Source organism: Gluconobacter wancherniae NBRC 103581 (genome assembly GCF_007988885.1).
In the GTDB taxonomy this organism is placed as follows: Bacteria; Pseudomonadota; Alphaproteobacteria; order Acetobacterales; family Acetobacteraceae; genus Gluconobacter; species Gluconobacter wancherniae.
The window spans coordinates 346,029-403,699 of sequence record NZ_BJUZ01000001.1 but is presented as its reverse complement, the minus strand read 5'-3'; the positions used below and the strand labels follow the sequence as shown (position 1 = coordinate 403,699).

Sequence of the window (57,671 nt, the reverse complement as noted above, 5' to 3'; positions counted from 1 at the left end):
TCTGCGGGTCCAGCGTACCGGCAGGACCGTCTGCCGTCAGGTGCAGAACGCCGCCACGATGAGAGCTACCCAGCGTTTCACCGTTCCAGTCTGGTGGAGTAATTTCCTGTGCCAGCGCTCCCGCGCTCCACAGCGTCGAGATCAGCAATCCCAGTGCGGCAGCGCAGACTTTCATTCAGCGCGCCGCAAATTTCTGAATCTGCGCAGTCAGGGCATCTGCATCACCATCCGCAGCAATCATCCCGGCATACCGGCTGTCAGGGTTCATGACGACAATTTGCGGGGCCTGCACATAATGACCACCAACCTTTTCAAAAGGCGCATGATACTCAGTCGTCATAGCCTTGAGCATGTTTGGCGAAGCCGTAAACGGCATGACGTGAGGCGCGATTGGAATGACATAATCCTTCAGCGCGTCGTTATCGACCGCATCCATATCCAACGAGACAGCCAGAGCCGATACCCGAATACCCTTGGCATGAAGAGCTGCCTTTGCCGTTTCCATGCTTTTAAGCACAGGCTGACATTGATCCTTCGGGCAACGGGGATCAAAAAACCACACCAGCATCCACGTACCGTGAAAATCGCCTTCAGTTACGGTGCTCTCGCCAAGTGAATTAAGGCGAAAGCTCCCGCCGATCTCATTGCCATTGGATTGCACCAGCATTTTGGGCCCACCATGGGATGCAAGAACAAAGCCGATATAGCCAAGCACTACTGCAATAAAGATCACCAAGAGGATGATCCTGTTGCCGACTTTTTTGCGGCGCTCGTGTTCGGTCTGCATGTTACGCATGTCTCTCAGTGTGCCTCGGCCCAACTGGCGCCGATACCTGTTTCTACTTCCAGAGCAACATCCAACGAAGCGGCCCCTTCCATTTCCTTGCGCACAAACGCTGCCAGCGCTGCCGCATCCTTTTCTTCAACTTCAAAGAGCAGTTCGTCATGCACCTGAAGGAGCATGCGGGCGTTCAGTTTCTGCTCTGGCAGGGCGCGCGCCAGACGTACCATGGCACGCTTGATGATATCGGCCGCGCCCCCCTGAAGCGGTGCATTGATTGCCTGACGCTCAGCATAAGCCCGGCGCGCACCATTCTTCTCGCGAATACCCGGAACGTAACAACGGCGCCCGAATGGCGTCGTCACATAGCCATGCTCTTTCGCTTCTTCCTTTGTCCGCTCCATGTAGTCACGGATACCGGGATAGCGTGCAAAATACGCATCAATGTAGGAGCGCGCCTCGCCCGGCGAGATCTGAAGCTGGCGTGAAAGCCCGAAAGCCGAAATCCCGTAAATGATGCCGAAATTGATCGCCTTCGCCCGACGACGTGTCAGCGCATCCATTCCCTCGATTAGAACTCCGAACACTTCGGACGCCGTTCTCGCATGAATGTCCTGCCCCAGACGAAAAGCCTCCAGCAATGGCTCGATTTTTGCCACATGCGCGAGAAGCCGAAGCTCGATCTGGCTGTAGTCAGCCGACACCAGCACATGGCCCTCTGCCGCTACGAACGCCTTGCGAATACGTGCGCCTTCTTCTGTCCGAATTGGAATATTCTGAAGGTTCGGCTCGTTGGAAGACAAACGACCTGTGGTCGTGATGGCCATCTGGAAGGACGTATGAACCCGCTGCGTGGCAGGGTCCATCTGCTGAACCAGCGCATCAGCATAGGTTGATTTCAACTTTGCCAGCTGACGCCATGACAGGATCTTCTGAGGCAGATCATGTCCCTGCTCGGCGAGGCTTTCGAGCACGGACGAATCAGTGCCCCAAGCACCCGTCTTGGTTCGCTTGCCGCCAGGAAGCCCCATTTCATCAAACAGGATTTCACCAAGCTGCTTGGGCGATCCAACATTAAAACTACGCCCAACCTGCTCGTGAATATCCTTCTCGATCTCGGCCATCCGCGTTTCGAAATCCTTGGACATCCGTCGAAGCTCAGTCGCATCGACTTTGATGCCCACCTCTTCCATTCCGGTTAGAACATCGACCAGCGGCCGCTCCATTTCCTCATACAGCGCAAGCGCCTGCCGAGTGCGGAGCGCAGGCTTCAGAACCTGCCACAAACGCAGCGTCACATCGGCATCCTCTGCCGCATAGGCCGTCGCACTTTCGAGCGTCACCTGAGCAAAAGGAATGCGATTACGCCCTGTACCCGTCACGGCATCATAAGAAATTGGCGTGTGACCCAGATGAAGGGCAGAGAGTTCATCCATGCCCTGCCCATGTTCGCCCGCAGACTGCGCATAGGAAATGAGCATCGTATCGTCGATCGGCGCGACTTCAGACAGACCCGCCTTATGAAATACGAGCAAATCGTATTTCGCGTTCTGAAAAATTTTGAGAACACTCTGGTCGCGCATCAACGGAGCAAGCCGCTCCAGTACTTCCGTACGATCAAGCTGATGGCCGGTAGGTTGATCAAGCGTGCCCTCATGAAGGAAAGGTACATAACACGCCTTCCCGGGTGCGGTGGACAGCGACAGCCCCACCATATCCGCCAGCCGCGCATTCAAGCCAGTCGTCTCGGTATCGACCGCCATAATCCCCGCTTCATATGCCTGCGAGATCCATCGATCGAGCGCATCCATATCCGTTACGGTTTCATACGGACCGTAAGCGACGTCGGATGGTGTGTGAGCCTGAGCGGAATCAGAGCCCGCATCTTGTGCCGCCTGAACGGCCCGCATCGGCATTCTTGGACGTGCCGCAGGACCAAGGCCCATTCTCTGGATGATGGAGTGAAACCCCATCGTCTCAAGCCAGTCACGCAGATCCTCGTTTACAGGCTCACAGCAGTTCAGCTCGTCGATGGGGCGCGGTAGTTCCACATCCTCATCAAGCGTTACGAGCCGAAGCGACATTCTTGCCGCGTCCGCGTGATCAATCAGAGACTGACGACGTTTGGAAGGCTTCATACCCTCCGCTGCGGCTAGAATTGCCTCAAGCGAACCATATTCCTGCACAAGCTGAGCCGCGCCCTTCGGCCCGATACCTGGAACCCCAGGTACGTTATCGGTCGAATCGCCCATCAGAGCCTGAACATCAACAACCCTGTCAGGCGTAACACCAAACTTAGCCTCAACTTCAGCCTCACGAATGACCTTCTGCTTCATCGGTTCCAACAGCTCGACGCCGGGTCGAACGAGTTGCATGAGATCCTTGTCCGATGAGACAATCGTGCAGCGCCCGCCTGCGGCCACAACAGCCTTGGCATAACTGGCCAGCAGATCATCCGCTTCCCAGCCGGGAAGCTCAATTGCCGGAATATTGAAAGCTTCCGTCGCCCGGCGAACAAGGGCGAATTGTGGGCGCATATCTTCCGGCGGCTCCGGACGATGCGCCTTGTATTGCGGGTACATGTCCGTCCGGAAGGTCTTGCGCCCTGCATCAAAAATAACGGCCAGATGCGTTCCCACATGATCACGCAGCAGGCGCATCAGCATGTTTGTGAAACCAAAGACCGCATTGACCGGAACGCCATCAGGGCTGCTCATCGGCGGTAGGGCGTGAAACGCACGGAACAGGAAGCCGGAGCCGTCAACCAGGACCAGATGGGTTTTTTCGGACGGCACGTATCTCTCCTGGCTCGCCCGGAGAAGCCGGGCGTTCTAAACTTGTACGAATGATAGGCTCATTCCCGCCCGTTTCAAACCGTCCAAGTCGCACCTTTGGTCGCTTTGGCTACTCTTTATGTATCCTCGTCTGCTCACTCAGCCTGAGCGCATGCAGTGTCAGGCATATGCCCAACCTGCACCCAACCGCCCGCGAAACTGCGCTTATCGCACCAGACACGATCCTCAAGATGTCTGACGGTGCACGAATCCCCGTCCGGCTCTATAAAAATCCGGAAAAGCCCAAAGCCGTTATTCTGGCCCTTCATGGCTTTGGAGACAGCCGGGATGCGTGGGAGTTCGCTGCCCCTGCTTACAATGCCCATGCCATCGACATCGTCGCCCCTGACCTGCGTGGGTTCGGCCAGACAAAAGACCGTGCAGGCTGGAGTAACACTCAGCGCATGGTTCAGGACGCGCGCGAGCAAACAGCATGGGTGCATCTGCGCTATCCCGGCATCCCCGTATATTTGATGGGGGAAAGTATGGGCGGGGCTGTCGCCCTCCTTGCCGATGCAGAAAATAACACCGATGTCAGCGGCACTATTCTACTGGCACCCGCCGTCATGGATATAGGACAGCCTTGGAAGAGCATTCTCGCAGGGATAGATGCCGTTGCTCCCAACTGGAAACTCGACGGATCAGCAGTCCCCGGACATCGGGTCGCGAGTGATAACATTCGCGCGCTAAGGCGCATGTATTTTGACCCACTAACGCTTCACAACACCACCATTCACCCTCTTCATGGCCTTACGATCCTTATGCAGGACGCACTCCAGAAAGCCCCGCAAAGCCATATTCCATTACTACTGGTATTTGGTGGCCGAGATCAGTTTGTTCTTCCGCAATATACAGCCGCCCTCCTGAAAAAACTTCCCGCCGGAACAAGGGTCGATGAAATCCCCGGCGCACACCACCTGCTCACGCGAGACAGAAGGGGCGCAGCACAGGACGTCGTGGCGTGGATTGAACATCCGGATCAGGCATTGCCTTCAGGCGGAGATATCGCCGCGTCATTATGGATAGCCACCGCTCCCCCCTGAAGCACCAGAAGTCAAAAAAGGGGGCTGGCCATAAAGAGCCGAACAGTCTATTGGGAACACGTCTGGACCCGTAGCTCAGCTGGATAGAGCGTTGCCCTCCGAAGGCAAAGGTCACGCGTTCGAATCGCGTCGGGTCCACCAAAATCCTTTTTTTCAGAGACTTAAGATTTTAACTTGTCTCATTTCCCTTGAGCTTAATGCTAGCATGAGGGCAGAAAACAAGGCTTTTACGCATCGATAAGCATGGTTCTAACGTAGTGTCCGCATCATAAAATGCACTCAAACAGGGCGACGTTGCCTGGCTGGTCTGGTCGCTTTTCCATTGCCGAACAGGGACAAACGCGAAAATCCCAAGACAGGACAGACTGTCACGAAGCGAAAAGGCCCTATCGACGATTCTACTATGAATCTTTTCTAGAAACTGAAGACAGGTTGAACGTTCACGCAAAACCACCATGCGCCTCATCTAAGATTAAGTTGCTTATATGAAAGCGCGTGTTGCTCAAGGTTTAACGCTTCAGAAATAGCAACACAGAACGCCTTACAGCTTGAGGCACTTCTATATAACGGAGCAGCTTAAGAATGGTGTTGATGCGTACATCTTGGCAAGGAACACATGGACGAGTGTGCAAATGTTAGAAGCACACTACGACCACAACACAAATGAGAAATACAAGGACATGTTACGTCCTAGACGGACTTAAGGTAATCTATATTGCCGTTTTTCTTAGCTTGATCAAACAACAATGAATACATGCCAAAATTATTCATTTCGAGAACTATACTCTTGTAGTTCTCGTAAAACATTTCCGATCCAAAGAAATTTTCTTTGCAGCATTCTATAACATCTTTTGTTAGATTCTGAAATAACGCCTCAAAAATAAATTCATAATCAATGGATTCTAGGAAATTTTTCATTAACTTCTCTCTGGATGAAGATGATATTTTTGCATAAAGAATGTTATCTTTTGCTTTAATAAAAATATGATTCATTTTTAAAGAATTTCTGTTTATTTCTCCCCATGCCTCCAAAGAGAATCTATGAGTTTCTTCAATAGATATGGATCCAGCATGTATACATCGAATTTTTTGCTTAAAATCTATAACATTGTTTTTCATTTTTTCATATTCAAGTGAGAATTTTTGAGACTCTAATTCAACTAAACTATTTAATGAGAGAAATGTACTGTTCTCATTTGCAACATCAGACGCGTTCTTACTCCATATTGTGGCAGTTATTGCCGCAATAAGAGCTAAACACGAAACGCCTGATCCAGCCCATGTTGCTAAATCACCCCATTTTTCAGTGTTCTCACCTGAGCACACGAACACAAAAGCGCACAGAAAAAACCCTATCACAAAGAAACAAGCTACTATTGCCACGCAAATAACTTTATTCACTTAAGACCCTATAGACTGACATGCGGGAGATATTCAGCTTCTTAGCTATGTCAGTAACAGAAACACCCTCAGACTTCATCTTTTGAATGTCCTGTGATTGAGCCATAGCTGTTGTCTTTCTTCCGCGATATTTGCCTTGTTCCTTCGCTTTGGCAATGCCTTTGCGTTGTGTACGTCAAACTAAGTGTCTCCCATAGAAAAGGATGACAAATAAGCATCCCTGATGCTCGAGCAAGTGCCGTATATTTGGGAATAATTTGTTTGACTTGGTGATATGCACAACTCGTGTAGGTCTCTGTCTATCTCCCTAAGGCCTGACACCTATTCGGAATAAACACGCTCACAGCCCTGCTTACGAAGCTCGTCAATCTGGGCCTGTAGAACATACTGTTGGTCCTGCGTGGAAATACGTACACATCCGAAAATTATGTTTACCACTTCGAAATCCGAGACCATGTGACTTGAGGCCTCGCACAACTATAAAAGCACCCACAAAATAAAATATTTCTGCATGCGCTCATTTGTCTGTCTAACGACTGTGGCAACTACACATGATTTAGCTGGATATCGCGGATTTGAGCGCTTTGATCAGCCTCCTTTGAAAGTGATCTGTCTGAAGCGCGGATTGGAGCGTTCTAGTCGTTACCCGTCCTCTTAGGATGAAAGATACGATGAAACGCTTTTACAATCACCGTGACACGCTCGTTACCGAGGGCATCGACGGATTTCTCAGATCATCGACCGGCCAGCATCTCTGTCGACTTGAAGGACATGACAACATCCATGTCGTTCTGCGCAAAGACTGGGATAAATCGAAAGTCGCAATTGTTTCGGGAGGTGGCTCAGGCCATGAACCCGCCCATGCGGGCTTCGTCGGAGCCGGAATGTTAACCGCAGCCGTCTGCGGCGCACTCTTCGCCTCACCCAATGTGGATGCCATTCTCGCCGCAATACTGGAAGTAACCGGAGATTCGGGCTGCCTATTGGTCGTCAAAAACTATACTGGCGACCGCTTGAACTTCGGCCTTGCGGCAGAGCAGGCGCGCCTTGCTGGAAAGAAGGTCGAACTTGTCATCGTGGCTGATGACACAGCACTCGGCCACGATACCAACGCCAGAGGTATCGCCGGAACTGTCCTCGTCCAGAAAATTGCAGGATATGCTGCGGAGACTGGCGCCTCCTTGGCGGACGTTAAACAAGCCGCCATGGATGCCATCAAGGCAACAGTATCTCTTGGTCTCTCATTATCAGACGTCAATGTTTATGACCCTGACCACAAAACGCGACTAAATAAAGATGAGGCAGAACTGGGCCTCGGAATTCATGGAGAGCCCGGCACCGATCGTATTGCTGTAGAGCAGCTGGATGCCCTGGTCGCGAAAACTACGGAAGCTCTTACCCCGTATCTGACAGATGAACCTCAGGCCGTCATGGTCAATATGCTGGGCGCAGTCCCCGTATTGGAAGCCCAGGCAATCGTAGATGCGCTTTCCAGAACTTCTCTTGCTGAACGCATAGAATTCCTGATTGGCCCTGCCCCCATGATGACTTCCTTGGATATGTACGGCTTTTCCCTGTCTGCGATCCCTGCCCGAACTGATTTTATTCAGGCCCTGAAGTTTCCAGTTGAACCTTGGGCTTGGCCGGGTATTGCGCCATTTAGCAAGATCCAGACAAAGCCCACCCCAACCTTGCCTGATACATTTGCATATAAGCCTTCATCGAACGCTTATCTCGAGAAACTTATCACTCACGGAGCCAGCATCCTTCTCGACAATGAAAAGGATCTGAATGCGCTCGATGCGCAAATCGGCGACGGCGATGCAGGTTCAACCTTTGCCGAAGCTAGCCGCGTCATCCTGAAAGACATCGACCGACTTCCTCTGACCTCTCCACAGGAGCTCTGTGAAACGCTCGGAAGGCTTCTGGCGCGCAATGCTGGGGGTTCGAGTGGTGTGTTGTTGTCCATCATGTTCGCAACAGCGGGACAAAACACAGCCTGGCGCGATGGACTTGAGGCCGGATTGGAGCGCATGCACAGATATGGCGGCGCATCCCCCGGGGACCGTACGATGCTTGATGCCCTGTTCCCGGCCATAGCAGCACTTAAAACCGGGGACCTGAAACAGGCAGCCAAAGCTGCGCGTGAAGGCGCCAATGCAACCCGCACGATGCCTGCACGAGCCGGCCGCGCAGCCTACGTTCCGAGCGAGAGTCTCAAAAATATCCCGGACCCGGGAGCAGAGGCAATTGCCCGCCTTCTGGAAGGCCTTTCAAAGCTGTCCTGAGCCCAACCAAAAGCAAGTGATGAACTGAACAGGTGCGAAGCGTGAGTTTTACTGAACTTCGCTACGCGCCTTTTAGATGGGCCGTATGGGATAAATCAGAAAAAAAATCTCGATGTTCGATATTAACTGACTACCGACAAGGGAGTAAAAGGGATAAAATAAACCAAAATACTGGTAATTTTCTACAATATATAGACCATTTTATTTTAAAAAATAATCGAATACATTATTTCAATTTAACCGTCTGGATTTTTACGCTGACACTTGAATTGAAGTGTAAATGCTTGGGAGACGGCAATGTCTGTGCCCGGTCGTCGGGGTATATGACGCGATTGTCCGCACTGCCCAACAAAACGGCGCGGTATGCGAAGAACGGGGCACCCAACACAGCCCCAAGCAGTTTGCGTTCCAGCACCACTTCCGCTTCTGGGTCGGAGCATCGCCAATAGCATACTTTATCACATCTCCACGAACGTGAGTGGCGCAATAGGATATCTTAACGATCGGCTCGGCCTGTAGCATCGCAGGAGGAAGATGATGCAAATCAATCCATAAGTTGGAGAGATCACCAGCACCATTGTCCACGCTCACCAGCAGGCAACAACCGAAAAAGGGGGGCTCAAAATCAGGTGCTGGGACGCTCCCGAGCTGAATTGACCACCGATATCCACATGCTTTCTGACGCTCTGAGGCGACCGTTACAGTTTATTATCACAGCTGAACAGGTTCATGACCCCACCCAAGCATCTGCATTGCTCGAAGGCCAGACTGCGAGTGCAGTAATCGCGGATCAGACTTATGACAGCAAAGGATTCAGAGAACGGATTACTATCATGAACGCAAAGGCTGTCATTCCGTCAAAGCGGAACCGCAAGATAGTCATCCCTCACGACCGGACTTTTTACAAAGACTGCAACCGTATCGAGGAGTGCTTCAATCGTCTCAAAAATTTTCGTTGTTTCGCAAAGCGCTACGATCGTAAAAGCCATCCATTCTACAGGCTTCATTCATCTCGCAGTAGCCAGGATCTGGATCACTTGAATGTCGATTGGTCCTAGCGACATAAACAGTACAGCATTCAGCGTACCAATTGTCACCGGCATAATAAGTGAATCTTCCCATCCGCCGAGCAACGGAACGACTGAGAAGCCCGAGACGGAGTCGTGAATATTAAGGGTTTTCGCTGATCACGTGCATGTATATCCGCTGAGCATAAACGCTAGAAGAAATGCACACCCAAGACGTATCACGACAGCCAGCGTTTATTTGATGAGGACATAGTCTGGGACAGTCATCAATCTGGTTCAATGCCCATAAACAGACAGTCAAATAAACTGGTTTTAAGCCAAGCGCCCATAATACAATGCATGAAACGGGGGCGCCTAGCAACAGCGCTGAAGGAGCGCTTTTGAGTCATTTGGAAATAATAGAATAATAATTGATTGATTTTTTAACCCTTTTGAATACAATTGAGGTTAATTTAACTAAAAATTTTACCAATAATATCAATATGATCAAGATTTAAACATCCATAATATGGAAGAATAAGCTTTAAATAACGAACCTCATTATACACTTCAAGAAATAAAGGAGTCCCGTTCAACCCTTCAAAAGGAGAATCCAAACGATGATAATCGCATAAAATCCAATCTTTTTTATCTTTAGACGAAAAAAGTTGGATTCCAAATGCTCGATCTGGAATAAAATTTCGGTTATATACTTTCATTACGTTAACAAATTTTATTTCTCCTAAATCAACCATCCACCACGGATGTTCTTCAGCGACAGTGTGAAAAGAATAATGACCATTTGGAATATGGTTCAGTACATCACATGCCTCATTCTCCGAATGAGAATCTTGACCCGTTGAACTTTGCCATGCAGCACAATTGCGTCCAATACTAACAACATCGAGGCCATACCTTGCCCTTCCTTCATTACTCATGTGTATTATCATGTCAGAGCGCAATTTCTGGAGTTGGTCTACAGAAGCAACGCTACGCAATTTTTCATAAAGAGCAGGCAGCATCTCATCAGGAAGACGCATAATACGCTTATAAAGAAACGAATTATGATTAAAATAATCGAATGGATGAGAAAAATCTGTAGTTGAAATATATTTTTCCTTACCACTTACTGGATGAATAAATGCGTCCTCAGAGAACAAAGCCAAATCATCTTCCAGCCATGAAGGGCTCCAATCATAATGAGGAACAGGCCCGAAATCCGACAAATTTGCCAGAGTAAATCCTTTTTTTAATAATTCCGTCGCGACAAAAGCTTCAGCATTTGGGAAGATATTAAGCTTTCCTTCTCTAATAAGATTAGAAAAATAAAGCCTCCTCTTCATAACCCACAATAATGCCTCCCTAGAAAACAATGCAAAACAATTTAAATATTTTACGAAATCACTTTCTTCATAATAATCAACACATGTACCTTTCCAGGCCCACGACTGATTTGAACAGGATATAGGGTGAGCGAGAAAATCAATATGATTTTTTTTTGCCAAATAAATTATTTCTTCTATATTTTTATTTATTACAACATCATACTCTAACATCACATAATAATTATACTCTGGATTATTAATGGCCAAAATAATCGCCGGAATATCATTACTATACCAAAATATATTGTGATTAGGATCAGTTACAATTCCATAATCTTTAACGTCGTCTGATTTACAACGGAAAATTATACAATTCAGCTCTTCTGGAATTTCAATGTGCCCATTCGTTTCGTCGACAAACAAAATAACACTTATTTCTATTTTTTCATTTCTTCCTTGAACAACCTTCTGGAGGCGTTCTAGTTGTCTCTGCACCACACCATCCCAAAAGTGTGTCTTAAAAATTACAAGGCAGCGACTGTGCATCAATGATCATCCCAAAGTAAATAAATTCATAATTATTAATACGCTTGAAATATAATCCTTACAAGACAACCATTCATGACAATTACTCCCACATAAATGGAATAAATTTTATGCTAGGATTATTTGTAAAATAATAATTAAAATCACCAACATGGAGGATTTTCAAGAATGAAATTCACATTTTATCTCAATCCCGGCAGGATCTCACGCCCTTCATAAAGGCCTGAAGCCCCCCCTGTAACGCGGCTTCGAATGCCTGAAGCGTTTCGAATCCGACATAATGTTCAAGGCCCTCGGCATCAATGCGAGCGTTGTCTTCACTTACACCAAGAGCCAACAGAAATGCCTCAACCACCTGATGCCGCAGCCTCGCCTTGTCTGCCATTTCCTGACCTGCGGGGGTGAGAAACACACCGCGATAAGGCTTCTGAATGACAAACCCTTCTGTAGACAGTCGCGAGAGCATTTTGGCCACCGTGGGCTGTGACACCCCAAGGCGCCCGGCAATATCCACCTGTCGCGCCTCATTTCCTTCAGACAGCAGATCCGAGATCAGTTCGACGTAGTCCTCAACCAACACTTTACGTCTGGCGGCGCGGTTTGCCCGAAACCCTTCTGAATGGGTTTCCATGTCCGGCAGGCTTCCCGCTGTCTTCTTCCGCACCATACCGCCTCGTCCTGATCATCGTCACAAACAATATTCGGGACCGAATAATGAATTTCACACTGAACTACCAGCGATAGAAGGTATTTTTCTTCTTATAAAATATCCCACTGCTGAACATTATAGCATATTGCATAACAATTCATATTGCGCTTGGATGCGATAATCATGCCAGACCAGACTCCAAACGCCCCCAAAGCCACCACCCAAGCAGGCAGCAAAAACACATCTTGGCGTTTCTCGTCCGAAAGCGATCAGGCGCGCCAGAGCCTGCCTGAGGCATTTTCTACCATTCCGGTTGCCGATGCAGGAGCCCCCTGGTTTCGTCGTTTTCTAGCATTCGTCGGGCCTGGTTACATGATTTCCGTCGGCTATATGGACCCCGGGAACTGGGCAACGGATCTGCAGGGGGGAGCCCAGTTCGGATATACCCTGCTCACGATTATCGTCCTGTCCAACCTGATGGCCATTCTCCTGCAGGCGCTTGCTGCAAGACTGGGCATCGCGACTGGGCGGGATCTTGCACAGGCCTGTCGCGATCATTTTCCTCCGGTGGTCAATGTCTTCCTCTGGCTCGCATGTGAACTTGCCATCATCGCCTGCGATCTTGCGGAAGTCATAGGCACAGCAGTGGCATTACAACTTCTGTTTGGGCTGCCACTGCTCGGCGGAGCGCTTCTCTCGATAGGCGACGCATTAATTGTCCTGATGCTGATGAACCGAGGCTTTCGCTACCTTGAGGCCTTTGTCATCGGGCTTCTCAGCATCATCGCCCTTTGCTTCGCAGTACAGGTTTTTGCCGCAGCCCCCCCGATCGCAGGCGTGCTGCAGGGGCTGGTTCCATCGCCAAAAATCATAACCACTCCAGCAATGCTCTACGTCGCGATCGGCATCATTGGTGCCACCGTGATGCCCCATAATCTTTATCTGCACTCATCCATCGTCCAGACACGCGCTTATGAGCGTACTGAAAACGGGCGACGTGAGGCCATCCGGTGGGTGACATGGGACAGCACGATTGCGCTGATGCTGGCTCTTTTCATCAATGCCGCAATTCTAATCGTTGCGGCGGCAGCATTCCATAATACCGGCCATCAAAACGTAGCCGAAATACAGGATGCTTACCGCCTGCTTTCACCAATTCTGGGGCTTGGGATTGCATCAACGCTGTTCGCCCTTGCCCTCCTTGCCGCAGGCACGAATTCCACCGTTACGGGAACACTCGCTGGCCAGATCATCATGGAGGGGTTTCTCAGGCTCCACATTCCACACTGGGCCAGACGCCTGCTGACGCGAGGTTTGGCTATTATTCCCGTCGCCATCGTAACGGTTTTTTATGGTGGAAAAGGGGTCGGTACGCTCTTGGTCAGCAGTCAGGTCATCCTTTCCATGCAGTTGCCTTTTGCGGTCATCCCACTGGTGATGTTCGTGTCAGACCGAAGGAAAATGGGCAACTTCGTCATCACACCATGGCTCAAAGGCCTCTCCTGGCTCGTGGCAGGCATCATTCTGATCCTTAACATCAAACTGCTCTACGACACCGTCATCGGCTGACAGCATCCGCTAGCCAAACCATCTGAACTTAAGTCCGTCTTGGGAACCAACAGGCATGTTTTCAACATCAATATATAGCATATGCTATAATTATAAGTATGTTCTTAAGCGTCGGATTTCTGAGCAGCGTTTATTGCTCCACACAATAATCATGAGTTCCTTCGCACTGCTAATTGCCGTAAAGGCACACGCAGATCCGCTTCCAGCCACCAAAACAGCAGAAAAAAATACCAGAACTGTTCCTCAGAACTCCGTAACGCCCACCGAGAAAATTACAGTAACCGGGAAGCTGAATCAGGAACGTGGTCGCATTTTCCCAAGTCTTGGCGCCGTGTCCTACGGCGTGGATCAGCGGCAGATTCAAGCCACACCTCAAGGCCAGAATGCCGCCTTTAACCAGATCATGCTGCGCATGCCCGGTGTCGTTCTGGACAGCTATGGAGAGGTTCACGTACGCGGCGAACATGGTGGCCTGACATATCGTGTCAATGGCGTCCTTCTCCCTGAAGGCCTGAACGGCTTTGGTCAGGAACTGGATACACGCATCATTGACTCCGTAGATCTGCTGGCAGGGACCCTCCCCGCGCAGTTCGGGTTTAGAACCGCTGGGATCGTGGACGTCAAAACCAAAAGCGGCTCCAGTCTGAAACACAACCAGCTTTCCCTGTACGGAGGCAGCTACAATACCTTCGCCCCTTCCCTTCAATTGGGGGGCGAAAAAGGCCGCTTTGAATATTTCACGACCCTGTCGTTCAATCGCAACAATATCGGCATTGAAAATCCAACCAGTTCATTCCGGCCGATCCATGACGTTACAGAGCAGGAAAAGGGTTTTGGCTATTTCTCATGGCGCTTGGACGATACAAGCCGCATCTCACTCCTGACCAGCGCGTCCTACGCGAAGTTCGAGCTTCCCAATACACCCGGCCTCCCACAAATCTATGCGGTGAGCGGAAGCAGCCCAAATGACAAAAATCTTCAATCCCGATACTTAAATGACAGCCAGACTGAGCAGAATTACTACGCCGTATTGTCGTATCAGCATAGTTTGGACAAACTGAATTTTCAGGTCTCTCCATTTTTCCGCTACGGTCGCATTGATTATACCCCAGACCCTATTCGAGACCTCATGTTTCAGGGGGTCGCCCAGCACGAAATCAACGACTTCACGACAGCAGGCGCACAGTTCGACCTATCGTGGAAAATCACACATCAGCACACCCTACGTGCAGGCTTTCTGGGACAATACACAGCGGAGCGCCTCGATACAGATACACTCCTCTTTCCTGTCGATGAAAAGGGCCTGCAGCTGTCAGCAATTCCCCAGCGCATGATTGACAATACAGGAAACTGGTCTGCCGAAGCAGGCGCATATATTCAGGATGAATATCATATCACCCAAAAACTCACGCTGAACTACGGTGCCCGATATGACCGTTTTGCATCTTCATTCGGAAACCAAGGCCAACTCAGCCCTCGTGTAAATATTGTCTGGAAGCCGACCGGCAAAACAACATTCCATCTCGGTTATTCGCGATATTTTGCGCCACCCTCGCCGCAGTACATCCACCCCACAACACTCGCTCGTTTCAGCGGAACAACAAACGCACCAGAAAACACAACAGACACCCCGACACGCGTTGAGACATCCCATTATATTGACGCTGGAATTCTACAGCACGTCACGCATGATTTTCAGATCACGATCGACGCATACAGCAAGTGGGCCCATAATCTCACAGATCTCGGACAGTTTGGACGCGCCGTTATTCTCGCGCCTTTCAGCTATAGACGTGGACAGGTTTATGGCGCGGAATTTGGAAGCTCCTGGCACCACGGCCCATGGTCTGTTTTTGGCAACTTTTCATTCGTCCAAACGGCAGCAAAAAATATCAATTCCGCAGAATATCAGTTCGCAGTGGATGAACTCGCTTATATCCGCAGAAATGCCATTCAGCTCGACCATCAGGGACGTTATACGGCAAGCGCGGGCGCGTCATATAGTAGCAAGCACCATATGGCTTATATCGATTTCATTTATGGAAATGGTCTTCGAAGCGGCTTTGCCAATCTCAAAAAGCAGCCTCAGTATGACATTTTCAATACTGGGTACCAATATACCTTAACGCACACGCCATTTGGTTATGATGCCAAATTCCGGGTGGACATCGTCAATCTTTTCGACAGGCGTTACCAGCTTCGGGACGGAAGCGGTGTCGGCGTTTATCAGGCTCAATATGGCCAGAGACGCGGAACGTATTTCTCCGTCATTTCTGACTTCTGAACACCATTAAGTAAGCGCCTGTCTGATTTTTTCGCCAGACAGGCCCCGAGTATCAATCTTCGAGCGTCACAGCTACATCAGCATTCGCGCTGAGACGAACAGTGCCGTTTTCAATATCCGCAATCAGTCCCACGGAAATATAATGGTTCTGACGAGGAGCCGTGCCTTCTTTCTTCAAGCGGATGCGATGCGGCTCAATCTGATCAACGGTGCCAACATGAACACCATCTGCGCCAATGATCTCAGCGTTTTTTTTGATCTTTGCAAAGTCAACCATGATCGATTTCCTTTCTCATACCTTCGTCAAACGCGAGACTATGAAAAATGTTCCCCAGCCTCATGTATGCCGGAAAAATCGGATCAATATTCAATCATCTAGAAAGAATTATCCTCGAGCATGATTGCACTGAACAAAGAACCGACCACTCAGAAATATTATCAAATCATTTCCGAATCACAGACATGGCAGCAGCGCTCGCAGTCCTGCCATGTCCGCTTTCTTTGGGCGAACTCAGGCCCAGTGCTTACACAAACTCCATCGTCTTCACGTCGATCATCCCGATATCTGTAATTTTCAGATGCGGGATCACGGGCAGCGGCAGAAATGCAAGCTGGAGGAATGGTTCTTCAAGTGAAACTCCCATTTCCTTTGAAGCCTTGCGAAGCACGATCAGATCATCACGAACCTGCTCGAAAGTACCATCACTCATCAGTCCTGCAACCGGCAAACGCAGTTCCGCTACGATCTCTCCGTCCCTGACCGCTATAAATCCGCCGCCCGTTTCCGAAAGCCGGTTAACGGCGAGTGCCATATCCGCGTCATCCGTCCCCACAACGCAGATATTGTGACTGTCATGGCCAACAGATGAAGCAAGCGCGCCCTGCTTCAAGCCAAATCCCTTGACGAAGCCGCGACCAATATTTTCGTTGTGCCCATGCCGCGCAACAACACAGACTTTTGCAACGTCTGCCCCGATATCACCCATAACACAGCCATTACGCTCCGGCAGATCACAGCGCAGGAACTCCGTAATGATCTGGCCTGGAATGATTCCCATCACCGGCCGTTCAACACCACTTCCAGAAATTTCCATATCTTTCGCCGATATGGTGCCCGCCAGCTTCACACTCTGCAGCCCAACAGGCGGTAGAATATCCCGACCAGCAAAAAGGGCGTCGTTTACTAAACGACCCGCACTGATGACGTCGGACACAGCACATTTCTCAAGATCATCAAGCAGAACAATATCCGCACGCTTGCCCGGCGCAATTTGCCCACGATCTCTCAATCCAAAAGCCGCCGCCGCGGACATGGAAGCCGCCCGATACGCAGCCAGCGGCTCCACCCCAAGCTCAATCGCTCTGCGGATCAGGAAATCAAGATGACCCTCATGAGCAATCTCAAGCGGATTTCGATCATCCGTGCAGAAAGCAAAGAACGGAGACGTCGCAACCGTCAGGAGTGGAACAAGGGCTTCCAGATCCTTACATACCGATCCTTCCCGGATCAGCACGACCATCCCCTTACGCACCTTCTCCAGTGCCTCATCCGCTGCGGTGGCCTCATGATCCGTTGAAATACCAGCAGACAGATACCCGTTCAGCGCCTTGCCACGCAGAAGCGGAGCATGACCGTCAATGTGACCACCAGAAAACATCGCCAGCTTGTCGAGGCATCCCGCATCCCCGTTCAGAACGCCGGGAATGTTCATAAATTCCGCAAGGCCAATCACCTTGGGATGATCGTGATAAGGAGCCAGATCATCGGCCTGCAATGTGGCACCAGACGTCTCCATCGGAGTTGCCGGAACGCAGCTCGACAGATTGACACGCAGATCCATGATCACGCGTTCTGCCGCCCCCAGAAAATAGTCAAATGTCTGACTTCCCAGAACATTCGCCATTTCGTGGGGGTCACAGATCGCCGTGGTAACGCCATGCGGCAACACGCACCGATCGAATTCAAAAGGCGTGACGAGCGAGGATTCAACGTGCAGATGCGTATCGATGAAGCCGGGAACAGCAATTCGGCCGCGACCTTCAATGACCTTGCGACCTTCATATGAACCATACGTTCCAACAATACGATCCCCGCAGATCGCGATATCTGTAGGAACGAGGTCCCCTGTCACCAGATCAAAAAGGCGCACATCCCGGATGACCAGATCGGCTGCCTCCCTGCCCTGCCCCTGGGCGACGCGCTGCGCGATTGTCTTCTGCATGTCTGAACACCTTTCATAGAACCTCGTGTCAGCCTCTTATAGCGCATGAGAGCAATCTGATTAGAGGAGCATATTATCGATCAAACGAACCCCACTACATTTCACAGCAAGAAGTGCCAGCCCCTTCTCACTCAGAATATCCGGACGCAGAAAAGTGTCAGGGGAAACAACCGTCGCATAATCAACAACGTCAATCCCACCGGCATGGAGTTCTTCACTCATGATCTGTTCCAGCACGGACGTCCTGCGCTCGCCCGCCTGAAAGGCCTCCGCAGCTTTTGTCAATGCGCGATATAGTGCAGGCGCACGCAGGCGATCTTCCGCACTCAGCCGCACATTACGACTGGATCGCGCCAACCCATCTTCCTCGCGGGAGGTTTCACAAACAACGATCCGGACAGGAATATCCAGATCCCGCACAAACCGCTGAACAACGGCGCATTGCTGCGCATCTTTCTGACCAAAATAAGCATGCTGCGGCTGCACGATATTGAACAGCTTGGTCACTACAGTTGCCACCCCGGAAAAATGCCCCGGGCGTGATCGCCCCTCCATTTCCGCAGCCACACCCGCCACATCTATTTTCGTCACAAAGCCTTGCGGATACAGAACATCAACATCCGGCGTGAAAACCAGATCCGCACCAGCTTCGCGCAACAACTCCAGATCACGCTCCAGATCACGCGGATAGCTGGACAGATCTTCGGTAGGGCCAAACTGGGTAGGATTTACGAAAATGCTGACGGCCACAGCACCATTTTCAGCTTTCGCACGCCGCACCAGACTCAGATGTCCTTCATGCAGAAACCCCATGGTCGGCACGAATCCAAGATCAGCAAATCCCGTCCGGGCTTTCCTGAAATCTTCTACGGTTGAAAAAACCTGCATCTGTTGCCTCCCTGTGCACTGGCGCGAGGGAACCTGACAAAACACGCCTCGCATGGCAATGATCGCGCCATGAACGCTTCCACTCCGCCCTTCACGATTGCCATTATTGGCGCTGGCCCCGCAGGACTGTTTGCCGCTGAACTTCTATCGGCAAAGGGATGCAGGGTCACAATCTTCGACAGCATGCCAAGTGTCGGGCGGAAATTTCTCATGGCCGGACGAAGCGGCCTGAACCTGACACATGACGAACCCTTCGAGCGTTTTCTGACGCGCTATGGCACAGCACAAGAGTGGCTTGCGCCCGCCCTCAAAGCCTTTCCACCCACGGCCCTTCGCAAATGGGCAGAAGATCTGGGACAACCCTGCTTTGTGGGCAGTTCAGGCCGCATTTTTCCGAAAGCCATGAAAGCTTCCCCACTGCTTCGAGCATGGTTAGGAAGACTTGCAGTCCAAAATGTAGAGATCCGCACGCGGCATCGACTGAAAGCACGAAACGCAGACGGCAGCCTCATATTCGCAACACCCGACGGCCCAGCCACAATAAAAGCAGACGCAACATTGTTGGCCATGGGGGGAGCAAGCTGGTCGAGGCTGGGTTCGGATGGAAAGTGGACCACGCTGCTTGAACCCTCGGAAATAACGCCGTTCGCTCCCGCCAATTGCGGCTTCCTTCCAGACTGGAACGACACATTTCGCGAACGCCATTCCGGCGCAATCCTGCATTCGGTCGCCCTGAATTTTGATGGACGCACGACCCGAAGCGACCTCACCCTGACCGCACGCGGCCTGGAAGGTTCTGCTCTCTATGCCTTGTCAGCCCCATTACGGGATACGGTAGCCAGAAATGGCAAAGCAGTTCTGTCTCTCGATCTTCGTCCCATGATGACACAAGCGGATATTCTTCGACGCCTGCTGGCCCAACGCCCCCGTGAAAGCCAGTCCAACCGGCTTCGCAAGTCTCTCGCGCTCGACAGCCTGTCCCGAGATTTGCTGCGAGCGGCAACACCCAAGGATGCAACACCCGCCACTCTAGCGGACACAATCAAAGCCCTCCCCCTTACCATAACGGGAACAGACGCTCTCGACAGTGCCATTTCCACAGCAGGTGGCATCCGGCAGGACGCGCTGGACGAACACTTCATGCTCCACAGACATTCCGGCCTGTTCGCCGCTGGCGAGATGCTCGACTGGGAGGCCCCAACCGGCGGATATCTGCTGCAGGGATGTTTTTCTACTGCATTTGCCGCCGCAGAGGGCATGCTTCGCTGGCTTGAATCATCACATTCCGCTATCGCCTGACACCATGACATCCATCGTTCTCGGACAGGGCCGCGACGGCTCCGACACCTGCATTGACCTGCCGGAACTGCTGGCCACGCGCCTTCTGGTTCAGGGCAACTCTGGATCAGGAAAATCTCACCTCCTGCGCCGCCTGCTCGAACAGACAGCCACGCTCGTCCAGCAGGTCATGATCGACCCTGAGGGAGACTTCGTCACGCTGGCCGAGCATTACGGCCATCTGGTGATCGACGTCGAAGACCAAAGCGAAGCCAGCCTCCGTGCAGCAGGCGAGCGCGTTCGTGCCCATCGTGCCTCCGTCGTGCTCAATCTGGAGCAGGTAGAGGCTGAAATGCAGCTGCGCGCCGCAGGTGCCTTCCTCAACGGCATGTTCGATGCCCCCCGAGCGCACTGGTACCCGGTTCTGGTCGTGGTCGATGAGGCGCAGCTATTTGCACCCGTAACGTCGGGCGATACTTCCGACGAGGCACGCCGCCTTTCATTAGGCGCAATGACAAATCTTATGTGCCGTGGCCGAAAACGAGGGCTTGCTGGCGTCATCGCAACCCAGCGCCTTGCAAAGCTCGCCAAGAATGTCGCTGCCGAGGCCTCCAATTTCCTGATGGGACGAACCTTTCTGGACATTGACATGGCCCGTGCAGCAGATCTTCTGGGCATGGAACGCAGAGCCGCAGAAGCCTTCCGGGACCTATCCCGCGGGCAGTTCATGGCACTCGGTCCAGCCCTGTCACGACGCCCGAAGCTTGTATCCATCGGCCGCGTCGAAACCGCCAGTCACGCCACCGGCCCTGTTCTTGTGCCGCTTGAGCCTGTTGCCGCAGAAGACCTGCGCGACCTTATCCTGGAGCCCGTCCCGGAATTCGCACCCCGCCAGCGCCGTGAAAACCGCCCACCACCGCCAGATCTCCTCGCACAGCTCGATGCCTACGGCTCAGAACGTGCTGCGGAAGAGCCCGTTATGCCTGAAGCCCAGACGGATCTCGATCCGGATCAAATCTGGAAGCTTGTCTCCGAAGTCGCGGCTGAAGAAGGCGCAGACTACAAACCACTGGCGACACTTTATCAGGATTTCCAGCTCCGCGCGCGCATCCACGGGCTGCCGCGTAACATTCTGGATCTCAAGTCATTTCGTCGTATTCTTGCCACGCTTCGTTCAGGCCTCGAGCGCGAACGTGCCGATGGGGAAGACTGGCGACAGGCCGAAACCATTGCGGCGTCTCTTCCGGAAGACGTCCAGGGCGTGTTTTTGCTACTGGCGCGACACGCACTGGACAGCCTGCCCTGCCCCGACGACGAAGCCCTTGCCCGTGCCTACAGCACACATTCGCTCGGCCGTGCACGCCGTCAGCTGTCATATCTGGAAGAGCGCGAGGTCATCGTGCTCCGTGAGGACGCCCACGGACGGCGCGTTGCACTTGTGGGGCTAGGTTGGCAAACGCTGTAACAGTTCTGTCATACCAGCTTCACCAGACCTTCACACTATTCCCGATCAGTTGAGCATAGGTTCCCCCCGTTTCGACATCGCCTCGTTTCGGGAAGCCTCAAAAATGTCTCATCGTCTGCAGCGCACGCGCCTCACGCTGCTGTCCCTGTTCTGCTCTCCTCTGGCACTCGTGGCTGCATTGCCGATCGCACATGCAGCCACCACACCGAACAGCGCCAAGCACACGCGTCCACACCGCGCACAGCACGCTGCAAAAGCCGTCTCTGGTGGAAGCGAACAGCTTGTCATCACAGCGCGCCGTACCCGTTCAGAGCAGACTCTGGGTCACGTTCAGCTGCAGCGTATCCTTCCCGGCATAAACCCGATGAAAGCGCTCGAAATTCTGCCCGGCGTCGTGTTCAACAACTCCGACCCCTGGGGCAACAACGAACAGAATTCTTCGCTCTACGTTCACGGATTTAACCAAAACCAGCTCGGCTTCACGCTCGATGGCATTCCGCTGGGTGATCAGGCTTACGGAAACTATAACGGCCTGTCCCCGCAGCGCGCAGCCATCAGCGAGAATATCGGTTCGGCGTCCGTCTCATCCGGTGCTGGCGCTCTGGGCACAGCATCGACGTCCAATCTTGGTGGAACACTCGAGTTCACAACGCAGGACCCGCTTCACAAGCGTGGCGCTCAGATCGAGCAGGTCTTCGGCAGTTGGTCTACGTTCCGCACGTTCGCACGCGTCGACACGGGTGATTTCGGCAACGGCAATTCGGCCTATGCCTCCTTCTCCCGCCAGGACGCCCGCGCATGGGACTTTGCAGGCCATCAGGGTGGATATCAGGTCAATGCCAAGTTCGTGCATAACGACGAGCACAACCATTTCTCCACCTTCTTCGACTGGTCCCAGAAGGTTGAACCCAACGAAGACAGCGTAACCCTCCCGCAGGGCCAGGGCATCTATGTTCGTCCGTTCACCTACCCCGATTTCAATTACGCGAAATCCTATCTGAACTCGGCTTCCTACAAGGCAAACCCGCTGAACTACCGGAACTACTACTCCGCAGCACAGCGCGAAGATTTCCTTGCCTATTCAAAGTGGACGCATGACTTCAATGCGAACCTGCACTGGGACAACTCAATCTACTATCACCATGACCTTGGTGAAGGCGTGGTTGCCGGTCCAGTCAGCGCCGCAGGTCTGCCGACACTCTTCAGCGCATATTTTCCGGGCCAGAACCTCAGCAACGTTTTCGGTGGCTCGGGCTACGCCACACGTACGACCGAATACTGGGATAACCGCGGCGGCCTGATCACCGCTCTGCGCGCACATCTCGGAAATCATTCCATCGAAGTCGGTGGCTGGTACGAGCGCAACAACAACACGCAGGCCCGTCGCTGGTATCCACTGGATGCCAATAACCCCACGACTCCTTACCAGCGCCAGCAAAACGCCCTGATCGACCAGTACACGAACAATTTCTACACCAACACGTTCGTGACCCACCTTCAGGACAGCTGGAAGATCTCGAAGAACTTCACCCTCATGGGTGGCTTCAAATCCGAGCTGAGCTACACGAATGGCACGCTGCCAGTCGCTGCAAAACCGGGTTCGCTCTCACCTGCCACGGCCATCACCGTTCCGGGTGGAACCATTGCTGCCGCCAAGCCATTCCTCCCTGCATTTGGTGCAGTCTGGAACATCACGCCCAACGAGCAGTGGTTCGCCAACATCCAGGAGAATATGCGCTCGTTCCAGGACGCAGGCTTCGGCAACGCCACCCCGTGGGGCGCCACGAGTCAGGCAGCATTCGAAGAATTCAAGAAGAACGGAAAGCCGGAATCTTCATGGACCTATGAAACAGGTCTTCGTGAACACCGTCAGATCAATCTCGGCCCACTGACCGCCATTGAAGGTCAGATCGAATATTATCACGTCCACTTCTCGAACCGCCTGCTGGCTGTCGCCACGAACCAGAACCTGTCCTCTATCATTGGCGCCGCAACGACACTCGCAAACGTTGGCTCAGTGACGACAGACGGTATGGACTTCTCGTTCACGACGCATTTCGGCGAGCACTTCTCATTTTACAACGCATTGTCGTACAATAAGTCAGTCTACAACGATAACTACAGCACCGGCACGACCGTGGTGCACACTGCAGGCAAGAACGTCGTCGGCATGCCGGCATGGTCTGAGAAATTTGTCTTCACCACAAACTGGGGCAATGCTTATGGCCAGTTCGTCGGAGACGTGATCGGCAAGCGTTACGCCACCTACACAAACGACATGTCAGTCTCGCCCTACGCGCTGTTCAGCATGAATGCGGGCTACACATTCCATCACATCCCGCACATTTCCAGCCTGAAGGTTCAGGGCAACATCACCAATCTGACAAATGCACGTGGATGGTCCACCGTCAACGCGACACAGACGGCAGGTCAGTTCTCTGCCTTCCCGATTGCACCGCGCATGTTCTTCCTGAGCCTCAACGCCTCTCTGTAAGGAGCACTTTCATGCTCTCACGTCGCAAGACACTGGGCCTGCTTTCGCTGGCCCTCCCAGCCCTGCACCTGAGGGCGAAAGCTGCGCCTTCTCTTGCTCCAAAGGCGCTCGTGTTCGCACATCGGGGGGCTTCGGCCCTCCGCCCCGAACACACACTCGCGTCCTATGCCCGCGCCATGGCCGATGGCGCGGACTTCATTGAGCCCGACCTGGTAATGACCAAGGACGGCGTCCTCGTGGTCCGTCACGAAAGCAACATCGCTGGTACCACCGACGTTGCAGACCACCCCGAATTTGCTTCCCGTCGCCGCACCCAGATGATCGATGGCCGGGAGGATACCGGCTGGTTCACCACGGATTTCACGCTCGCCGAACTCAAGACCCTCCGCGCCCGTGAACGTCTCTCCACGATCCGCGTACACAACACACGCTACGACGACCATTTCACAATCCCGACCTTCGAAGAAGTCATCGAAATCGTCGCGGCAGAAGCAGCGGCATGTGGAAAAACCTTCGGCCTGGTGCCCGAACTCAAGCACTCCACCCATTTTCACGCCCTCGGCCACGACCCTGAAGCGACGTTCCTGAAGATCATCGCAAGCCACGAATACACGCGCCAGGCACCACTAGAAGTTCAGTCTTTTGAGACAGGTAATCTGGGGCGCATCCGCAAACAGATTCTGGATATCAACCCGCAAGCACGCCTGATGCTGCTGATGGGCGAGCGTAACCAGATTCCGCCCGACCTTCTGGCCGCAGGAAAAAAGACAACTTTCGGCGACCTGATGACGCGGGATGGCCTCACTGAAATTCGTCGCTATGCAGATGTGATCGGCCCGTCAAACACGGACCTGATCCCGCGTGATGCCAAAGGCGCCTGGCTTGAGCCCTCAACACTGGTCAGTGATGCTCACAAGGCCGGACTACTTGTGCATTCCTACACGGCACGCCCCGAAAACTGCTTCCTGCCCGCCCAACTTCGTAATGACGCAGGCCCCACTGCCCGCAACCCCGCAGGCATGATCGCCGAGATCCGCCGCTATCTGGATCTCGGCCTGGACGGCTTCTTCACCGATGACCCTGCTCTGGGCCGCAAGGCTGTGGACAGCCTCGACTAACACCTATTCAGCCGATCCAAAGAGCCGACCCCGCCCGATAACAGCAGAGCATCATAATCCCCGGCATCTTCGTCCATGATGCCAAGATTGGTTCCTCATAAAAAAAGGGCAGCCCCATCGAAATGAGGCTGCCCCGGTTATCAGGCGTTCAGATAGATGGTCTTTGTCTGGACATAGGCCTCCAGACCATGCTGTCCGTCCTCGCCTCCAAGGCCACTCTCACCATAACCGTGATGGAAGCCCTGCGGCGCTTCACCCCCGCCCCGATTGACGTAAACCTCGCCAAATTCGAGCTCGCGGGTCATGCGCAGGATGCGCCCCAGATCATGGGTAAACAGATAAGCGGACAAGCCATATCGGCAGTCATTTGCCCAGGCGAGTGCCTGATCGAAATCCCGCACCTTGATCAGCGACATGACAGGCCCGAAGACCTCATCATGTGCAATGTCCATATCCTGCTGAACCTCCGTCAGTAGGGTGGGTGCATAATAATAGCCTTTGTCATACACTCCACCAGTCAGACGCTTGCCACCGAGTTCCAGTTTCGCTCCCTGCTTGATCGCATGCTCGACAATCTCATGAACCTTCTCCAGTTCAGGTAGACTGACCTTGGGGCCCATATCGGTTTGCGGATCCGTAGGCAGGCCGACCTTCAGGGCTTCAATCTTCTGGCGCACCTTGGCGACAAAGGCGTCATAAACAGCCTCATGGATATAGGTACGCTCGTTACAGGTGCAGACCTGTCCAGTATTCATGAAGCGCGACACCACAGCGGCCTCGGCTGCTTTTTCAATATCCGCATCCTCCATGACGATGAACGGCGCCTTGCCGCCCAGTTCCAGCCGGACTTCCTTCAGCGTTTCCGCTGCTGCCGCCATGATCTTTTTACCTGCGGGCGTAGAGCCGGTCATCGTAATCAGGCGAATATCCTTGTGCGCTACAATCGGTACGCCAACGTCTTTTCCATCGCCCGTCACGACATTCACAACGCCACGTGGAATTTTTGCTTCTTCCACCAGCTTTGCGAGATGAATCGCAGCAAGAGGCGTCAACTCATGCGGCTTGACCACAATGGTATTGCCCGCCGCAATAGCCGGACCAATTTTCCGGGCACAAAGCGCAAGCGGGAAATTCCAAGCAGCAATCGCTCCCACAACACCATGAGGAACACGATCAATAAGGATTTTTTCTTCTGAGGTGCTGCCAGGGATGATCTCCCCTTGAAGACGCAGCGTATTCTCCGCAGCAAACCGCAGAAGCCCGATCGCAAAATCAACCTCTACCCGCGCCTCCTTGAGAGGCTTTCCCATTTCAGATGTGATGATTGCCGCGAGCTTTTCCTTGTCGCGCTTCAGCAAATCTTTCAGGGCATGAACATAGTCCGCTCTTTCAATCGCGGTTCTGTTCTTCCACGCTGCAAAAGCCCCCTTAGCAGCAGCGACGGCGCGATCGACGTCCTCCTTGTCTCCTTTCGCCACCTGACCGACAATCTCGCCAGTGGCCGGATTCTCGACGTCAATCCATTCCTTGCCCACGGGTGCGACCCAGCGACCATCGATAAAAAGATCATGCTTCGTCGTCATGCAAAACTCCTGTCATACTGTCCGGCATCACATGCACTGAAGCTTTCCAGACGCATGAAAGACCATTCAGTTCAGTTGATGAACAGAAGGGTGGTCCTTTAATGGGCTAATGAAAAGTAATGATAAATAAGCCCAAAGCTCACTTATTATGAGCCTGTATCTTCATCGATATGCTGAACAAACCGGCGCCCTAGATCACTCAGCCCAGGTTCGCGCCAAATAAAACAGACTTCGCTGCCCCGTAGATCCTCGGGATACAACACCTCAACGCCCTGTCGTTGTTCTGCAGACAAACCCTCAACAATGCTTTGCGGAAAACACGACATTCCCAGCCCGGCGCGAACACATCCGAGAATGACATCGTAGGACTCTACAGTATGAATCAGGGGGGCACTCAGGCCCTGCCCCTCAAGCCATGTCTCGAAATACCGCCTGTAAAAACAATCCGTATTGAACAGGAATACATGCAATCCAATCAGTCCCCGCTCGGTCACCCCTTTGGGCACGACAAGCGCGAGACGCTCCTGAAACGCTGGCAGGCTTCCAATCATCGGATGGCTGATCGGTCCGTCCGTAAGGCCTAGATCAATCTCGCCATCCGTCAGCATCCGCTCAACCGTGTAAGTAGGCCTGAGGAGTAATTTTAGCTCCACCCCCGGATAAGCCGCGATAAAGGATGGAACGCGCCGGGCCAGATACCCCTGAAGCGCCACGTCAAGCGCTGCTACAACCAGCACACCTTTTGGCGAAGCGTCAGAGAAGAAATCCGTCAGCCCCTGTGCACTGATCACCAGCGGAGACGCCTTCTGGTAGAACAGTCTCCCCTCAGGCGTGAGGCTGAGGCGCCCCTTGTCACGCAAAAACAATTCCTGCCCCAAAAGCTGTTCAAGCTCCCGAAGGCGCGTTGTCACGTTGGAAGCCACGCAGTTAAGTCTGCGGGAGGCTGCAACCACAGACCCTTCTTCGACTACAGCGCAAAACATCTGAAGCTGGGCCAGTCGGAGGGGATTCATGCCGAACATCTCCTGAGGCGGCAAAACTTATCCCCAGAATCATGGAACATCTCCGGGGAAGGCCCTGTGGATGCTTCTCGAATAACTGGGGATCTATCGTTGCAAGGCAGCTTTCCTGCGGATTCGCACAATGAGCGTATCGAGAGCGGAAAGAAACCGGCTGCGATCGGACTTTCCGAACGCCGCGTTGTACGTCGTAACAGCCCCTGTCTCGCGCAGACCCTGCATCAGATCACGCATGGCAGACACCATTCCGGCAGAACGTTCGTCAATTTCCTCTCCATTAGGGCGCAATACACTCGCCCCTTTGTCGAGGGCTCGCACGGCCAGAGGAATATCGCTCGTAATGACAATATCCGCAGGCCCAGCCTGCTCCACGATCCAGTCATCAGCAACATCAGGACCATCCGGCACGATGACACGTTCGATCAACGGAGACTGGGGAATATTCATGAAGCGGTTGGCAACAACGAGTGTTTTCAACCCGTAGCGACCAGCAACACGATAGGCTTCATCCTTGACAGGGCATGCATCCCCATCAATGAGCAGCCGGATTACGGCGGACATTTTATTTTCTATCCCGAAGGCGGGAGAGCAGCTTTTCAAGAATAAGTGGCGGCGGCGCTTCACCAGAAACCCGGATGACAGGCTCATCGTCCCCCGGCTCCTCAAGTGTCGCAAGCTGGCTAGGCAACAGGCTTGGAGGCATGAAATGGCCCGAACGCTGATTCATGCGCTCAGTCAGCACATCAGGGGATATCTGAAGATGTACAAACTCGACCGGGAGCCCCTTGGAAAGCGTATCACGATAAATACGCTTGAGCGCAGAACACGTCAGAACCGCGCCCTTCCCCAGTTTGACCTGCTCACGGAGCCAGTCCCGGCACAGCTCCAGCCAAGGTGCCCGATCTTCATCGGTCAAAGGCTTGCCCGCACTCATTTTATCAACGTTGCTCTGCGGGTGAAGGGCATCCCCTTCCTGGAAATTCCAGCCCAGACGCGTCGCTACACCTGTAGCGACCGTTGTTTTCCCGGTTCCTGAAACACCCATGACCACAAGATAATGCGGCTTGACGCCGATATCCGCTGTATCTTCTGTCACCGCCTGCGCGGGATTTAAAGTTCCCATCTCTCGATCTCCTGTTCGGTCGCAACCAGAACTTCGGTCGCCATGTTGAGAAATATGCCGTGCGCTACAACACCAGCCGTACCGTCGATTTTCGCAGAAAGCGCGGCGGGATCCATGATTGGGCCAAAATGGCAGTCCAGAATCATGTTTCCACTATCGCTGACAAATAGTGAACCATCGCGGTCCGTGCGAGGTTTCACACCTCGTGCCCCATAAGAAGCCAGACGATCCGCCGTGCATTCCCAACCAAACGACAACACCTCTACAGGCACCGGCGCTCGCTCACCCAGATGATCCACGGGCTTGCTGGCATCAACAATCACCACAAAGCGCTTCGCAGCCTGCGCCACGATTTTTTCGCGCGTCAACGCACCTCCCAGCCCCTTGATGAGGTTGAGTGTTCCGCGTTCGACTTCGTCTGCACCATCAATGGCAATATCAAGACGCCTGTGCGTGGCGAAATCCGTCAAGGGAATACCCGCTTTCTGGGCCTTCTCCGCACTGTCTTCGGAAGTCGGGATGCCCATGATTTCCAGTCCCTCGGTGATACGCTCACCCAGACGTTCAATCATATACTTTGCGGTGCTGCCCGTCCCGAGCCCGACAACCATGCCAGACTGGACCATATCCGCTGCACGACGCGCCGCCGCTTTCTTGAAAGCTTCCATGCTCATGCGACATCTCCGGTCGCGGCACGATCGGCAAGAATAATGATGCGACCTTCACTCGTCACATTGCCAGATGGGATCGAAGGATCCCCTTCCCGCAGACGACGCAGCATCTCAACCTTGCTCGCACCCGTCACCAAAAAGACCACAAGCGCGCTTGAATGGATCGCAGGATATGTCAGCGTGACGCGCTCATGAGGTGCAGTTTTCGGGGCAGCCGTGGAAACCCACGCATCCTTTTCCGAAAGCACTGGTTCACCCGGAAAAAGCGACGCGGTATGGCCATCTGTACCAAGACCCAGCATCACCAGATCAAAGAGCGGGCGGCCCGGCTCCAAAATGGTCGCACCATATGCCTGCTGAAGCGTCCGCTGGTAACTGATGGCATCTTCAGCGACCGTCGCAGACGTCGGCATCGGATGGACATTCGCAGCCGGGATCGGCACCTGCGAAATCAACACAGCGTTACTGACGGCATGATTGCTATCGGCATGGGTTTCAGGAACGTGGCGTTCGTCCCCGTAGAAAATCTCAATCCGGTCCCATGGCAGGAGCTTGGCAACTGATGGCTTGGCGAGAATTTCAAAGAGTCTTTTGGGCGTCGAGCCCCCCGACAACGCGACACGGAAAGGGCCGTCGGTCTTGGCCTCAACTCCCCTGATGAGGAGATCCGCCATCCGCAGTGCCACAGCCTCTGAATCAGGCAGTGTTTCCACAACGGCATGTCTCATATCGGTCGTCATTTCTTGGGAGCCCTCGGCAGAATGAAGCGGGATACGGCAGAAGCCCAACCGTTCCGCTCGTTGGTGTCAGTCACGAACTGTGCGTTGGCCTTGATGTCATCAGTTGCCTGACCCATCGCAATGCTCAGCCCCGAAACTGCAAACATGGAAAGATCGTTTGGCGCATCCCCAATGCACGCCGTCTCTTCAGGACGCACACCATAAAGATCAGACAGCGCCCTCAGTGCTTCGCCTTTGTTCGCAAGCACCGGCGTTATATCAAGCATGCTTTCGTTTGAACGACGCACACTCGCCTCCCCCTTGAGCATGACACCGATTTCGGTTTCCATACGCTCAACAAGGTCATAGTCCGTGCTGATCCCCATGACCTTTCCGACACCTTCGAAATGATCGTAAAGATTGTCTACCTGACGTGGGACAAGACCCGTATGCCTGCGCTCATGCTCGACAAAAGGAGTGGCCGCGTCTTTAACAAGCCATTCCTCGCCGGTCAGGAGCCATGTTTCGACCTTGTGCACATGCAGCATGTCACACATGATTTTCACTGCATCGCGGGGAAGAACACGGTTGACGCTGAACGTGCCATCAGGTGCAAAAATAATGCCGCCATTAAAACCGGCATTCTGGCTGGCAAGCCCGAGCTTGCGAACATAGGGAAGCATGCTGGCTGGCGGACGCGCACTCGCAAGACAAAGCGTGATGCCTGCTTCCTGCAGGGCCTTCACAGCCTGAAGCGTTGACGGAGCAAGTTCCTTGTGCGGCGTCAGGATGGTGCCATCCATATCGGAAACGACAAGGCGCACAGTATCGGTCACAGCAGGAAGGCCAGCGTGTATGGCGTCGAGATCAACAGACATAATTGTCCTTGTCGGTCAGCTCCGGGAGGGGGCACAACCATACTGGTCATGCCCCCGAATACCACTCTCAGGCTGTCTTTTATTTTTTCTCGACGTGACCGCCGAAGCCGAAACGCTGCGCCGAAAGGATTTTCTCGGCGAAATTATTGCCCGAACGTGAACGGAAGCGCGTAAACAGCGCAGCCGTCATAACCGGAGCAGGCACATCTTCCTCAATCGCGGCCTCGATCGTCCAGCGACCTTCACCGGAATCAGACACCTCACCCGAGAATTCCGAGAGTTCCCCGGACTTCGCAAGTGCCTCTGCTGTCAGATCCAGCAGCCAGGACGACACAACACTGCCGCGACGCCAGACTTCGGCGATATCGGCCATGTTGAGATCAAAGCGCTCTTTCTCGGCCAGAACAGGCGAGTTCTTGCTCTTCATGATGTCAAAGCCTTCAGCGAAGGCCTGCATCATGCCGTACTCAATCCCGTTATGGACCATTTTTACAAAATGGCCCGAGCCTGCCGGACCACAATGCAGATAACCCTGCTCCGCCCGCGGATCGAGGTTTGATCCGTCGCGGTTGGGAGTACGCACAACGTCACCGGCTCCAGGTGCCAAGGCAGCAAGGATCGGATCAATATGATCCGTTGCATCCTTGGTACCGCCGTACATCATGCAGTAACCGCGATCGAGGCCCCACACTCCGCCTGACGTACCGACATCCACATAGGAAATGCCGTGCTCACGCAATTCTTCCGCACGACGCATATCGTCCTTGTAGTAGCTGTTGCCACCATCAATAACGATATCACCTTCGCTCAGGAGCGTTTTAAGCTCCTGAATACAAGCCTCGGTGATGGCGCCTGCCGGAAGCATAACCCAGACAATGCGGCGGCCACCCTCGAGGGCCGTTGCCATTTCAGCAACGCTCGCAACAGCCTGCGCCCGGTTTTCCTCACAACGACCTGCGATTTTGACCGTCACATCAGCCGAACGGTCATGCACTACGACGTCATGACCATGACGGGTAAGACGAATGGCGATGTTGCCGCCCATTCGTCCCAGTCCAACGATACCGATACGCATGCCTTACTCTCCCTTTAGAGCTGCAAGGATTGCATCGGATAGCGTCTTCAGACCGTCCTGAAGCGAACCCGTGATATGCACCCGCAGCGCACGGCGACCACGCGCCGCAAGCACTTCAAAATCACCCCGAGCCTGCGCTGCCTTCACGACACCGAAGCTGTATGCTGCACCAGGAACCGGCACATCTGCCGCATCCTGAGCCGTCACCTGCAGGAACACACCGCTATCGGGTCCGCCCTTGTAGGCCTGGCCTGTCGAATGCAGGAACCGGGGTCCGAACTGGGCTGCCGTAGCAACGTGCAACGCATCACGCAACGCGAGACGAACAGACTGCGCCCATTCCCGGGTCTGCGGATCACGCTCGATATAGGCAAGCAGACCAACATAATCGCCCGGGCCAACACGATCAAAATGCGCCTTCAGGATGGAGACCGCGTCCCCCTTGCCCAAGGCCGCCGTATTTTTCGCATCAGCATAGAAAGACAGAGCACCGTCTGTCGCAAACGGAGCTTCCGGCGGCAACGTGCCACTTTCAGCGTACGCGTCCGTCAGCTTGCGTGTTTCGACTTTGCTGAATTCGACATCCGGCTGATCAAACGGATCGATTTCCAGAACCGACCCGACAACTGCTGTTGCAAATTCAAACAGGAAGAACGCCTGCCCGATCTGAATAGCCTCAGGAAGCGTTACTGTTACAACCGGAGCCCCCGCTGCACGCAGGGCAGCAAGTCTGGAATCAGCAGCATCACTGCCAAGACGCAGATCAACGAAAACACGGTCTTTGCCGTAAACTTCCGGCGCGCCAAGCGTCTCTTCGTCAATGGGGATCAACCCCTTGCCGATCTTGCCGGTGCTCTCAGCAATCAGCTGCTCAAGCCATGCACCAAGAGATGCAATACCCTTGGAAGCAACGATTGTTACCTTGTCACGCCCAAAGGTCTTTCCAGCAACGCCCAGGATCAGGCCGAGCTGCGTGCCCGGATTGACTGCTGCTGGAGCACCACCGTCGCATGATTCAACCATGAGCAGCGTGCTCTGGAGAAACGCACGAACGTCGATGCCACTTGCAGCAGCTGGAACCAGCCCGAAATTCGAGAGAACCGAGTAGCGGCCACCAATCTTCGGATTACCGTAGAAGATGCGCCAGAACCCCTTGCCCTCTGCAACCTTCTGCATGTTCGAGCCAGGATCGGTAATGGCGACAAAATTCTCGCCAGGTGCCTTTCCAAGAGCTTTCTCGGCTACAGCCCAGAAATGCGCGAACATGATGTTCGGCTCAAGCGTACCACCGGATTTGCTCGCAACGATGAACAGCGTTTTTGCCGGATCAATCGCTTTCTCAAGCGTCTTGACCTGCTGCGGGTCGGTGCTGTCGAGAACATGAAGCGTTGGCCAGCCTGCAGCCTTGCCAAATGTTTCTGCCAGAACCTCAGGCCCGAGGCTCGAACCACCCATGCCAAGTAGCAGGATGTCCGAGTACCCACGAGACCGCGCTTCACGGGCGAAAACTTCAAGCTCGTCAATATGAGCCAGCCGATCCTGTACGATCGTCAGCCATGCAAGCCAGTCAGCTTCGGGACCATTCGTCCACACGGAAGCATCGCGCGCCCAGATGCGGCGAACCTTTCCGCTGCGGCTCCACTCCTTCGTCGCACCTGCGACAGCGTCCTTAAGATCAGACGGAAGGTCAGCGGAGACGCTCAGTAAACGCTTTCCCAGGACAGCTTCCCGCTTGGCCTCCACTGCACCAAGAAGTGTGTCGAAGGATTCCGAGAATGCCTCACAGCCATCCTTGACGAGCTTTGCCGTCACGCCATCCAGATCAAGACCGAGGCGCTTGGCCTCTGCCATCACATGAACCGCATCCTCAACGTTTTCTTCAAGGCTCGCACGAAGCTTGCCGTGATCACGGAACGCGTCGAACGTTGCTGGCGGAATGGTGTTGACCGTCTCCGGACCAATCAGTTCCTCGACATAAAGGACATCGGAATAAGCCTTGTCCTTGGTGCCTGTGCTGGCCCACAGCAGACGCTGCGGGTTTGCACCCTTGGCGGCAAGAGCCTGCCAGCGCGCACTCTTTTTGACCTCAAGGTAATGCTGGTAGGCAACCTTCGCATTCGCGATGGCGACCTTGCCACGGAGAGCCTTGAGAGCAGCGCTGTCAGCATGATTTTCGGAAAGACGACGATCAATTTCGCCATCAATCTTGCCATCGATACGACTGACGAAGAACGATGCAACGCTGGAGATGCGAGAGATGTCCTCACCCTTGGACGCGCGGTCTTCCAGGCCGGAAATATATGCTTCCAGAACGCCCTTGTACGCGTCGAGAGAGAACAGAAGCGTCACGTTGACGCTGATGCCATCCGCGATTGCTTCGCGAACCGCACCCGTGCCCTCGGGCGTCCCCGGGATCTTGATCATGAGGTTCTGGCGCTCGACTGCTTTCCACAGACGGCGGGCCTCAGCAATCGTACCCTTCGCATCGAATGCGAGGTACGGCGAAACCTCAAGGCTCACATAACCGTCCAGTCCCTTCGTTTCATCGAAGACCGGACGCAGAACACCGCAGGCTGCACGGATGTCATCAATTGCGAGCTGCTCGTAGAGCGCGCCTGCTGAAAGCGGCTCACGATCGAGAAGAGTCCGGATCGCGGGATCATATTCCGTCCCGTGACCGATCGCCTTCTCGAAAATGGCCGGGTTGGAAGTGACGCCCCGTAGGCCGTCCTCCTCCACCAGCTTCTTGAGGCTGCCGTTTTCCGTGAAGCTGCGCTGAATGAAATCCAGCCAGGGTGATTGACCGAATTTTTCGAGGCCGCGCAGAGCGCTGCCAACCTCGTTAAGCCCGGTTTTAGAGATCGTGTCTGCCACGTTTACTCTCCTTACTTGCCGCGTGAAGCCTGCTGCTTCGCCGCGCCATAAACTGCTTCAGGCGTAAAGCCGAACTTCGTGAGCAGTGCTGCCAGCGGTGCCGATGCGCCAAAAGAATTCATGGCGATAATCGAGCCACCAAGACCAACGTAACGGTCCCACCCGAATGCTGCTGCCTGTTCCACAGCGACACGTCCAATCACGTCCGGCGGAAGCACGGAATCGCGATAAGCCTGATCCTGCTCTTCAAAGAGGTCGAAGCTTGGGAAAGAGACCACGCGCGCCTTGATTCCCTCTGCTGTGAGCTTCTCATAAGCATCCACAACCAGAGACACTTCAGAGCCCGAAGCCATCAGGATCACATCTGGCTTACCTTCACAGCTGGCCAGAACATAAGCCCCACGAGCCAGCCCGGAGACCGGTGCATACTTCGTACGATCGATCGTGGGCAGATTCTGGCGGCTGAGCACCAGCACCGCAGGCTTGTGCGTCAGCGGCACGAGAACGCGCCATGCTTCGGCCACTTCGTTCGCATCGGACGGACGGATCGTCATGATACCCGGCGTGGCGCGAAGCTGCGCAAGCTGCTCAATCGGCTGATGGGTCGGGCCATCTTCGCCAACACCGATGGAGTCATGGGTGAAGACGTAGAGTACCGGAAGCTCCATAATGGCCGACAGACGGATCGGGGCCTTCATGTAATCCGAGAAGATCAGGAAGCCGGAACCGTAAGCGCGCAGGCCTGCCAGCGCGATACCGTTACAGATGGAACCCATCGCGTGCTCGCGCACACCGAAATGGATGTTGCGGCCTCCGTAGGTGCCACCCCAGCGCTCTGGCTGAAAAGACCCGCCACCTTTGATGTCCGTCTTCGTGGACGGCGTCAGATCAGCAGAACCACCGATCATCCATGGCAGGTTCTTGGCAACGGCGTTGAGCACCTGTCCGGAGCTCTGGCGGGAAGCAATGCCCTTGGCGTCTGCTGGGAATACCGGAATGTCCTTATCCCAGTCCGCAGGCAGGCGGTTCTCAAAGATACAGTCCAGCTCGGCTGCCAGCTCAGGATGAGCATCACGGTATGCAGAGAACAACTCGCGCCACTGCGCGCTGGCTGCTGCACCACGCTTGCCGATACCTTCAGCAAAATGCTCCGATACCCCTTCAGGTACGAAGAATGCAGGGGCATCTGCAGGCCAACCATAAGCGGCCTTTGCACCCTTGATTTCTTCCCCACCGAGAGGCTCGCCATGCGCTGACGCCGTACCAGCCTTCTTTGGCGCGCCATAGCCGATGACGGTCTTGAGCACGATCAAGCTCGGACGATCGGTAACAGCCTTGGCTGCACGGAGCGCACCGAGAATGGCTTCGACATCATTACCATCGGTCAGTGTCTGAACGTGCCAGCCATACGCCTCAAAGCGCTTGCCAACATTTTCCGTCAGAGCAAGGTCCGTGGAACCTTCGATGGAAATCTGGTTCGAGTCATAGACCCAGGTCAGATTGCCAAGTCCAAGATGGCCAGCCGTGGAAGCTGCTTCAGAAGCAACGCCTTCCATCATGTCGCCGTCACCACAGAACACCGTCACATGGTAGTCGAACAGCTGGAAGCCAGGGCGGTTATAGCGCGCGGCCAGCCATTTCTCGGCCATCGCCATACCGACGGAGTTACCGCAACCCTGCCCAAGCGGACCGGTGGTGGTCTCGACGCCCGCCGTGAAGCGATATTCCGGATGACCCGGTGTCCGCGAGTCCAGCTGGCGGAACTGCGTCAGATCCTCGACGGTCAGTGCGGGACGATCCACAACCTTGCCGTCCTGAATATCACGGATACCGGTGAGGAAGATTGTCGAATACAGCAGCATGGAAGCATGGCCGACTGACAGCACGAAGCGATCACGTGCAGGCCAGAGGGGATCGGCAGGATCGTAATTCAGATCGTGCTGCCAAAGGGCGTACATGGCCGGGGCCAGTGCCATGGCCGTTCCGGGATGCCCGGAATTTGCACGCTCGACGGCGTCCATGGACAGAGTGCGGATGGTATTAATACCGAGCTCGGGAAGCTTACTCATCGGAAAAGTGTCTCCGGCTTGTGACGATCGAGGTAAGACGCGAAAATGACCTCGAAGTTCTCTGCCACGGCATGACCCGAAGTCGCGCCGGACGCAATGCCTGACAGGACAAACCATATGAGTGAACACGATCTTTTGCTCGAAAGCGCAGACGCGCACTTCAACGGAGAACGCTTTTTCAACCCGCCCTGCTACAGGCCAGACGAGCATTTATCCCCGAAAACTGCGCCTGAACGCGCCCGCAACATCTTTCGCTGGCAAATGGGCCTTCGTCCGCGCTGGCCAGACGCCCTTCCCCCGACCGCGATGTACCCGCTCCCCTCCCCTAAGCCTGGAGAGTGCGTGGCAACGTTCATTAATCACGCAACCGTGCTCTTGCAGTTCGGCCGAAAGGAGCGTCAGCCACTGAGGATCATTACTGATCCGATCTTTTCGGAGCGCTGCTCTCCCTTCCGCAACATGGGGCCAAAGCGCGTTCGCGAACCCGGGCTGCCCCTGAACGATCTGCCCCCGATCGACATTATCCTGGTGTCACATTGCCACTATGATCACCTGGACTTACCGACGCTCAGGCACCTCGCAGGCAGGGATGATCCACTATGCATCTCCTTCCTAGGAAACAGGCGCCACCTCGAAAAAGCAGGTCTGCCACGCATCGTTGAGCTGGACTGGTGGGAAAGCCTGAATGTTGACGGGGCCTGCATCACTGCAACACCGGCGCTCCACGGTAGCGCACGCACACCTTTCGACAGCAACCGCGCGCTCTGGGGCAGCTTCATGATCGAAGCCGATGACCATCGCGTGTTTTTCGCAGGCGATACGGCTTGGGGAAAGCACTTCGATGTCATCCGCCAGCGCTGTGGCGTGCCGGATCTCGCCCTGATCCCGATCGGCGCCTATGCCCCCCGAGACCTGATGCGCCGTGTGCATATGTGCCCGGAAGAGGCGGTAAAAACTTTCGAGGCTCTGGGTACGAACAACGCGATTGGCATACATTTCAACACGTTCCAGTTAACCGATGAGGGCATTCTTGAACCCGCTGGAAGACTGAAGATTGCGATGCATCATCATGCCGGCCGTTTTGAAGTGCTGGACAATGGCGAAAGCCGGACGCTTCCTCCCCCGCGCACAAGCCGCTAGTCTGACCAGACTGATTGTCCCTGCGTGGAAGCCGTCATGAGCACACCGAACATCAATTTCACTCCCGAACAGATCACTGCCCTGTTCATCGATGCCGCCCGAGAGGGCGACACGGACCTCCTGACACAGTTCCTCGACGCGGGCATGACGCCCGATGCCGCAGACAGCCGCGGCTACACTGCCCTGATCGTGGCAACCTATAACGGTCATATCGAAGCCGCCCGCCTGCTGCTCGATCGCGGGGCGAATCCAGAAGCCACGGATCTGAAAGGCGCAACCGCGCTGTCAGGCGTGGCTTTCAAGGGCTTGCAGGACATTGCAGCGCTCCTCATCGAAAAGGGTGCGAACGTCGATCATGCCAATCATGCAGGCCGTACGCCGCTGATGTTTGCCATCATGTTCGGCCGCGAAGACATGGCCCGCCAGCTTCTGGCCTCAGGCGCCAATCCGGATCTCGAAGACGCGGACGGCACAACATCGCGTGATCTGGCCCAGCGTCAGCTCCTCACGGGACTTTTCGCGGAAAGCAAAGAGGCATGAGCCGTTTCTGGAACAGCCGCGTCCACGGCCTTCACCCCTACATCCCGGGAGAGCAGCCCCGACTCGCAGACCTTCTGAAGCTCAACACCAACGAGTCTCCCTACGGCCCCAGCCCAAAAGTACTGGAAGCCATAAAGGATTCGGCAGAAGACAGCCTACGCCTGTATCCCGATCCTACGGCACAAGCCCTTCGCGAGACCATCGCCACCCGATTCGGAACCAGTCCGGAGCGCGTGTTCGTCGGAAATGGTTCCGACGAAGTGCTGGCACATACCTTTCGCGCATTGTTCCACAATGACGCCCCACTTCTCTTCTCGGACGTCACATACGGCTTTTATCCCGTTTATTGCGGCCTGTTCGATCAACCATACCGACACATCCCTCTAAACGATAAATTCGAGATCGACATTGATGCCTATGAAGGCCCCTGTGGCGGCATTGCGATTGCAAACCCTAATGCCAATACCGGCATCGCCCTCTCGCTGGACGCCATCGAAAGCGTTCTGAAACGGCACCCTGATCGGACCGTCGTCATTGATGAAGCCTATGTTGACTTCGGCGCAGACTCCGCCATCGACCTGACGCATCGCTATGACAACCTCCTCGTTGTCCAGACTCTCTCCAAATCCTATGCACTTGCAGGCCTGCGCGTGGGTTTTGCCATCGGCTCACCAGAGTTGATCGAAGGCTTGATCCGCGTGAAGGACAGCTTCAACTCCTACCCGCTCTCCCGCCCGGCGCAGCAGGGAGCTATTGCCGCCATCGAAGATAGGGAGTGGCTGGAAGCCATCACGCGCCGCGTCATGCAAAGTCGTGACAGGCTTGTGCCGGAACTGGAAAATCTCGGCTTCCAAGTCCTGCCATCCTGTGCCAACTTCGTTCTCGTGCGTCACCCAGCGCACCCGGCCGGATCCCTTGCCGCAGCATTGCGCGAGCGTTCGATTCTGGTCCGGCATCTTTCTACCCCGCGCATCCAAGACTGGCTGCGCATCACGATCGGCACTGACGAAGCCTGTAACCGACTGATCAAGACGCTACAGACCATCCTCTCAAGCTGATCCGGAATCATTTGAACCCTGGCGGTTAGCCGCCATCATACTCATGATGATCAAGGGCCACACGGGCGCAGTCTCTGCGTCCGTCCCGCATACGTGCGGGAGGCCCATTCGTTGTCATGAAGCTTCATGTTGAAAGACTGAAACAGAGTCATGCGCGCATTTCACGGACAACTCTCGGACAACCAGCCGATCCGCCGCAATCAGGCGGAAAAAGAAAAGCAGCTTCGCGACCTCAAGGAGACCCTCTCCACGATGAAGTCGCACACATCGCCCGCACTGAAGGAGAGCATCCAGCGCCGCATCCGCGAACTGGAGACAGAACTCCGCGCCAGCGCCCGCGACAAGGCAGCACGCATCGAAGACAAGGCGCGTCAGCCATCAAAATCCGAGCGCCCGAACAATCCCCGCCGGACGCCACCACGCCGCTCCATCTGAACGGAGCTGGAACCGGGCATCATGCATGACGCCCGGCTTCCTCCCATTTCTGCCCCATGACATTCAGACGCACCGGATGCATCCCGTCTGTTTCGCGCATCACATAAAATGTGGAATATTTCCCGCTAGGCCGCCCATCCAGCGCCTTCAGTGCCGCAAATACAGTCCTGTCTGCCGTCATCTGCGTCGGATCATCCTCAAGTGGCCGGTTCCAGAGATCCAGCACCTGAGGCACGCGGCAACGGTCAATCATCAGACAGTTTGGATCCACGAATCCCCCAAACCGCTCTGAAAAAATTCCCTCCCCCGGACCCGCAGACTCCCAGATATCGGGACAGATGGGCTTGAGCGTCCGCGGATGCATGAACCAGCGCCCTGACCACGCCCAGTCATGCCCTTCAATCGCGCCCAGCAACCCCGAGAGATGCTCAGGCGCCCACCAATTGTCATCATCCAGATAAGCAATACGCGATGCATTGGAGAGCTGGCTCAATACAGACCGCAACACGCCGCCATCCTTCGCTTTACCAAAGCCCCCATGACGCTGGGATGTTGAATATCCCGGCCACAATACATGCACACACCAGCCGGAAGGCCGCGTCTGCAACGCAGCCTTCAGAAGCTGCTCTGCCTGCTCGGGAGGAGGCTGATCCAACCCGATCATCACCTGCACACGGAGATCGCCAATTTGCGCGAACACAGAACGCAACGCATGGAAAATGGATGGTCTCAACAGGGTGGGCATGACCACCGCCACATCAAACGGCCGCTGACCAGGCACGCCATCATCGCCAAAAATATGAAGTCCAGGCTGCATAGGCGAAATCTAGTTTCACATCAGCACTCTGTCACTGCCACAGCGCCATCGCATCCACCATAACGCCCGCGCCTTGCGCTTCTGCGCGGCAACCCCCACGATTGGAGGGAATTTATCACTGAGAAAGAGTCCGACGTGCCCTCTTCCCCTACGTTGTCGCATGAACAGCTTCTCGATCGGCTCGGTGAAGTCGCTGTCCGGATTGGCCTGAATGTAGCCCATGGCCAGCAGGTTCTCATCACAGCACCGCTGGACGCAGTGGCACTCGTGCGCCGCATTACAGAACACGCCTACAAAGCTGGCGCATCGCTGGTCACAACATTCTATTCAGACGACGAAACAACGCTCGCGCGCTTTCAGCACGCTCCGGACGATGCCTTCGACACTGCGCCCGTATGGATGGCCGACGGTGTCGCCCGCGCCTTCCGTGAGGGCGCGGCCCGCATGGCGATCACAGGCTCAAACCCGACCCTGCTGCGCGATCAGAGCCCAGAGCGCATTTCACGTGCCAACCGTGCTAGTTCCAAGGCCAACCGCCCCGCCATGGAACTCATCACGCAATTTGCCGTGAACTGGAATATTGTGGCCTGCGCCACACCGGCATGGGCCGCACAGGTTTTCCCTGATCTGGCACCCGATGAGGCGCTCAAAGCGCTCTGGAACGGTATTTTCAAGGCATCACGCGTTGATGTCGCCGATCCCGTCGCAGACTGGACAGCCCATAACGCGGCCCTGCACGCCCGCGCCAAACTCATGAATGACAGCCGGTTTGATGCCCTGCATTTTGCAGGCCCTGGCACCGATCTGACAGTGGGTCTGGCAGATGGCCATGCCTGGGCGGGCGGTTCGGAAAAGGCTGGTAACGGCATTATCTGTAATCCCAACATCCCGACGGAAGAGATCTTCACAACCCCTCATCGCCTTCGCGTTGAAGGCACGGTTTGCAGTACGAAACCGCTGTTCCATCAGGGTTCCCTGATTGATAACATCGCAGTTCGCTTCGAAGGTGGGCGGATCGTCGAAGCACATGCAAGCAAGGGGCAGGATGTCCTGGGGCGCATTCTGGATACCGATGAAGGTGCACGACGCATCGGCGAGGTCGCCCTTGTCCCACACGGCTCACCGATTTCCAGCAGCGGAATTCTGTATCGCAACACGCTCTTTGACGAGAATGCCTCCAGCCATATCGCCCTTGGACAGGCCTACACAAAATGCCTTTTCGACATTGAAGGCCAGTCTCCGGAACAACTGATCGAACGCGGTGCAAACGATTCCCTCATTCACATTGACTGGATGATCGGCTCGGACAAAATCAATCTGGACGGCCTTAAGGATGGAAGCCGCACGCCCCTGATGCGTGCCGGCGAATGGGTGACAGCATGATCAGAAACATTACAGGCGGGCTCTGTGCCCTCCTGCTCGCCTCTGCCTTTCCGCTTTCTATCTCGACGGCCTGCGCACAAGGCGTACAAAGCCAAACAGAAGTGGACGGGCAACCTGGCAACAGCGCAGCCCAAATGCCCCCTCAAGTGCGTGCAGACATCACGCGTGCCATGCAGTATCCGCTTCCTGCAGATTTCATGAACCGCGCCTCTGCGACACTCGGGGAACTGAGCCAGAACGGCATTCAGCCCCCAAGCTCTCAGGGCATGAGTCTGGAAGCCACTATCCACCAGATGACACGTATCTCTGGTCTGGAGCCCATCCTGCGTGAACATGGCTTCACACCTGAAAGCTTCGTGATGGGCATGACCGCATTTGGAATGACCATCGCCGCCAGCAACGGCCAGCTCCCCGCAGGCCTCCCTTCTCCCAACCCTGCAAATGTTGCCCTGTTTCAGGCTCACCCCGAACAGGTCAACGCTCTTATGCAGGCCATGGGCAACCCTCCGCACTGAGACCTTGCACATTCATGTCTGTTTCACTTGACCCAAACACCCTGCCTGTTATCGATGTCGTGGGCTTAGCTCAGTCGGGTACAATCCTGCGTGCAGAACGCAAGACACCATCAGACGGCGTCCCTGCGTTCGTGACGCGCGATGGATGGGAAGAACTGGTGTCGCTGTATGCCAAAGACAGCGAAAAGCCTCATGAAATCGTCCTGCCTGCACTAGAACGTGCAGCAGGGCGCATCCTTGCGCATGCGGCGGAAGCTGCCGTGTCCGACAGGCGTAACAGCCCTGTTTTCAACCTTGAAAGTGATCTGTTCGCAAGCGACCCAACACTCGTTCTCGCCTTTGTCCGCGATACCGAGCACCCCGTCGCCTGCGCGTTAATAGGAACAGCGGCCCAGCTTTCCCAGATCTTACGGCAGGGCGATCAATTGCCACCACTCTGACGGGCACCCACCTCGTCCAGCACATTCTGTTCACGTCGCAGGGCTGCGGCATCCTCCTCCGCCCTGCGTTTTTTTTGCAATGTCTCGACTGTCTCAACGGCGGCCCGGGCCATCATAAGAGCGGATTTCGCAATCTCTCGTGCCAGCCCGGCATTCTTTTCATTGTGGCGCGCTGAATTGATGGCGGCGCGACCAACAGGAAGCCAGCGACTGAAGGCTTCAACCGCACCATCATCCGCCAGTGGATCAGACGCCATTTTCTGCTCTTCAATCAGATGGCGTTCTGCCCGGGCAACCTCGGCCGCTGCGTCAGCCTCCTGGCTTAATGCTTCGCTGAATGTGCGCTCGACTGCCTGAAGTTCATGCTTGCGCAAAGTAAGCAGCGTATCGAGAGGTGTTGCTCTCATGGCTCAAAAACTCCCAAGGCTCAGAGAGCCATTTTCATGATATCGGAAAGTTGGCTGAACGCCTGTGCACACGTCGAACGCTCATCGCGTTCCTGCGCGAGGAAGCGCTCAAGTGCGGGCATAAGGCGAATTGCCTCATCCACATCGCGCTCCGTGCCATTCTTGTAAGCACCCAGCCGGATCATGTCCGCCATGCGCTCATACGTTGCCATGACCGCTCGTGCGCGGCGTGTCAGAGCATTTTCATTTGTACTGTTACATCCCGGAACGGCACGCGAAAGCGATCTCAGGACATCAATTGCCGGATACCGCCCCTGCTCTCCGATACGCCGATCCAGAACGATATGGCCGTCCAGAATACCACGCACTGCGTCTGCAACCGGCTCGTTATGATCATCACCCTCCACCAGAACAGTGAAAAGTGCCGTAATCATCCCCTGATCAGCCGCACCCGGTCCAGCGCGCTCCAGAAGGCGGGGCAGCTCTGCAAACACTGATGGCGGGTAGCCACGCGTTGCTGGGGGCTCACCGGCTGAAAGGCCAATCTCACGCAACGCCATGCAGTATCGTGTGACACTGTCCATGAGCAACAGAACCGACTTCCCTTGATCACGAAAATACTCGGCAATACTCATCGCAGAAACGGCTGCCTCACGACGCATCAGCGGCGGCGCATCAGATGTCGCGATCACAACGACACTCCGTGCCATACCCTCGGGGCCGAGGTCGTCTTCGATGAATTCACGGACTTCACGACCACGCTCCCCGACGAGAGCAATGACTGCCACGTCACAGCCAGCTCCCTTGGCCAGCATGGACAATAGGGTCGATTTTCCCACGCCAGACCCTGCAAACAGCCCCAACCGCTGTCCTTTCCGACAGGTTGTGAATGCATCGAGTGCTCGAACGCCCAGATCAAGACGCGGCCCCAATCTGGATCTGGAGGCCGCATTCGGAGGGGCAACACGCAACGGCTGAAGATGAGTTGAGCGCGAAAGAGGGCCCTTCTCATCTATAGGGTTGCCGAGCGGGTCGACCACGCGCCCAAGCCAGTGTTCATTTACGGGAATACCAGTTCCGCGGGATGAAAGACGAATTCTTGCCTCACACCCGGGACCGATACCATCCAGCGGACCGAAGGCCATCACCCTCGCGCGGCCGCCTTCGAAACCAACAACCTCTGATTGTATAAATTTTCCAGAACGCGTTGCAACAGCGATTCTATCACCGATCGACAGGAGCCCATCAAGGCCACAAACGGTCATACAGAGACCGTTAACATCCTGAACGCTGCCAATGGCCCCATCAACCGCAACCGAGGATACAACCCGGAGGAACTCATCATAGATCGTGCTCCCCATGTCGCTTACTCCCGTTTATGTGGCAGTTTCCAAGGCTTTCTCAACATCTGAACCCTACGCGAGGATGGTTAATAAAAACCTAAAGAACCAATAAAATCACCGCTGTGACGATTTTTTTACGATTTTCGGTTTATATATATCGACACCAACAACCTTAGGTAGTAACTATTGGTTCACCAAGCCGGGAGTTGTAAAGTGCGTATCCTTCTCGTTGAAAGCGATCTGAATTCCGCAGCCAGCCTCACTCAGACGCTGCGCACAGCATCCTTTACCGTGGACCACACGGCATCGGGTGAAGAAGCGGTCGAAATGCTTCGTCACTATGATTATGACCTTGTCATTCTGGAATTAATTCTGAATGACATCGAAGGCTACGAAGTCATTCGTCGTGCACGCCTCGCACGCATCTCCACACCAATCCTTGTTCTGTCCGGGCTCGTTCGCCCACAGGCAAAGATCAGCGCGTTCTCGGCTGGTGCAGATGACTATATGACCAAGCCATACGACAGCGGAGAATTGATTGCCCGCTCTCAGGCTCTGATGCGTCGTTCACGCGGTTTCTCTGAGCCTCGCCTCCAGGTGGGTGCGCTTGAACTGGATCTGAACGGCAAAAACGTCACAGTCCATGGCAAGCCCCTGCACCTGACCGGCAAGGAATACGCAATCCTTGAGCTTCTGGTCCTTCGTAAGGGCGCTGTCCTGACGAAGGACGCATTCCTCAATCATCTTTATGGTGGCATCGACGAGCCAGAGATGAAGATCATTGACGTCTTTATCTGCAAGCTTCGCCGCAAACTTCAGGCAGTGGGTGCAAGTGACCTGATCGCGACAGTCTGGGGCCGTGGCTACATCATGCGCGATGAAAACTCCCGGACAGATGCCCCAGTACCAGCCACTCGCCTCAAAGAAGAAGCTGCAACTGAAGTTGTAGCCTAAGTTTCAATTTCCCGACTTGGCAGACCATTCAGGGTCGATCGTCACCGCATGATTGATCGGCCCAGAACAGGAACCATATTCTGGCGCATTGGCAATCGCCCGCCTCAGATATTTTCGAGCGCGTGTCACTGCCTCTTCAAGCGATAACTCCTGCGCAATACCCGTTGCAATTGCACTGGCCAAAGTACAGCCCGTCCCATGTGTATGTCGCGTTTCTATCCGCGCATCACTCCACAGGACTTCTCCCCTTGACGTCACGAGCAGGTCGGTGAGGTCTCCTCCCGGCAGATGACCACCCTTAAGAAGAACAGCCTGCGCACCTTTTTCCAAAAGACAAGCAGCAGCAGTACGCATTCCCTCGACATCACGTATCTTCATTCCCGTCATGCGTTCGGCTTCGGGAATGTTCGGGGTAACGACCGTAGCGCGCACCAGCAGACGCGACATGATCGCTTCCACAGCGTCCTCGGAGAGCAGAGTCACGCCACTTGTTGAAACGATAACGGGATCAAGTATCAAAGGCAGCGTATAAAATTCACTCACGGCATCCGCCACGACGTTAACGATTTCCGCCGTCGCAAGCATGCCCGTCTTGATACAATCGATACCAAGATCTTTCTGAACAACGTCAATCTGCTGTCGGACGAAAGCAGGCGGGACGATGTGAACACCCTCCACGCCGCAGGTGTTCTGTGCCGTAAGCGCCGTGATAGCGCTCATACCAAACCCGCCAAGAGCCGTGATTGCCTTCAGATCAGCCTGAATTCCAGCACCTCCACCGGAATCACTCCCAGCTATGGTCAGAACACGTCCGCGCATCGGAATCAAATGGCCGCAAGTGCACGAATGGCATCACAGACGTGGTCAACAACTTCCGTAACCAGTGCTTCATCTTCAGCTTCGGCCATCACGCGAATCAGTGGCTCAGTTCCACTCGCTCTCAGAACCAGACGCCCATGTCCCGCCAGTCGCTCTTCTGCCCAAGCCTTTGCACTTGCAATCTCGGGCATGTTCAGCGGGCTCGGGCCGGAATAGCGGACATTTTTAAGGAGCTGCGGGAAAGGCTTGAATACCTGGCACACCTCGCTCGCAGGCTTCCTGGTTTCAACTGAAACCGCAAGAACCTGAAGTGCTGCGATCAACCCATCCCCTGTTGTTGCATAGTCGGAAAGCACCATGTGGCCCGACTGCTCACCACCGAGGTTGGACCCGATTTCGCGCATGCGCTCAACCACATAGCGATCACCGACAGCAGTGCGCTGAAGCTCCATCCCATCTGCTTCCAGTGATTTTTCAAGACCCATGTTGGACATCACTGTGGCGACAACCGTGTTGCCCCGCAAACGCCCATGCTGCTTCCAGAAGCGAGCAATCAACGCAAGGATCTGATCCCCATCAACAAGCTGGCCTTTTTCATCCGTGATCAGAACACGGTCCGCATCTCCATCGAGCGCTATTCCGAAATGCGCCCCATGTTCCTTAACGGCTGCACAAAGCGTCTCTGGATGGGTGGAGCCGACACCATCATTAATGTTCAAACCATCAGGAGAACACCCAATGCGAATAACTTCCGCGCCAAGTTCCCACAACGCCGTAGGCGCAACGCGATAGGCTGAACCATTCGCGCAATCCAGAACAATCTTGAGGCCATCAAGACGCAACCCCCGCGGAAATGACGCCTTGGCATTTTCGATATACCGGCCAGCGGCATCATTGAGCCGTGATGCCTTGCCGATCAGTGCCGGAGACGCGAGGCGCCCTGAAAGATCCTCATCCATCAGTGCCTCGATCTCGGCTTCAACCTCATCCGAAAGCTTGAAGCCGTCAGGGCCAAAAAGCTTTATGCCATTATCGGTAAAAGGATTGTGGGACGCCGAAATCATGACACCCAGATCCGCACGCAAAGATCTTGTCAGCATTGCGATCGCGGGTGTGGGCAGCGGACCGACAAGCGTTACATCCATGCCCGCAGAGAGAAATCCAGCAACCAACGCACACTCGATCATATAGCCAGAAAGACGCGTATCTTTCCCTAGAACGACGCTATGGCGATTCTGACCTCGCATGAAATACAGGCCAGCAGCCTGTCCGAGCCTCTGCGCTATCTCGACGGTCATCGGCGCGGTGTTGGCTGTTCCTCTGATTCCGTCGGTACCGAACAGAGCCCTTTTGCTGGCCATTCTCTGTAAATCCTGCTGTTGCGATCAATATGAAAAAGGCGCGGCACGGGAGGAATTTTCCTCTCATGACGCGCCTCGTAAAGCGACTGACAGGCTGCTTAACCTGCCTGAGGAGCCGGATCAAATGCCCCCGGCCGTGACGTCGGCACTGAAGCGCGGCGATTGTCTGGAAGCTGGTCATCATCTGAAGGGCGCTCGATGGCTTCCCCCCGAATGATACGACCAACTTCATCCCCCGTAAGGGTTTCGTATTCCAGAAGAGCTGCCGTTAGGCGATGCAGATCATCGATATGCGTCAGGAGAAGCGAACGTGCCTGAGCATAGGCCGTATCAATCAGCTCCTTGATTTCCTTGTCAATTTCGCGCGCCGTGTGTTCAGAAACATTCTTGTTCTGCGCCACAGAGTGACCCAGGAACACTTCCTGTCCATTGTCGCCATACGCAATCATGCCAAGCTTGTCGCTCATGCCCCACTCGGTAATCATCCGGCGGGCAATGTCTGTCGCGCTCTTGATATCGCCTGATGCACCAGCACTGACTTCATCGTGGCCAAAAACGATTTCCTCAGCTACGCGGCCACCCATGGCAATAACAAGACGCGCCAGGCACCATTTGCGGCTGTAGGAAATATTATCCTTCTCGGGCAGCGTCATCACCAGACCAAGTGCACGCCCACGAGGAACGATCGTCGCTTTATGGATCGGGTCGCTTCCCGGTGTGAAGACCGCGCAAAGTGCATGGCCTGACTCATGATAGGCCGTAGAGCGCTTCTCGTCCTCGGTCATAACCATGGAACGGCGCTCCGCCCCCATCATGACCTTGTCTTTTGCTTCTTCAAACTGCGCCATGGAAACGGTCCGACGGCCCTGACGGGCTGCCAGAAGAGCCGCTTCGTTCACAAGGTTAGCCAGATCCGCACCGGAGAAACCAGGAGTTCCACGTGCAATGATCTTCGGATCAACGTCTGAAGAGAGCGGTACCTTCTTCATATGCACGCGCAGGATCTTTTCACGGCCTGCAACATCAGGATTTGGTACAACAACCTGACGGTCGAAACGGCCTGGACGCAGAAGCGCAGGATCCAGAACATCGGGACGATTGGTCGCAGCAATTAGGATAACCCCTTCATTGCTTTCAAAGCCGTCCATCTCGACCAGCATCTGGTTGAGAGTCTGCTCGCGCTCGTCGTTACCACCACCCAGACCGGCACCACGATGACGACCTACAGCATCGATTTCGTCGATGAAGATGATGCACGGCGCAGACTTCTTGCCCTGCTCGAACATGTCGCGCACGCGGGATGCACCGACACCCACAAACATCTCAACAAAGTCAGAACCGGAAATCGTGAAGAACGGAACGTTTGCCTCACCTGCAATAGCGCGTGCGAGCAGCGTCTTACCCGTACCCGGAGGGCCAACCAGAAGAGCGCCCTTAGGGATCTTTCCACCAAGACGGGTAAACTTCTGTGGGTCCTTCAGAAATTCAACAATTTCTTCAAGCTCAGTCTTCGCTTCGTCAATACCTGCAACATCATCGAACGTGATACGGCCCTGCTTTTCCGTAAGCAGACGGGCACGGGACTTGCCAAAGCCCATCGCACGACCGCCGCCACCCTGCATCTGGCGAAAAACCATGAAGCACAAGCCCAGCAGAAGCAGGATTGGAAGATATGCACCGACATAACGCAGGATCGGGCTCTCATCGCTCTGCATCGGCTTGGCGGTCACTTCGACGCCCGCAGCCGTCAGACGGGACGGAAGACCCGGGTCCATAGGGGCATAAGTCTCAAAGGACGTGCCGTTTGTCAGCGTCCCGGAAACATTCTGCTCCTGAATCACCACTGAGCGGACCTGATGCTGATCCACATCGTGAATGAAATCGGAATAGGCGATCTGCTGGGCAACGTGCTGGTTACCACCGGGCTGGAAGGCGGTCAGCACTGCCATTCCGACCACGATGATGACCACCCAGATCGCAACATTACGGCCTAAATTGTTCATCTTGCTCTCTGTCGTCCTTCGGACTGTCCGTCAGTTACCAGGAGGGCTTTTCCTCGCCGGACGGGCGGTCGATCACGTTTAGCGTTGTTTCCTAACATAGGCGGTCCAGCCCACGATCCTACCCCATAGGGACAGGAAAACGCATTTCACTGCATTTTAGAGGTCTTTTTCTGCGTCAAAAACGCTTTCCCCGGTCGCAGGCACATTCCCTGCCCAAACAAAAGGCGCACCTGACCCTTCATCCAGAAGATCAGGAAGTGCCATCAGGCAGCCATCGCGCCAGATCCCCGGCAATGTCCGGATTACGGAAGCAGGGCAGCCAAGTGCACGCGCATCAAGATGCGACGCTGCCTCTCGAAGCCCTGCAATTTCTCCGTCCTCGCTCCCCAGATAGCGCCAGCGGCCATCCCAAACGGCATCGGAGTTTGCGGCGATTGCTCCCTCACATGCACGTTCCTCACGAATGAAGATAAGGCCATCTCCCCAGCGCCCGGCCTGACGCATAAGAACCCCTCCCAAAGCGCCTTCCGGCTGCTCCAGCAAACGGCGAACGCTCTCTCGCGAAGGCCGATAATTTTGATTACCAACCAACCGGATGAGCGACGCGACAACAGTTTCGTTCAATCCGGCACGCTCAAGAGATACCCACCCTTCAGCATGCCATTGGGCATGCTGGGCAAGAATTTCGGCGAGATCTGCATCATCACCCAACCGTTTTCGTACCGCTTCGGCTCTCATACTATGGGCTGCACTTCGCTGACCGGATGTCAGATCCTGCCGCCAGCGCACGCGTTCGAAACGACGGTTCTGGTTGGATGGATCTTCAATCCACGCAACTCCTGCTGCCAGAAGTGTTGCGCGCAATCGTGCGGGATGAACCTCCAGCAAAGGCCGCACAACCCTGATACGCCCACGAATGCTCTGCGGCGCCATGCCAGCCAGACCTGACGGACCACTGCCACCGACATACCGCATCCATACGGTTTCTTCCTGATCGGACAGATGATGTGCAACCAGCAGATCAGTGCACCCTAGCTCGACCGCCGCCTGCTCTATCGCAGCAAAACGTGCACCTCTGGCCCTTTCCTGCATACGTCCAGCAGGAAAGGCATCAAGGGTAAGGATTTTTACCGGAATGCCCACATCGCTGAGACGCTGCGCCGTCAGTCGTGCTTCATTAGCAGATTCAGGACGAAGGGCATGGTCCACAACCAGTGCCATAATCGACTGACGCCAGCGCAGCGCCAGCACCGCAAGCGCCATTGAATCAGCGCCACCCGAAACAGCGATTGCGACCGGTGAGAGGCGAGAATCAGCAGGCCATGGACCGAGCCTCTCCATCAAAGCCGAGAATTCGTCCGGCCCGATGGGAGCATTCAGATCAGTGACAGGCAGCCCGACCACGGAACGTCGTCTCTGCAGCTTTCACGCGTGGAGCTGGGGACGGAAATTCTGCCTTCAGCTTATCAAGTGCCTGGCAGGCAGAATTCTTGTCACCCATTGCGATGAGAGAAGCCGCAACTCCGAGCAATGAATCCTGAGCCTTTGCCGATTTCGGAGACTTATTATACGCGTCATAATAAGCGACTGCAGATTCCCGATACTGCTTCTGCCCCGCAAGGGATTGCGCCAGAAGAAACTGTGCATCCATTTTACCCGGAACACTATGCGCGGTCTTGATCGCAAAGCGGGCATCGCTTTCAGACGTCGTGTAATCGCCTGCCTTCAGTGCAAGCTTACCCTGATCCAGCGCTTCAAGAGCAGTTTTGGGTTGCGCGGATGTACCTGCAGCAGGTGCGTTCTCGGTCTTGGCCGGAGACGGCGCCGATGCAGCTCCTGCACTGCCAGCCGCTGTTCCATTTTGAGCGGCAAACTGCATGTCTGAAATCTGCTTCGAAACAGATGCCTGATTTTCCTTAACGGAATTCGTCAGTTGATCAAGCTCGCCACGCATCTGGCGGTTTTGTTCTTCAAGGGCAGAAACACGCTCCAGAAGCTGCGCCGTAAGGCTACTGCTATCCGAGCTCCCTGACGAAGATCCGGAGGACGCGCTGGGCGCAGGCATTGGCGCATTCTGAACCTGCGAAACCTGCTGACGCAGAGACGCGATCTGATCCTGAAGAGCTATTGCCTCGCGAGACGTCAACTGTCCGCCATCAGGGGCATCCTGCGCGAGAACCTGTGTGGCTGTCAGGGAAACAGCAAAAGCCGTTCCCATCATCAGGTTGCGGAAAGAACGGGACAGCAACATGAAGACTCTCCTGAGACAGTCCGCCAGTCCTGATGCCGGAACACATGTTCTCGGACGCGGGCGGATGCATTCTGCTCACTGCATAAAACAAAACCGGCCGGGGGATAAGCTCCCCCGGCCGGCTTCATGTTTCAGACCCGGAAACGGATACCTGGGTTCACTGAACCGAAGTGATCGCGTTACGGTTCTGGGACCAGGACTGTTCGTCATCGCCATCGGCGGTCGGACGGTCCTTGCCGTAAGAGATTGTGGTGATGCGCGATGCGCTCACGCCCTTGGCGACCAGATAGTCGCGAGCAGCGTTTGCACGGCGCTGGCCGAGTGCAATGTTGTACTCTTCCGTGCCGCGATCATCGCAGTTACCAGCAAGCTGGATGCTGACCTGCGGGTAGCGGGCGAGCCATGCTGCCTGCTTGTCGAGGATCGCACGTGCATCAGAAGAGAGCTGGTTCTGGTTCAGCTCGAAGAAAACGCGATCGCCAACGTTGGCAACCAGGTCAGCTTCGCTGCCAGGAACCGGACCGGCTTCCTGAGTTGCTGCACCTGCACCGGTGCTGTCACCCTTGTTGGTATTACCATCAGAGCAGGCTGCGAGAACAAGCGCCAGACCAAGCGCGCCGAACACCTTGAACTTCATGTGTCTCAATCCTGAGAACGGTCCTTTAAGGGGACCTTAATGCGGAAAATGCCGCGTGGTTCCGGACCGTATTTCCTGTTCGTTCACAACAGTGGAATCCCACAGGACTGCCTCTCTGCTGTGCGCTCCGAAGAACACCGGCCACAAAGCGCCCATACCCACTTGTCTGAGCTGTGGTCAAGGATTCTGAAAGGCCCTGAAAGCCTCCGAATAATCGATTCCGCTTCGAAACCAGCGCGCGCGACTTAAATGCAACACTCTTTTTCATGAATATGGCAGAATTCAGCCACAATCACTGAACCGCGCCAATATGACAGTTTTGAAACATGCGTCCCTTGCGCACCTGCCCAGCGTCACGGTTGTGGCACTGGCAGGAGAGAAATTCCGCATGCAGATTCTCCCCCGCCGTCATTCGCGGAGCGTGAAAGGCCCGAGCATGGCCACGACATAGTCGTCTGGGTATCTCAGTCGAAAACATTCAACCAAGCAATGAATTTCAACGCCTCACAAAACAGCCGGAAAAACCCCATTTGGTATTCCGGCTGGCCTAATCATCAACCGTTTAGCGGCGACCATGCAGGGTCGGAAGCACCCGTAGCCGTACGCAGCGGGCGCTCGTTGAATCCGGTGATATCAATTGTACCAATGCCCGAAGCAAAACCTGCACCACCTGCACGCGATGCGCTCTGGCGGCAGAAGGCGAGCACGCGACCATTAGGGCAGAACGTTGGGCTCTCCACAGTGAAGCCCTGCGTCAGTATCCGCTCACCCGTCCCGTCCGGATTCATAACACCGAGGGAGAATCCACCACCGCCAATCCGCGTAAAGGCAATCAGATCCCCACGTGGAGACCATACAGGCGAGCCATATTGCCCGCTGCCATACGAAATACGACGGGCTGCACCACCCGAAGCACTCATGATGTAAAGCTGGGGGCTGCCACCACGATCTGAGTTAAAAACAATCTGACTGCCATCCGGGCTGAAGCACGGGCTCGTATCAATCGCGCCACCTGAGTTCGTGATCTGATGCTTTGCCCGTGATCCGAGATCCACAACATAAATGTCCGATCCCCCGCCTCGCGTGGCAGAGAGCACCACAGACCCACCATTCGGTGCGAAACGTGGTGCAAATGAAATCCCGTCGAACTCACCCAGAATCTGCTGACGACCCGAACCAAGATCAAACAGGTACACCCGCGGACGATTATTGGCGTAGGACATGAAAGCGATCTGGTCGCGCACCGGATTGAAACGCGGCGTCAGCGTCAGCCACTGGCCCGTCGTAAGCATCCGCTGATTCGCACCATCCTGATCCATCAGTGCGAGACGCGTGATCTGATGGCGCCGAGGGCCCGTACGGGAAATATAGGCGATACGGGTATCGAAATACCCTTTCTCACCCAGCATGCGCTCATAGATGACATCGGCAATGATGTGCGCGATACGGCGCCAGTTTGCATTCGATGCCGTGTAAGCAGTGCCCTGAAGCTGCTGCCCCGCAACGACGTTCCACAGGCGCATTTCAACACGGACACTGCCACTGCCCACTGCACTACCTGCAACAGCCGCACGTGCACCCTGAGCCTTCAGGGCAGCGAAATCTGGCGTAGAACCACTGGGGACCGTACCACCCATGATTTTGAAGAGGCCCGTGCTCTCAAGATCGCTGGAAATAACGCCAGAGATCTGTTCGCCCAGCCCGGCGCCAAAGCTCGGAATGACGATAGGAATCGGAGCCTGACGCGCCTGATCAACCGTAATTTCAGCATCGCCCGGGCCAGATGCTGCAGCCTGCGCAAAAGCGGAAAGAGGTGTGGCCAGCAGACCACCTGCAGCCGTTGCCCCCAGCATGGCACGACGCGACAACAGCGCGCCCAGAGCCTCGGCTTCGGTATCGGAAATGAAGGACATGAGGTTTCCTCTAGGATTACGGCCTGAAGACAAAGCGCAGCTGATGCGTCTGGCCGAGCAGATTGGAGGGGATGGGCAGATGAGCACAGGTCGGACTCAGGACCGCATCTCGGGCGCGCTCGGCAAGCACACGATATGACGGATCACTGTTCATCTTCGCTGCGGTATCCGGAGCAAACTGCACCAGACGCGCCTCACCCGTCGCATCAACGGTTACGATCATATGCGCGACAAAGGTCGCATAGTTCCGTGCCTCGGTATCTTCCGTGTAGCAACGCCGTACGGAGCCACCGATTGCCTTCTGATCCGAAACACTCAAACCACGCGTGATATCGCCGTTTGGAACACCACCGCCTCCTGGCGCACCACCTTGAGGCGGGTTGGCATGCGCCTTGGGGGCATGGCTCTGCTTCTGATCCGCACGAAAACTATCAAGCGTAGCCAGCAGCGAATGGCTGTCTGCCTGCGTCTTCTTCGCGGCATTCGGTTGCGTGATGTGCGAGAACGTCGGCGTATCAGGCAGTTTGGCGGCCTTCTCCGCTGTCTGCGGCATTGGAGGCGCCACCATGGTAGATTTAGACGGCGGAGACGGCTTCGGCGGAGATGCCGGGACAGGCTCTGGCGTCGGCTCCGTCATCTTCGGCGGTAGCTTCATCGGTGGCAGCTTCTCCGGATGAGTTTCCGGCGGAGGCGGCACGGGCTGGGGCGGTGGAGGCGGCGGAGGCGGCTCTTCCGTCGGCGCCTTTTCTGGAGGCGTCGGCGCAGGAGGCGCGTCTGTCTTCACCGGCGCAGGTGCTGGCGCAGGTTTATCGGCAGGCTTGTCAGCCTTGACGGGATGGGTCGGCGGACCAGCCTTCTCGAACTCCATCTCAACCGCCGGGGGCTCCGGCGGCTCAGGTGGCTTCTCATAGGGGATACGCGCAACAAGATACCCGATCAGTGCTGCGTGAACGCAGACCGAGGCGGACAGCGCGAAGCGAAAGCGGCGCTTGTCCGAGCGACGTGGACGGACCACGGCAGTAGTTCCTCTTACGGCCCGCTCTGGGGCTGCTGCGCCAGAAGCGCGACATGGGTAAACCCGCCAGAAGTAATCTGACCCATCACCTGCATCACCTGCCCGTAATCGATATGAGCATCGGCACGGACAAAGATACGATGATTCGGGTCATTCTGGGCCTGGGACTTGAGCTGGTCCACAAGCTGGTCGGACGTTACGGGATCATCCCCCAGAAACAGGGAGCCATCACTCTTGATGGATACGGTGATCGGTTTCGTATCAGCGTTGACAGGGCTCGCATCTGTCTTTGGCAGATCGACATTCACACCACTGGTCATCATAGGCGCCGTCACCATGAAGATGATGAGCAGCACGAGCATGACGTCCACCAGCGGCGTGACGTTGATTTCGGATGCGGGGCGTTTGCGCCGGCCGCGCGCACGCCCGCCACCTGCGGACATCGCCATGGCTCAGACCTTTCCGCTGCTGCGAGAAGATGCAGGCTCATCGCCACGCTCTTCAGACTGACGAGACAGAATTGCCGCGAACTCCGTACCGAACGCATCCATCCGTTCAGCAAAGTTCCCAAAGGAATTGCTGATCAGGTTGTAGGAGATATAGGCCGGAATAGCGGTCACAAGGCCAATGGCCGTTGCAAAAAGTGCTTCGGAAATACCCGGCGCAACAACCGAAAGATTGGTATTGTGCATGGACGCGATCGATCCGAACGCATGCATGATGCCCCAGACCGTCCCGAAAAGACCAACGAACGGTGCAACCGGGCCAATCGTGGCCAGAAAAATCACATGGCGCTCAAGACGCTCGGTTTCGCGGGCAACGGTAATGTTGATCGCACGGTCAATGCGGTCACGTACGCCACCGCGTGCAAGATCAACACCAGAAATACGGGCAGAACGACGCCACTCACCCATAGCAGCACCAAACACGGCCGCAACAGGGTGCGTCGGACGGGCGCCATCAGATTCGTAAAGATCATCCAGCGATCCGCCAGACCAGAACCTGTCTTCAAATTCCGTAGCTTCGCGGTTCACGCGACGGATCAAAATGACTTTCTCTGCAATAATCGCCCAAACGAAGGCGCTGCACAGGATAAGCCCCAGCATCACCAGCTTCACGACGATGGAAGCGTGCAGGAACAGGTCCAGAGGCGACAGACCGGTCGCACTGACCGCCTCAAGCGCACTTGAACTCACCGCATGATCCACTGTTCTCTCCTGTCCAGATCCCGCCCCTTCAGGGCCGGGACTCTCCATCGCACTTCATGAGACGACGGGGAAGATGGTTCAGGCCTCTCCCGCCTCCAATTTTTGGATTGCATCACGCCACCGAGGCGGAATTTTGGCAGGTTTCATGTCTGCCGCACGCAAACACGCCAGTTCCACATCTACAACGACTGCGGTTTCTCTCTCTCCACCGGCGTTACGGATTGTTTGA

51 protein-coding genes and 1 tRNA gene (2 of these 52 cut by a window edge) are annotated in these 57,671 nt (G+C 54.9%); 18 read left to right on the top strand and 34 right to left on the bottom strand.

What is annotated here, in order from left to right; all coding sequences use genetic code 11:
- The 3 genes in view from GWA01_RS01825 to polA are tightly spaced (at most 5 nt apart) and all read right to left on the bottom strand, a layout consistent with a single transcriptional unit that may run on beyond the window.
- A protein-coding gene (locus GWA01_RS01825) for an ABC transporter substrate-binding protein (protein ID WP_146793437.1) crosses the window boundary here: on the bottom strand, positions 1 to 175 show its start. The gene continues 1,478 nt to the left of window position 1, outside the view; the window shows 175 of its 1,653 coding nt (coding positions 1–175); its start codon is at positions 173 to 175; its stop codon lies off the left edge, out of view.
- Positions 176 to 796 carry an SCO family protein gene (locus tag GWA01_RS01820; RefSeq protein ID WP_228118289.1) on the bottom strand — a complete coding sequence of 207 codons (621 nt, stop codon included), beginning with the start codon at positions 794 to 796 and terminating at the stop codon, positions 176 to 178.
- A 5-nt stretch (positions 797 to 801) separates the two neighbouring features.
- Positions 802 to 3,576, bottom strand: coding sequence for a DNA polymerase I (polA, locus tag GWA01_RS01815; protein WP_146793435.1), 2,775 nt, complete (start codon positions 3,574 to 3,576; stop codon positions 802 to 804).
- A 167-nt stretch (positions 3,577 to 3,743) separates the two neighbouring features.
- On the opposite strand from polA, the gene GWA01_RS01810 reads away from it, so the two are divergent.
- Both GWA01_RS01810 and GWA01_RS01805 read left to right on the top strand, forming a co-directional pair.
- On the top strand, positions 3,744 to 4,658 hold the full coding sequence (locus GWA01_RS01810; protein WP_146793433.1) for an alpha/beta fold hydrolase: 915 nt from the start codon (positions 3,744 to 3,746) through the stop codon (positions 4,656 to 4,658).
- 64 nt (positions 4,659 to 4,722) lie between these two features.
- Positions 4,723 to 4,799, top strand: a tRNA-Arg gene (locus tag GWA01_RS01805).
- A gap of 549 nt (positions 4,800 to 5,348) precedes the next feature.
- On the opposite strand, the gene GWA01_RS01795 is transcribed toward GWA01_RS01805, so the two are convergent.
- Positions 5,349 to 6,059 carry a hypothetical protein gene (locus GWA01_RS01795; protein ID WP_146793431.1) on the bottom strand — a complete coding sequence of 237 codons (711 nt, stop codon included), beginning with the start codon at positions 6,057 to 6,059 and terminating at the stop codon, positions 5,349 to 5,351.
- Positions 6,052 to 6,138: a helix-turn-helix domain-containing protein gene (locus tag GWA01_RS13130; protein ID WP_229316033.1), complete on the bottom strand. Its 87-nt coding sequence runs from the start codon at positions 6,136 to 6,138 to the stop codon at positions 6,052 to 6,054. Before GWA01_RS13130 ends, GWA01_RS01795 begins: the two co-directional genes overlap by 8 nt.
- A gap of 592 nt (positions 6,139 to 6,730) precedes the next feature.
- Here GWA01_RS13130 and GWA01_RS01785 point away from each other — a divergent pair.
- Together GWA01_RS01785 and GWA01_RS13345 are read left to right on the top strand one after the other, a co-directional pair.
- On the top strand, positions 6,731 to 8,347 hold the full coding sequence (locus GWA01_RS01785; protein WP_146793429.1) for a dihydroxyacetone kinase subunit DhaK: 1,617 nt from the start codon (positions 6,731 to 6,733) through the stop codon (positions 8,345 to 8,347).
- Positions 8,348 to 8,898: 551 nt separating this feature from the next.
- A complete protein-coding gene (locus tag GWA01_RS13345; protein WP_146795410.1) occupies positions 8,899 to 9,405 on the top strand; it encodes an IS5 family transposase in 507 nt (168 codons plus the stop codon).
- Positions 9,406 to 9,827: 422 nt separating this feature from the next.
- On the opposite strand, the gene GWA01_RS01775 is transcribed toward GWA01_RS13345, so the two are convergent.
- Together GWA01_RS01775 and mntR are read right to left on the bottom strand one after the other, a co-directional pair.
- Complete coding sequence (locus tag GWA01_RS01775; protein WP_186819424.1) at positions 9,828 to 11,228, bottom strand: hypothetical protein; 1,401 nt, start codon at positions 11,226 to 11,228, stop codon at positions 9,828 to 9,830.
- A 184-nt stretch (positions 11,229 to 11,412) separates the two neighbouring features.
- Complete coding sequence (gene mntR / locus GWA01_RS01770; RefSeq protein WP_146793425.1) at positions 11,413 to 11,892, bottom strand: manganese-binding transcriptional regulator MntR; 480 nt, start codon at positions 11,890 to 11,892, stop codon at positions 11,413 to 11,415.
- Positions 11,893 to 12,057: 165 nt separating this feature from the next.
- Here mntR and GWA01_RS01765 point away from each other — a divergent pair, with 165 nt between their 5' ends.
- On the top strand, positions 12,058 to 13,443 hold the full coding sequence (locus tag GWA01_RS01765; protein ID WP_146793423.1) for an Nramp family divalent metal transporter: 1,386 nt from the start codon (positions 12,058 to 12,060) through the stop codon (positions 13,441 to 13,443).
- Between the two features lie 151 nt (positions 13,444 to 13,594).
- The gene (locus GWA01_RS01760) at positions 13,595 to 15,727 is read left to right on the top strand and encodes a TonB-dependent receptor (RefSeq protein ID WP_186819423.1); all 2,133 of its coding nucleotides are present in this window, start codon (positions 13,595 to 13,597) and stop codon (positions 15,725 to 15,727) included.
- Positions 15,728 to 15,779: 52 nt separating this feature from the next.
- On the opposite strand, the gene GWA01_RS01755 is transcribed toward GWA01_RS01760, so the two are convergent.
- From GWA01_RS01755 to panC, 3 genes are all read right to left on the bottom strand, one after another.
- On the bottom strand, positions 15,780 to 16,004 hold the full coding sequence (locus GWA01_RS01755; RefSeq protein WP_146793421.1) for a DUF2171 domain-containing protein: 225 nt from the start codon (positions 16,002 to 16,004) through the stop codon (positions 15,780 to 15,782).
- A 247-nt stretch (positions 16,005 to 16,251) separates the two neighbouring features.
- A complete protein-coding gene (ade, locus tag GWA01_RS01750; protein WP_146793419.1) occupies positions 16,252 to 17,949 on the bottom strand; it encodes an adenine deaminase in 1,698 nt (565 codons plus the stop codon).
- A gap of 60 nt (positions 17,950 to 18,009) precedes the next feature.
- Positions 18,010 to 18,837 carry a pantoate--beta-alanine ligase gene (gene panC / locus GWA01_RS01745; protein WP_146793417.1) on the bottom strand — a complete coding sequence of 276 codons (828 nt, stop codon included), beginning with the start codon at positions 18,835 to 18,837 and terminating at the stop codon, positions 18,010 to 18,012.
- A gap of 69 nt (positions 18,838 to 18,906) precedes the next feature.
- On the opposite strand from panC, the gene GWA01_RS01740 reads away from it, so the two are divergent.
- From GWA01_RS01740 to GWA01_RS01725, 4 genes are all read left to right on the top strand, one after another.
- Positions 18,907 to 20,136, top strand: a complete 1,230-nt coding sequence (locus tag GWA01_RS01740; protein ID WP_146793415.1) for a TIGR03862 family flavoprotein — start codon at positions 18,907 to 18,909, stop codon at positions 20,134 to 20,136.
- Positions 20,137 to 20,140: 4 nt separating this feature from the next.
- A complete protein-coding gene (locus GWA01_RS01735; protein ID WP_146793413.1) occupies positions 20,141 to 21,580 on the top strand; it encodes an ATP-binding protein in 1,440 nt (479 codons plus the stop codon).
- A 103-nt stretch (positions 21,581 to 21,683) separates the two neighbouring features.
- Positions 21,684 to 24,074 carry a TonB-dependent receptor gene (locus GWA01_RS01730; protein WP_146793411.1) on the top strand — a complete coding sequence of 797 codons (2,391 nt, stop codon included), beginning with the start codon at positions 21,684 to 21,686 and terminating at the stop codon, positions 24,072 to 24,074.
- A gap of 11 nt (positions 24,075 to 24,085) precedes the next feature.
- A complete protein-coding gene (locus GWA01_RS01725; protein WP_146793409.1) occupies positions 24,086 to 25,192 on the top strand; it encodes a glycerophosphodiester phosphodiesterase family protein in 1,107 nt (368 codons plus the stop codon).
- Positions 25,193 to 25,332: 140 nt separating this feature from the next.
- On the opposite strand, the gene aldA is transcribed toward GWA01_RS01725, so the two are convergent.
- The 10 genes from aldA to tkt all read right to left on the bottom strand — a co-directional run bounded on the left by aldA (position 25,333) and on the right by tkt (position 37,203).
- The gene (gene aldA / locus GWA01_RS01720; RefSeq protein WP_146793407.1) at positions 25,333 to 26,775 is read right to left on the bottom strand and encodes an aldehyde dehydrogenase; all 1,443 of its coding nucleotides are present in this window, start codon (positions 26,773 to 26,775) and stop codon (positions 25,333 to 25,335) included.
- A 146-nt stretch (positions 26,776 to 26,921) separates the two neighbouring features.
- Positions 26,922 to 27,788: a LysR family transcriptional regulator gene (locus tag GWA01_RS01715; RefSeq protein WP_146793405.1), complete on the bottom strand. Its 867-nt coding sequence runs from the start codon at positions 27,786 to 27,788 to the stop codon at positions 26,922 to 26,924.
- A 93-nt stretch (positions 27,789 to 27,881) separates the two neighbouring features.
- Positions 27,882 to 28,355, bottom strand: coding sequence for a YaiI/YqxD family protein (locus GWA01_RS01710; RefSeq protein ID WP_186819422.1), 474 nt, complete (start codon positions 28,353 to 28,355; stop codon positions 27,882 to 27,884).
- A 1-nt stretch (position 28,356) separates the two neighbouring features.
- Positions 28,357 to 28,917 (bottom strand): gluconokinase, encoded by a 561-nt coding sequence (locus GWA01_RS01705; protein ID WP_146793403.1) that lies wholly within the window; start codon positions 28,915 to 28,917, stop codon positions 28,357 to 28,359.
- Positions 28,905 to 29,585 carry a ribose-5-phosphate isomerase RpiA gene (gene rpiA / locus GWA01_RS01700; protein ID WP_146795406.1) on the bottom strand — a complete coding sequence of 227 codons (681 nt, stop codon included), beginning with the start codon at positions 29,583 to 29,585 and terminating at the stop codon, positions 28,905 to 28,907. Before rpiA ends, GWA01_RS01705 begins: the two co-directional genes overlap by 13 nt.
- Positions 29,586 to 29,587: 2 nt before the next feature.
- Positions 29,588 to 30,328, bottom strand: coding sequence for a 6-phosphogluconolactonase (gene pgl, locus GWA01_RS01695; RefSeq protein WP_146793401.1), 741 nt, complete (start codon positions 30,326 to 30,328; stop codon positions 29,588 to 29,590).
- Positions 30,325 to 31,185, bottom strand: a complete 861-nt coding sequence (locus tag GWA01_RS01690) for a Cof-type HAD-IIB family hydrolase (RefSeq protein ID WP_146793399.1) — start codon at positions 31,183 to 31,185, stop codon at positions 30,325 to 30,327. Before GWA01_RS01690 ends, pgl begins: the two co-directional genes overlap by 4 nt.
- Positions 31,186 to 31,264: 79 nt before the next feature.
- Complete coding sequence (gnd, locus tag GWA01_RS01685; protein WP_146793397.1) at positions 31,265 to 32,260, bottom strand: phosphogluconate dehydrogenase (NAD(+)-dependent, decarboxylating); 996 nt, start codon at positions 32,258 to 32,260, stop codon at positions 31,265 to 31,267.
- 3 nt (positions 32,261 to 32,263) lie between these two features.
- Complete coding sequence (locus GWA01_RS01680) at positions 32,264 to 35,134, bottom strand: bifunctional transaldolase/phosoglucose isomerase (RefSeq protein WP_146793395.1); 2,871 nt, start codon at positions 35,132 to 35,134, stop codon at positions 32,264 to 32,266.
- 11 nt (positions 35,135 to 35,145) lie between these two features.
- A complete protein-coding gene (gene tkt, locus GWA01_RS01675) occupies positions 35,146 to 37,203 on the bottom strand; it encodes a transketolase (protein WP_146793393.1) in 2,058 nt (685 codons plus the stop codon).
- A 117-nt stretch (positions 37,204 to 37,320) separates the two neighbouring features.
- On the opposite strand from tkt, the gene GWA01_RS01670 reads away from it, so the two are divergent.
- The 4 genes from GWA01_RS01670 to GWA01_RS01655 all read left to right on the top strand — a co-directional run bounded on the left by GWA01_RS01670 (position 37,321) and on the right by GWA01_RS01655 (position 40,376).
- The gene (locus GWA01_RS01670; RefSeq protein WP_146793391.1) at positions 37,321 to 38,343 is read left to right on the top strand and encodes an MBL fold metallo-hydrolase; all 1,023 of its coding nucleotides are present in this window, start codon (positions 37,321 to 37,323) and stop codon (positions 38,341 to 38,343) included.
- Between the two features lie 24 nt (positions 38,344 to 38,367).
- Positions 38,368 to 38,883, top strand: a complete 516-nt coding sequence (locus GWA01_RS01665) for an ankyrin repeat domain-containing protein (RefSeq protein WP_146793389.1) — start codon at positions 38,368 to 38,370, stop codon at positions 38,881 to 38,883.
- Positions 38,880 to 39,941: a histidinol-phosphate transaminase gene (gene hisC / locus GWA01_RS01660; protein WP_146793387.1), complete on the top strand. Its 1,062-nt coding sequence runs from the start codon at positions 38,880 to 38,882 to the stop codon at positions 39,939 to 39,941. The genes GWA01_RS01665 and hisC overlap by 4 nt, the downstream gene beginning before the upstream one ends.
- A gap of 150 nt (positions 39,942 to 40,091) precedes the next feature.
- Positions 40,092 to 40,376, top strand: coding sequence for a hypothetical protein (locus tag GWA01_RS01655; protein WP_146793385.1), 285 nt, complete (start codon positions 40,092 to 40,094; stop codon positions 40,374 to 40,376).
- A gap of 19 nt (positions 40,377 to 40,395) precedes the next feature.
- On the opposite strand, the gene GWA01_RS01650 is transcribed toward GWA01_RS01655, so the two are convergent.
- Positions 40,396 to 41,193 (bottom strand): glycosyltransferase family A protein, encoded by a 798-nt coding sequence (locus tag GWA01_RS01650; RefSeq protein WP_146793383.1) that lies wholly within the window; start codon positions 41,191 to 41,193, stop codon positions 40,396 to 40,398.
- A gap of 135 nt (positions 41,194 to 41,328) precedes the next feature.
- On the opposite strand from GWA01_RS01650, the gene GWA01_RS01645 reads away from it, so the two are divergent.
- The 3 genes from GWA01_RS01645 to GWA01_RS01635 are packed head-to-tail and all read left to right on the top strand — an operon-like array spanning position 41,329 to position 43,531.
- Entirely contained in the window at positions 41,329 to 42,576 is a 1,248-nt protein-coding gene (locus GWA01_RS01645) for an aminopeptidase (protein WP_146793381.1), read from the top strand.
- Entirely contained in the window at positions 42,573 to 43,091 is a 519-nt protein-coding gene (locus GWA01_RS01640; protein WP_228118282.1) for a hypothetical protein, read from the top strand. The genes GWA01_RS01645 and GWA01_RS01640 overlap by 4 nt, the downstream gene beginning before the upstream one ends.
- Positions 43,092 to 43,105: 14 nt before the next feature.
- On the top strand, positions 43,106 to 43,531 hold the full coding sequence (locus GWA01_RS01635) for a hypothetical protein (RefSeq protein WP_146793377.1): 426 nt from the start codon (positions 43,106 to 43,108) through the stop codon (positions 43,529 to 43,531).
- Here the strand turns inward: GWA01_RS01635 and GWA01_RS01630 are convergent.
- Positions 43,513 to 43,938 carry a flagellar export protein FliJ gene (locus GWA01_RS01630; protein WP_146793375.1) on the bottom strand — a complete coding sequence of 142 codons (426 nt, stop codon included), beginning with the start codon at positions 43,936 to 43,938 and terminating at the stop codon, positions 43,513 to 43,515. The two genes, GWA01_RS01635 and GWA01_RS01630, sit on opposite strands and share 19 nt — an antisense overlap.
- Positions 43,939 to 43,958: 20 nt before the next feature.
- The gene (gene fliI / locus GWA01_RS01625; RefSeq protein ID WP_146793373.1) at positions 43,959 to 45,299 is read right to left on the bottom strand and encodes a flagellar protein export ATPase FliI; all 1,341 of its coding nucleotides are present in this window, start codon (positions 45,297 to 45,299) and stop codon (positions 43,959 to 43,961) included.
- A gap of 195 nt (positions 45,300 to 45,494) precedes the next feature.
- On the opposite strand from fliI, the gene GWA01_RS01620 reads away from it, so the two are divergent.
- A complete protein-coding gene (locus tag GWA01_RS01620; RefSeq protein WP_146793371.1) occupies positions 45,495 to 46,235 on the top strand; it encodes a response regulator transcription factor in 741 nt (246 codons plus the stop codon).
- Between the two features lie 3 nt (positions 46,236 to 46,238).
- Here the strand turns inward: GWA01_RS01620 and thiD are convergent, their stop codons facing one another.
- The 11 genes from thiD to ybgC form a co-directional block, all read right to left on the bottom strand.
- On the bottom strand, positions 46,239 to 47,054 hold the full coding sequence (gene thiD / locus GWA01_RS01615) for a bifunctional hydroxymethylpyrimidine kinase/phosphomethylpyrimidine kinase (protein WP_146793369.1): 816 nt from the start codon (positions 47,052 to 47,054) through the stop codon (positions 46,239 to 46,241).
- A 5-nt stretch (positions 47,055 to 47,059) separates the two neighbouring features.
- Positions 47,060 to 48,415 carry a phosphoglucosamine mutase gene (gene glmM, locus GWA01_RS01610; protein WP_146793366.1) on the bottom strand — a complete coding sequence of 452 codons (1,356 nt, stop codon included), beginning with the start codon at positions 48,413 to 48,415 and terminating at the stop codon, positions 47,060 to 47,062.
- Positions 48,416 to 48,513: 98 nt separating this feature from the next.
- Entirely contained in the window at positions 48,514 to 50,418 is a 1,905-nt protein-coding gene (gene ftsH, locus GWA01_RS01605) for an ATP-dependent zinc metalloprotease FtsH (protein WP_146793364.1), read from the bottom strand.
- A gap of 156 nt (positions 50,419 to 50,574) precedes the next feature.
- Positions 50,575 to 51,822, bottom strand: coding sequence for a tRNA lysidine(34) synthetase TilS (gene tilS, locus GWA01_RS01600; protein WP_229316012.1), 1,248 nt, complete (start codon positions 51,820 to 51,822; stop codon positions 50,575 to 50,577).
- Positions 51,800 to 52,669, bottom strand: coding sequence for a tetratricopeptide repeat protein (locus GWA01_RS01595; RefSeq protein ID WP_146793363.1), 870 nt, complete (start codon positions 52,667 to 52,669; stop codon positions 51,800 to 51,802). Before GWA01_RS01595 ends, tilS begins: the two co-directional genes overlap by 23 nt.
- 157 nt (positions 52,670 to 52,826) lie before the next feature.
- Positions 52,827 to 53,306 (bottom strand): peptidoglycan-associated lipoprotein Pal, encoded by a 480-nt coding sequence (gene pal / locus GWA01_RS01590; RefSeq protein ID WP_146793361.1) that lies wholly within the window; start codon positions 53,304 to 53,306, stop codon positions 52,827 to 52,829.
- A gap of 554 nt (positions 53,307 to 53,860) precedes the next feature.
- Positions 53,861 to 55,219 (bottom strand): Tol-Pal system beta propeller repeat protein TolB, encoded by a 1,359-nt coding sequence (tolB, locus tag GWA01_RS01585; protein WP_146793359.1) that lies wholly within the window; start codon positions 55,217 to 55,219, stop codon positions 53,861 to 53,863.
- Positions 55,220 to 55,235: 16 nt separating this feature from the next.
- Positions 55,236 to 56,234 carry an energy transducer TonB gene (locus GWA01_RS01580; protein WP_146793357.1) on the bottom strand — a complete coding sequence of 333 codons (999 nt, stop codon included), beginning with the start codon at positions 56,232 to 56,234 and terminating at the stop codon, positions 55,236 to 55,238.
- Positions 56,235 to 56,248: 14 nt separating this feature from the next.
- Positions 56,249 to 56,683, bottom strand: coding sequence for a protein TolR (tolR, locus tag GWA01_RS01575; RefSeq protein WP_146793355.1), 435 nt, complete (start codon positions 56,681 to 56,683; stop codon positions 56,249 to 56,251).
- 3 nt (positions 56,684 to 56,686) lie between these two features.
- Positions 56,687 to 57,490, bottom strand: coding sequence for a protein TolQ (gene tolQ / locus GWA01_RS01570; RefSeq protein WP_186819420.1), 804 nt, complete (start codon positions 57,488 to 57,490; stop codon positions 56,687 to 56,689).
- 30 nt (positions 57,491 to 57,520) lie between these two features.
- Positions 57,521 to 57,671: the 3' portion of a tol-pal system-associated acyl-CoA thioesterase gene (gene ybgC / locus GWA01_RS01565; RefSeq protein ID WP_146793351.1), read on the bottom strand. It continues 275 nt past the right edge of the window; 151 of the gene's 426 nt are visible here — the last part of the coding sequence; its start codon lies beyond the right edge, outside the window; it ends in the stop codon at positions 57,521 to 57,523.

Excerpts from the sequence above, each read along its gene's own strand:
- GWA01_RS01820 (WP_228118289.1), bottom strand. The coding sequence starts at position 796 with ATGCGTAACATGCAGACCGAACACGAGCGCCGCAAAAAAGTCGGCAAC.
- GWA01_RS01810 (WP_146793433.1), top strand. The coding sequence starts at position 3,744 with ATGCCCAACCTGCACCCAACCGCCCGCGAAACTGCGCTTATCGCACCA.
- GWA01_RS13130 (WP_229316033.1), bottom strand. The coding sequence starts at position 6,138 with ATGAAGTCTGAGGGTGTTTCTGTTACTGACATAGCTAAGAAGCTGAAT.
- GWA01_RS01785 (WP_146793429.1), top strand. The coding sequence starts at position 6,731 with ATGAAACGCTTTTACAATCACCGTGACACGCTCGTTACCGAGGGCATC.
- mntR (WP_146793425.1), bottom strand. The coding sequence starts at position 11,892 with ATGGTGCGGAAGAAGACAGCGGGAAGCCTGCCGGACATGGAAACCCAT.
- GWA01_RS01765 (WP_146793423.1), top strand. The coding sequence starts at position 12,058 with ATGCCAGACCAGACTCCAAACGCCCCCAAAGCCACCACCCAAGCAGGC.
- GWA01_RS01760 (WP_186819423.1), top strand. The coding sequence starts at position 13,595 with ATGAGTTCCTTCGCACTGCTAATTGCCGTAAAGGCACACGCAGATCCG.
- GWA01_RS01755 (WP_146793421.1), bottom strand. The coding sequence starts at position 16,004 with ATGGTTGACTTTGCAAAGATCAAAAAAAACGCTGAGATCATTGGCGCA.
- ade (WP_146793419.1), bottom strand. The coding sequence starts at position 17,949 with ATGCAGAAGACAATCGCGCAGCGCGTCGCCCAGGGGCAGGGCAGGGAG.
- panC (WP_146793417.1), bottom strand. The coding sequence starts at position 18,837 with ATGCAGGTTTTTTCAACCGTAGAAGATTTCAGGAAAGCCCGGACGGGA.
- GWA01_RS01740 (WP_146793415.1), top strand. The coding sequence starts at position 18,907 with ATGAACGCTTCCACTCCGCCCTTCACGATTGCCATTATTGGCGCTGGC.
- GWA01_RS01735 (WP_146793413.1), top strand. The coding sequence starts at position 20,141 with ATGACATCCATCGTTCTCGGACAGGGCCGCGACGGCTCCGACACCTGC.
- GWA01_RS01730 (WP_146793411.1), top strand. The coding sequence starts at position 21,684 with ATGTCTCATCGTCTGCAGCGCACGCGCCTCACGCTGCTGTCCCTGTTC.
- GWA01_RS01725 (WP_146793409.1), top strand. The coding sequence starts at position 24,086 with ATGCTCTCACGTCGCAAGACACTGGGCCTGCTTTCGCTGGCCCTCCCA.
- aldA (WP_146793407.1), bottom strand. The coding sequence starts at position 26,775 with ATGACGACGAAGCATGATCTTTTTATCGATGGTCGCTGGGTCGCACCC.
- GWA01_RS01715 (WP_146793405.1), bottom strand. The coding sequence starts at position 27,788 with ATGAATCCCCTCCGACTGGCCCAGCTTCAGATGTTTTGCGCTGTAGTC.
- GWA01_RS01710 (WP_186819422.1), bottom strand. The coding sequence starts at position 28,355 with ATGTCCGCCGTAATCCGGCTGCTCATTGATGGGGATGCATGCCCTGTC.
- GWA01_RS01705 (WP_146793403.1), bottom strand. The coding sequence starts at position 28,917 with ATGGGAACTTTAAATCCCGCGCAGGCGGTGACAGAAGATACAGCGGAT.
- rpiA (WP_146795406.1), bottom strand. The coding sequence starts at position 29,585 with ATGGAAGCTTTCAAGAAAGCGGCGGCGCGTCGTGCAGCGGATATGGTC.
- pgl (WP_146793401.1), bottom strand. The coding sequence starts at position 30,328 with ATGACGACCGATATGAGACATGCCGTTGTGGAAACACTGCCTGATTCA.
- GWA01_RS01690 (WP_146793399.1), bottom strand. The coding sequence starts at position 31,185 with ATGTCTGTTGATCTCGACGCCATACACGCTGGCCTTCCTGCTGTGACC.
- gnd (WP_146793397.1), bottom strand. The coding sequence starts at position 32,260 with ATGCGTATCGGTATCGTTGGACTGGGACGAATGGGCGGCAACATCGCC.
- tkt (WP_146793393.1), bottom strand. The coding sequence starts at position 37,203 with ATGAGTAAGCTTCCCGAGCTCGGTATTAATACCATCCGCACTCTGTCC.
- GWA01_RS01670 (WP_146793391.1), top strand. The coding sequence starts at position 37,321 with ATGAGTGAACACGATCTTTTGCTCGAAAGCGCAGACGCGCACTTCAAC.
- hisC (WP_146793387.1), top strand. The coding sequence starts at position 38,880 with ATGAGCCGTTTCTGGAACAGCCGCGTCCACGGCCTTCACCCCTACATC.
- GWA01_RS01655 (WP_146793385.1), top strand. The coding sequence starts at position 40,092 with ATGCGCGCATTTCACGGACAACTCTCGGACAACCAGCCGATCCGCCGC.
- GWA01_RS01650 (WP_146793383.1), bottom strand. The coding sequence starts at position 41,193 with ATGCAGCCTGGACTTCATATTTTTGGCGATGATGGCGTGCCTGGTCAG.
- GWA01_RS01640 (WP_228118282.1), top strand. The coding sequence starts at position 42,573 with ATGATCAGAAACATTACAGGCGGGCTCTGTGCCCTCCTGCTCGCCTCT.
- GWA01_RS01635 (WP_146793377.1), top strand. The coding sequence starts at position 43,106 with ATGTCTGTTTCACTTGACCCAAACACCCTGCCTGTTATCGATGTCGTG.
- GWA01_RS01630 (WP_146793375.1), bottom strand. The coding sequence starts at position 43,938 with ATGAGAGCAACACCTCTCGATACGCTGCTTACTTTGCGCAAGCATGAA.
- fliI (WP_146793373.1), bottom strand. The coding sequence starts at position 45,299 with ATGGGGAGCACGATCTATGATGAGTTCCTCCGGGTTGTATCCTCGGTT.
- thiD (WP_146793369.1), bottom strand. The coding sequence starts at position 47,054 with ATGCGCGGACGTGTTCTGACCATAGCTGGGAGTGATTCCGGTGGAGGT.
- glmM (WP_146793366.1), bottom strand. The coding sequence starts at position 48,415 with ATGGCCAGCAAAAGGGCTCTGTTCGGTACCGACGGAATCAGAGGAACA.
- ftsH (WP_146793364.1), bottom strand. The coding sequence starts at position 50,418 with ATGAACAATTTAGGCCGTAATGTTGCGATCTGGGTGGTCATCATCGTG.
- GWA01_RS01595 (WP_146793363.1), bottom strand. The coding sequence starts at position 52,669 with ATGTTGCTGTCCCGTTCTTTCCGCAACCTGATGATGGGAACGGCTTTT.
- pal (WP_146793361.1), bottom strand. The coding sequence starts at position 53,306 with ATGAAGTTCAAGGTGTTCGGCGCGCTTGGTCTGGCGCTTGTTCTCGCA.
- tolB (WP_146793359.1), bottom strand. The coding sequence starts at position 55,219 with ATGTCCTTCATTTCCGATACCGAAGCCGAGGCTCTGGGCGCGCTGTTG.
- tolR (WP_146793355.1), bottom strand. The coding sequence starts at position 56,683 with ATGGCGATGTCCGCAGGTGGCGGGCGTGCGCGCGGCCGGCGCAAACGC.
- tolQ (WP_186819420.1), bottom strand. The coding sequence starts at position 57,490 with ATGGAGAGTCCCGGCCCTGAAGGGGCGGGATCTGGACAGGAGAGAACA.